Genomic DNA, 57,671 nt, shown 5'->3' with positions numbered 1-57,671 from the left:
ACCGGGCTCGGCTTACAGTCTGTATCCGCACAGGAACGGACGCGCCGCCGACCGCGCAAACCCGTCAATCCATACCGGAGAACCTACCAGAAAGGGGAGTTTGTTGCGCCCGTCGATTCAACGTCGCCCCGAATTCCTTTTGTCCATTTTCCAGGTGCGGTTGCTAAGGGGACCAACCGGGCCACGCTCGGCGTGACGTTCACCACGTCGCCGCGGGATATTACCGAAGAGGTTCAGATTAGTATACCGGCGGGCGATCTCCGGGTGTTGCGCGGCCTGACCAAGGATCTGGCGCTGACGGGGCAGTTTACCTTTCAATTTCTACAAAACTACGGCGCAGTAGGTTTGCGCTATAGCCGCCCGATAAAAGGGCGCTTTTATGCCTCGGTAGGGGCCGACGCCGGGGCCTGGTTTGGGTCGTTGCAACTGGCCCAATTCAACAACCGGGGCTTTGGCATTCAGGGAACGCCCAATCTGGCCATTGGCTTCCGGTCATCGCGCGATTTGCTGGTAACGCTGCGGGGTGAGGTAGACCTGGGGCTTTATTACCGGTCGCGGGTTGGCCAGACGGTCAGTGAGCGCGGTGAGGTGCTGCTGAACGGCTACGGGGCCACGGTAACCCTGGAGCAGGCGTTTTTTGGGCGTCGTCACGTTGCCCTCGGTTTCCGGGCCTTATATACCAACTTTAACTGGCAGTTCTGGTCGCTGTACGACACCTTCGACCGGAATATTTTTTACCCGGAAGCGTTTATTGGCTTCTTCTTATGAAGCCCTACTCAACATCGATTTTATGAAACTGCCCTCTTTTCGCTTTATCATCTACAGCCTGCTCATCGCCTGGACAGTGTATCTGGCCAGTTGCCGACCGGGACTTAATGACACCGTTCTGATTCCCAAAGTATTGAATGGCGAGTTGAGTACCGAAGGAGCCAAACTACTCTACAGCCAAACGCGGAAAGCCTGTGAAGGGGTGTATCAGGCATCGGATGGGTCGGCTATATTTGGTAATGAGATTGTAGCTAAGTGGAGCTATCTGGTAAAAGCGCCGGGCGACACTACCCATTACATGTCGCTTTTCTGCGAACCACAGGCCGCTTTTTTTGTGCTTGAAGGTCGGCAGGTTGGTGATTCCCTTGTGTTTGAAGGGTTCTGGCGTCGACTGGTGAATGCTGAAACGGGTACTGCCCGCTTTGTAGTATTAAAAGCCAGTGGAGCCAGTGCGCTCCTGGCCCCGGACTGCTGCACTGCCTTTAAGAAAGGCGATGTTATTTTCAAGGGCGTATACGGCACCGGCGATGGCGCACGAAACCAGCCACTGACACTCTCGTACAACCGACCGCTCAACAAAAAACCTTTCCAGATACTGGCGCACCGGGGTGGGGGACGTACCTCCGACCTGTTGCCGGCTTCGGAAAACAGCGTTGAGATTATCCGGCTGGCCGAACGGTTGGGCGCAACAGGGGTGGAGATCGACATTCGGCAGACTAAAGACGGGACGCCCATCATTTACCACGATAACCAGTTGAACCTGCGCCTGACCCAGAAGACGGGCCTGATCGGTGCCGTTGAAAACTACACCTACGATCAATTGAGTGCCTTCGTCCGGCTACGAAACGGCGAAAAAATTCCCATGCTGACCCAGGTGCTCGATGCTGTGCTGAACGATACGGCCCTGGAAACCGTCTGGCTCGACTCCAAGGATGTGCGCGACATGGAACTCATCCGGTCAATCCAGCAGACGTACCTGCAACGCGCCGCCCAGCAGGGCCGACGGCTCAATATTTACATTGGCCTTCCAGCCCAGGAACGGGTAGACCAGTTCGAACAACTGGCTGATCACCAGAATCTGCTCTCGATCTGCGAACTGGATACCAGTATAGCCCGCCGGATCAACGCGAAGGTGTGGGCACCCCGCTGGACGTTGGGCGAACAGATTCCGTCGACGCTGGCGATGCAGCAGCAGGGCCGAAAGGTGTTTGTCTGGACCCTCGACGTACCTGAATTCATTCAGCAGTTTATCGAGAACGACACCTTCGACGGTATTCTTTCCAACTACGCGCCCATTGTGGCCTACTACCATTATGTACAGCAATAGCATTTACCGACTCAGAAAGTGGGGGCTTGTTGGGTTGCTTTGGCTGGCTGTTGTCTCGCTGACGCTGGCTCAGCAACCCACGCAGCCGCCCAAACCGGGTACGAAAAAAGCGACCCGGGCAAAGCGGCCCCGTCGTCCGCAACCCGCCATCAGTCCGTACAAACCGGCGTATACGCGCAAGGGAACCCCCCGGAAAGTAAGTCCTGATCAACTGTTGGTGGTCAAACCGGATTCAGTCCATCCAAATCGGGGGCTTTTCCGGCTATTGGTGTATGCTGGCGCGGGGCTGTCGCTATACTCGGCACCAATACGAACGCCGGGTAGCCTTAGCGATGAGCGGAAGGTTCCTGTCGGGTTTCCCCTTTCCCTGCGGTTGATGTGGCAAACCGACCACCGGTTGCGGATCGGTGTTGAAACGGGCTATGTGGGCATGTACAAGTATTCCGGTACAGTCAATGACCAGCCGGCCAGTGTACGTGTATCAGCCATTCCTATTCTGGCCGTCTTCTCCATGTCGGTGGTAAAACGCTTTGCGCTCTACGCTGGAACGGGACCCTATCTGATCAATTCGCACCTCAATTATGATGGCGTAACCCGGGGAAGCACCTTCAGTATTGGCTGGATGGCGGCAGGTACGTACACCCAGCCCATCACCAAAAACCTGGGCATCGCCGCCGAACTTAAATGGTACGACGCCAGCCAGACCAATGACGCCTGTTTCATTGCGCAGGCAACGCTGGTATGGCGGGCATTGACCTGGTAAAAACATAATTAGTAGTGTCAGGTTTCAGGTGTCAAGTACGTTACAGACTAATCATCCCGTTGATCAGTAGCGCACTTGACACTTGACACCTGGACCTGAAACCTGAGACTATCTTGGATTCTCCTATTTTAGCCTTTCTTGCTGATACACAGGCTCCTATGTGGATAGAGGCCCTGTTTTTAAAGCAGCGTAATAATGTAAAGGCCACCCAGGCCATCTTTCGGGAAATACTGAAAAGATGCCCGGAAACGCTCTACTGGCTGGGCGATGTGGTGGTGCTGGGTTATAAAAATGCGGCCTGGCCGATGGTCGATACGTTTCTGGCTAATTGTGAAGAAGCGGGGATCGACGTTAAAGCCATTATGGGGAATCATGATGTGATGGGGCGACCTAAAAAAGGGCAGCGCAACTTCCAGAAACGTTTTCCCGACCACGTACCTACGGGCTATTCGCACGTGACCGATGGGGTAGGGGTTGTGCTCCTGAACTCGAATTTCAGCACCCTGACGCTGGATCAGCAGAAGCAACAGCAGGCGTTCTACGAAGAAACGCTACGTACCTACGACGAAGACCCTGCTATTCGGGCGGTGATCGTGACGACTCATTACGCTCCGTTTTCAAATAGCCGGCTGGTGGGGTCGAGCAAACCGGTTCAGCAACGGTTTGTGCAGCCGTATCAGGAGTCGAAAAAGGCTAAACTGTTCATTACGGGCCACGCACACGCCTTTGAGAAATTTGAAGTGGGCGGCAAAGTATTCCTGGTCATTGGCGGTGGTGGTGGCTTACACCAGCCGATGCACAAAAATCCGTTCAAATTCGACGACCGGGCCATCGACTATAAACCGATGTTTCACTACCTGACCGTCCGGCGCGAAGAAGACAACCTGCATGTCTGGTCGCATCGACTGGCCGAGGATCAGAAACATTTTGAAGACGGCTACGGATTCGTAGTCTGATTAACCTATCGCTCATGCCTCTCTTCCGTTTGTCGCTTTTCCTGTTTCTGCTTACTGGGTACGTTGCTACAGCGCAACAGTTTATGCCGTTGTGGCCTGCTGGTAAGATGCCCAATTCTAAGGGAATGGTGCTGACGGATAGCATCGCCAACGAGCGGATTTATCGGGTTGGAACCCCTGGCATGTACACGTTTTTTCCGTCGATGCAGGAAAACAAAGGGGCCGCCGTGATTATCTGTCCCGGTGGCGGTTACGAGCGCCTCGCCTATATCATCAGTGGTCAGCAACTGGCTAAGTGGTTCAACACCATGGGGATTAGCGCATTTGTGCTGAACTACCGACTGCCGAACTCACCAGACCTGAAGCAGCGAGAACTGGGGCCGTTGCAGGACGCACAGCGCGCCATGCGCCTGATCCGGGCCAACGCGACCAGATGGGGTATCAAACCGGATAAAGTTGGCATTCTGGGTACGTCGGCGGGTGGTCATCTGGCGGCGTTGCTGGCCGCGGCAACCAGCGACGTGTCGACGATTGGGGATTCGACCAGCCGGTTTGGCTTCCGGCCTGATTTTGCCATTCTGATATCACCCGTGATCACGATGGGGCACTATGCCCATGCCGGTAGCCGAAAAAATCTGTTAGGCCCAACCCCAACGCCCGAAATGCTGAAAACCTATTCGTTGGAAAACGCCGTGACGGCCACCACGCCGCCCTGCTTTCTGGTGCATGCCTTCAACGATACGGGCGTCGATCAGCGAAACAGCCTGCTTTTTTATCAGGCGCTGGTCGACCGGAAAATTCCGTCGAGTCTGCACATTTTTCCGCAGGGTGCCCATGCAATTGCCCTTCGGAACAACCCCGGCTCTACGCAGCAATGGGTGACGCTCTGCGAAAGCTGGATGCATGAAATGAACATCCTCACAGAAAGCAATCGTTAACTGTTGTTTAACTAGGTGCTACGCGGTGTGTATTGCTTCGCGAGGTAGGCCCTTCGACAGGCTCAGGGTGACAGGACACATCAGGATGTGAATGACAACCTTGAGTGGGATTGTCACCCTGAGCCTAGTCGAAGGGCCTACCTCGCGAAGCAACACACTCAAAGGTCAAACTCAGTTGCCTACACTTGGCACCGGTTCAACGCGGAACCAATCGTAGTCGGCGTAGCCAGAATCGTTGATCTGGGTAGTGCGTGTGCAGTAGAGGCCCATTTTCGCGCCAATCCATCGGCCTACCTCCGCCTGAAAAACGGCTCCTGCTTTGGTGAAAGTCTGCCCGTCCAGGCTGTAGCTAAACTGGCATTTGGCCCCATTGGTCACCTCAACGCGCAGGTAAATAGGGGCAGACCCGTTGAGTCGGGTGATCAGGGTCTCGGCTTCCGGTTTTCCGTCGGCAGCCTTCTGACAAAGCGTGTAAACCAGCGACACACCTTCTTTATCCGTTTTCAGCGCCAGTCCGGCGTAGCTCATGCCCATCACGATCAGCCCCGTTTTTTCATTGACCAGCTTTGTGTTTGGTTTGAATGTGAGTTTAGTCGTAGCCATGAACGTTTCGGCCGGGAACTTCTGCATCAGCAGGTTAGGTACGTCCCAATAGTTCTTTGCCTCATCGGGTACTTTATACGAATATAGCCGCAGAAATCCCTGATTGCTGGTTGTGTGCCAGACGCCTTTCGGGTTCGCCTGCCACTGCCATTGCAGACCCAGCGAGCGCGTAGTAAACTCATCCGATTCGGCGGGCGTGGCCATTGGGTACGTCCTGCCAACGGCCGGTTTGCGGTAGGTCAGCACGGGTTCGCCCTTCCCATCGCCGTCTTTGTCAACGCCGATCACCGGCCAGTCGTTGACCCACGTCATGGGCTGAAGATGAACCACCCGGCCATACGCCTCTTTGTCCTGAAAATGCAGAAACCAGTCTTCTTCCGTTTTCCCCGCATTGGCAGTCACCCACGCCCCCTGATGAGGCCCATTGATGGACGTACTGCCCTGATCCATAACCACTTTGCGTTCGTAAGGGCCGTAGATGTTTCTGGCCCGCAAAACCAGTTGCCAGCCGGTCGAGACGCCGCCAGCGGGTGCAAAGAGGTAATAGTAGCCGTTTCGTTTATACGCTTTTGGTCCTTCGATGGTGGGGTCGGTTTCGTGCCCGTCATACACGATCACGCCTTCATCCATGACTTTCCGGCCGTCTTTGCTGAGCTTCTTAACCGTGATAATGCTTTTGATACCAGCCCGGCTCCCTGCCCAGCCATGTACCAGATAAACCTGCCCGTCGTCGTCCCAAAGCGGGCACGGGTCAATCAGCCCCTTACCCCCTTCCACCAGTACCGGCTCCGACCAGGGTCCCGCCGGATTGGTGGCTTTGGTCAGGTAAATGCCGAAATCAGGGTCAGGGTAGTAGAGGTAAAATTCATTGTTATGAAATCGGATGGCAGGAGCCCAAACGCCGTTGCCATGCTGGGTTTTCTCGAAATGGTCGAATGGGGGTTGTCGCTTCAACGCATGACCAATGACTGTCCAGTTGACCAAATCCCGCGAATGCAGGATGGGAAGTCCGGGAATGGCGTCGAAGCTGGACGCAACCAGGTAGTAATCGGCCCCAACGCGACAGACATCGGGGTCCGAATAATCGGCGTTCAGCACCGGGTTTTTATACGTTCCATTTCCCAGATCGGCCACCCAAACCCTGGAAACAGACCGCGTAAGCGGCGGAGTTGGTGCCGGTTGCTTGTTGGGCTGGGCAATGGCGGCAAAGCTGGCAAAAACAGCCAGGATCGGTAGTGACAGACGATTCATTTTTTAACTGGTCAGGCGGTTCATGGCATCCAGGCAGACGTACCTGAGAAGACGGTTGGCAGGGTATACCGGTTTGCTTCTCTGGCTGTTAACTGCTTCGACCACGCTGCCCGTTTCGATGGGTTGCTCCCGGCACCGCTGCTGCCATATTCGGCATAGACAACCGTTTTTTCGTTCGCCGGGTTGTTCCAGTTGTTCCAGCCTTCGGGTACAATGTGGCTTCCCATCTCAGTTCGGATGAAGATCGTTTTGGCATTTGGCCGCCACGGCCGACCCAGAAACACCTTCGCAGCCGCCTCATCGGCGATCAGTTTGCAGTCGAAAAAGACGAAGCCATACGGTTGGTAATCAGGCGTTGCGGCGGCGGTAATGTACGAGTTGGTCAGGCTTTTAATGGTGCACGACTGAAAGACCGCTACCGATTTTCCGAAGATAAAATCAGTCGTGCCTTCGATCTGGCAGTTGTCGTAATATTGCCGACTCCCTTCTGCCGCCGCAAATAGTGTGTCCTGATTGCCGAGCAACACGCAGTTTTTGCAAACGAACCGGTCGCCCTCGACATGCAGGGCCACGGCCTGCCCAACGCGCCCGGCCGTGTTGCGGATCGTCAGGTTTTCGAGAATGATATCGGGCGCATCGACGAGCACGACATACGAGGTGTAGGTGCTGAACTTGTCCCGGCCAGTAGCGTCTTTCCCGCCGGGAAATGCTTTTCCCGAAAAGTCGTCGCCCGTGATGATGACGCCCGTTTTACTTTCGCCAATGAGATGAATGTTGGGTTTCCAGGACGGAATGACCACTTTTTCGGCATAAACGCCATTCCTGACGTACAGGGTGACACGTACCTGCGAATGGTCGCGGAAAGCGTTGACAGCTTCCTGAATGGTTTTGAAACTACCGCTACCGTCCTGCGACACCGTAAACGAAGCTGGGTACGTTGCCGATGCCGGGCTGGTTGTTTGTGCCAGTAAACTGTGGGTCCAGATCAGCAGGAAACCGAGCAATGTAAATCGGGACATCGAAATTGGGTAACTGGGTTAGGTGAACGGTGAGATGTTGGTATATGCACCCACTAAAGTCAAGAGACCATCGGAACATACCAGCAGGTTCCCGACTTTTTCTGCGCAATCGTTGCCGGGAACGTTGCCAACCGGTTCGCGATGAGCCACCCGGTAGCCGGTACGTTCCGGTAGCATCTGCTTACTGGCTGAAACGGTTGACCGGGTCAGGGATGGGTGTTGCTTCCCTGCTGACGGACCGTGCTTGGCAGCATACCGAAGTAGTGTTTAAAAGCAACGGTAAAATGAGCTGGATTTTTGTAGCCTACCCAGTACGAAATCTCACTAATAGACTTGTCTCCTTCCAGCAGAAACCGCCTAGCGTCTTCCATCCGCCGCTGGGTGATGTAGCCAAGAATAGTTGTTCCCATCTGCTCCTTGAACCCACGTTTGAGATTGAATTCGTTCAGGCCAACGAGCCTGGCCAGTTCAACGATTGTGGGTGAATCCGGGTAGCGGGCATCCAGCAGTTCGCGGGCCTCATGGATTTTATTGGTATCCGCCTTTTTCGACGAAACAACAAGGGATGTTCCCTGCATCTGCTCCAGTTGAAGCAGGAGTAACTCCGTTGTCCTCGATTCCAGGAAGAGCCGCTTCAGCGAACCGGTTCGATGGCTCGACCGCATATCCCGGATCAACCACTCCATAGATGGGGTTATAGGCAGGTTTTTTGCATTGCAAAATCTGGCTTTCTGCTGGGTAATGAGCGGCCCCAGGTGCCGATATAACTCACTGCCGGCGGGAATCAGGCGCGTGTACACGTCTTTGGGAATAATAATCGCCGTATAGTCCAGCGACTGCGTTGCTGCCGGGTAGGCATACACGCTCTTCGACTGGGGCAGGTAACAAACGTTGTGCTGGCCCGTCGAGAAGCGTTGCTGGGTTGACTTTCCTCCCGGCTGAGCCAGGCTGTCTCCCTGCAAGGCAAAGTGGAGTTGAATAACCTCCTGCTCCACCTCTTCGATCACCTGAATGGGCTGAGTTAGTTGAAAGCTGGAGTGAGCCAGGAAAAAATTTCCCGTCGTCAACTGCGTATCGGTGATTGTGCCGATCTGCTCGTGCTGAATGGTGACCAGCCTTTCCTGAAAGGGCTCAATTGACTCATCGGTCGCTGCCAGCGCTTCCCGTCGCAGGAGTATGTCGACGCTTTCCGCCTTAATTATTATGTCCATTTTGGCCCATTTACGATAGGGAAACTCCCAATTGCGATACCTACCGTACCGATTCGAGCCCCAAATTTGCATCAAATTATAATTGGTCTAAATAAGATGAAGAATATTTATTCGCTTTTCGCTTTCTGTATCATCCTCTCAACGTTATGTACAGCACCGCTTTTAGCCCAGACCTACGGGTCAATTAGTGGGCGTGTACAAACCAGTGATGGTAACCCGGCTTCATTTGTCAACGTAAGCCTGAAGGAAATCCGCAAAGGAACGCTCACCGCCGAAGACGGCACCTTCCAGTTGAAAGGCGTTAGCCCCGGCACCTACACCATGCAGGTAACGTTTGTGGGGTTGCAAACTCAGGATAAGGCCGTGGTAGTTGAGGCGGGGAAGGCCACTCAACTTGACTTTTCACTGGCCGAGAACTCGGTGCAACTGAGCGAGGTGGAAGTGAGAAGCAGTAACAAAGCCGTTACGTTGGGCAAAGCAATGATTGCCCCGCTGGACCTGCCCCAGATGACGGGTACAGTGAGCAGCGTGGTCATCGCCAATCAGCAGGCATCCCGTCTGGGCGACGTACTTAAAAATGTGAGCGGTGTGTCGCTAACCCAGCAACGGGGTGGCGTGGCCGAAACATTTTCGGCCCGCGGCTACAGCATTGGCATTGCCGGCGCGGGTGGTAGTATCTTCAAAAACGGGGTTATCTCCAACACAATGGGTTTCCCCGAAGCCAGCACGCTGGAATCGGTAGAAGTGCTGAAAGGCAGTTCGGCACTCTTATACGGTAACGTATCGGGCGGGCTGATCATCAACATGGTCACCAAAAAACCGAAGTTTGAGTATGGCGGCGAAGTATCGATGCGGGCCGGAAGTTTCGGGCTGCTGAAACCCATCGTTGACCTGTACGGCCCGCTGGCGAAGAACCTGGCTTTTCGGGTTGTAGGTACGTATGAAACGGGACAAAGCTACCGGGATGTGGTTAAAACGAACCGCGTGTATGTCAATCCATCGCTGCTCTACAAACTGGGTCAGAAAACAACCGTGCTGCTTCAGGGTGACTACCTGAAATCGGATTTGACGCCGGACAACGGTATTGGTTCCCTGAATGCGAACCAGGACGCCATCATCCCCAACGTACCCCGTTCGCGGTTTATCAATACGCCCTGGGCCTACAACAACGTGAACCAGACGTCGGGCTCGCTGAACATCGATCACGCCTTCAATCCCAACTGGAAATTAACCGCTATTGCCTCTGCACAGGGAACCGGGGTATCTGCCTACGGGGCGGGCGTGCCCAACAATACCGTCTCGGCCACGGGCGACTGGACGCGCACGCTCAGCCGGACCATGACCAAAGAAAATAACGCTACCGGCCAGGTAAACCTCAACGGACGATTCAGCACGGGTAGGATTGGCCACCAGCTACTGGTGGGTAGCGACCTGGTTCAGATCATAAGTGAAAGTAACTCGTATACAGTGAATTATGGGGCAGGAAAAACAACGTACGATAAGATCAATATCCTGAATCCGAGCCAGTACGAAGCCCGCACGGATATTCCTGATGCCACGGCAACGAGCCGGACAACGTCACCCTCAACGCGGTTGGGCGTATACGCGCAGGATTTGATCAGCCTGTCTGAGAAAGTGAAGGTGCTGGCCGGTATCCGGTGGTCGCAGCAACGGACGATTCAGACCACGGTTCTAAACCTGCTGACTCAGGTGGAAACGCGGGGAGCCGCCGAAACAAAAACGGATGCTGCGTTCTCGCCTAAAGTGGCGCTGATGTATCAGCCAACCAGAACGACCTCGTTTTTCGGCAGCTATTCAAACAACTTCACCATTAATACGGGCGTCGATATTTACGGACAGATCCTGAAGCCTTCGATTGTTGACCAGTTTGAAGCGGGCGTAAAAAACGAGTTGTTTAATGGTCGGATCACGGCTAACCTCGGCGTTTACCACATTGTAAACAGCAACTTTGCCCAGATGGCACCGCTCAAAGCCGACGGTACAGCCAATGCCGATGCCAACGTGAAAGAATTTACGGGCCAAACCACCAGCGACGGACTGGAGGTAGATCTGACTGGTAACCTGTCGAAGAATTTCTTCTTCATCACGGGCTATGGCTACAATTACATGCGGTACACCAAAGCGTCGCTTGTCAAAGGGTCGCCCATTGAAGGAGAGCGCCTGACGAATAACCCGGCTCATACGGCCAATGCAACGGTGTTTTACACGTTTGATCTGCCCCAGCTTCGGGGCCTGAAACTGGGTGCATCGGCCTTCTATACGGGTGCTCGCTACGGCGGCAACAACAACACGTATGGCCAAACCCCGGAATTCAGCCGCCTGATTCCGCTGACGGGATTCACCACGTTCGACCTGTCGGCTGGCTATACATACCGGAAAGTATCGATACTCGCCAAGGTGTCTAACATCACCAATGAATTGAATTACCTGATTCACGACCGGTACAGCATCATGCCCATTCCTCCGCGTCAGTTTATCACAACCCTATCGTACCGATTCTAAGTAGGGCAGCGTAAACAGAGCAACTCTGACAGTATAAATTGGTAACTGCAACTTGTTGCTGCCAATTTATACTGTCAGAGTTGTGCTTATTTAGACTAATTCCTATTAAATTGCAGGCCGTTTCTGATTAACACATAGACAGAGCCAGTAGGTCAGCTTGTCAACCCTCGAATAATAGCATGAAAAAAGTAGCCATAGCTCTATTGTTAGGCATTTCTCTCTCCGCCCAGGCGCAGAAAAACGTGTTGCTTGAGCAATCGTTCTGGCAGGCTAAACCGGACATAGGCACGGTGAAAGCCGCTGTTGAGCAGGGAAATAGTCCGGCGCAGTTCAACGCCAACAGTTTCGACCCCGTGGTGCTGGCGATCAACGCGCAGGCACCAAACGAGACAATCAAATACCTGTTGTCGCAGCCGGGTAATGACGTTAATAAAGTGACCCACGATAGCCGCATCTATTTGCACTGGGCCGCTTTTCGGGGTAACATCGAGATTGTGGAATACCTGCTAGGCAAAGGGGCTAAGGCCAGTGTAGAGGATAGTCATGGAACCACGCCGCTGAACTTCGCGGCTGGTGCCGGGGTGGCTGATACGCATATCTACGACGTACTTATCAAGGGTGGAGCCAATCTGAAAAAAGATGTCAACCACGACGGCGCCAATGCGCTACTACTGGCTATTGCCAACGATAAAGACCTCAAAATCACGGATTATTTCGTGTTGAAAGGGCTGGATCTGAAAAGTACCGATGCGGCTGGTATTAACGCGTTCGGCTACGCGGCCCGGAGTGGTAACATCGACGTGCTGAAAGCCCTTCAGCAGCGGGGAGTACCCATCGATCCAAATGCCATGATCATGGCGGCGCAGGGCTCGCGCCGGGGGCCAGCGCCTATGGAGGTGTTTCAGTATCTGGAAAGCGCGGGTGTAAAACCTGCGGCTGTTAATAAAAACGGCGAAAATGCGCTGCACGCGCTGGTCCGTCGGCCGGGGCAAAACGCACTGATCGACTATTTCCTGCGTAAGGGTGCCGACGTAAATCAGCCCGACGAAGATGGGAACACGCCGTTTATGAACGCTGCGGCGGGTAATCGTGATCTGGGTACGTTCGAGTTGCTGATGCCCAAGGTAAAAAATATCAATCAGGGCAACCAGAAAGGCGTAACGGCGCTGGCAATGGCGGTGCGTGGAAACTCACCCGACGTAGTAGCGTACCTGCTTAGCAAAGGGGCAGCCAGTAACGTGACCGATAAAGCAGGCGATAATCTGGTTGCCTATCTGGTGCAGGGGTATCGCCCGGCCGGTGCTGCCGGACCTGGACCAGGTGGTATGGCTGGCGGGATGCGCCCCGAAGGTGCCACTGCGCCCCGCCCCGAGAACGGACCACAGGCAGACGACTTCGATACCAAACTAAAGTTGCTTCAGGACAAAGGGCTTGATGTTAAGGCACCGCAGCAAAATGGCAACACTTTATACCACTTAGCCGTTGCCAGGAATGATCTTTCATTGATGAAGCAGCTGGAGCCTCTTCAACTGGATGTGAACGCCCGGAACAAAGAGGGCCTCACTGCCCTGCACAAAGCAGCGATGATCTCGAAAGACGACACCATGCTGAAATACCTGCTGTCGATCGGCGCGAAGAAAGACATTGCCACCAACTTCAAAGAAACCGCTTTCGATCTGGCCAGCGAAAATGAATCACTGGCTAAAAACAACGTATCCGTTAATTTTCTGAAATAAGTACTATGTCTTATTTGCCTAAAATCGGTCTAGTGGTGCTGGCGCTGGCTTTTGCCAATCCATCGGCATCATTGGCTCAACAGTCTGCTGCCACCACCAAGTATAAGTGCATGATCCAGATGACCAACTATATGGGTGAAGGCGCTTATATCGTGGTGTCGCTCATCAATGGGAAAGGGGCCTACGATAAAACCCTTTATGTGCTCGGTTCGAACAAGAAATGGTACCCGGACGTGAAGGAATGGCACAAGGCCTATGCCAAAAAACGGACTGATATCAGCACCATAACCGGGGCATCGGTGGCCGGGGGCGACCGCAGTGTGACGGTGCTGGAGATCGAAAGCGCAAAACTGAATAAGGATTATAAACTGCGTTTTGAAAGCGCGGTTGAAGACAAACCCTACTACGTAAAAGATCTGGAGATTCCACTGACGACGGAGGCACTCGCCGCCAAAAACGAAGGGACGGGCTACATCCGCTATGTTCGGTTTAGCCCAAACACCAGCAATTAAACTTGTTGTCATTTAGTGGTCATTACGCTTTGCTGTCATTCATTGTTCTACAACAAATGACAGCAAAGCGTAATGACCACTAAATGACGATCCCTCAAAATGACCATTTCTGTCTGGAGATACAGCCACTTAGCGCTGGCTGTATCTTCTTTTCTTTTACTGCTGGTAGCCTCGATTACGGGTATTATTCTGGCGTTTGAACCCGTATCGCAGAAACGTCAACCATACCGGGTTGCTGATTTTAACCAACTGACACTGGCCGGGACGCTACCGGTGCTGAAAAAGTCATATGCAGAACTCAGTGAGTTGCGTGTTGATGCCAACCAGTTTGTTCAGATCAAAGGGAGCGACGCTGAAGGGAAAAACCTGACCGTATACGTTGATCCGCGGACGGGTAAGCAACTGGGTATACCTACCAAACAAAGTGAATTTTTCGAGTGGGTCACGGCCCTGCACCGTTCTATGTTCCTGCATGAGGCCGGTCGTTTTTTTATTGGGCTAACCGCGTTTCTACTCCTGCTGATCACCGTTTCCGGCACTATGCTGATCATTCAGCGGCAACGGGGAGTGAAACGGTTCTTTACCCGCATTGTCCGGGATAACTTTGCGCAGTACTACCACGTGGTGCTGGGGCGGCTGGCGCTGATACCTATTTTTATCATTGCATTGTCGGGAACGTACCTGTCACTGGCCCGGTTCGACCTAATCGCCACGGAGAAACTGGCTCCGAAAATTGATCTGGACGCCATCAAGGAAGAGCCCCGCCGGAGGGTGGCCGATTTTGCCGTATTTAAAAACACGCGGCTATCGGACGTACAAAGCCTCGAATTTCCGTTTTCAGAAGACCCCGAAGACTATTACACGCTCAAGCTGAAAGACCGCGAACTGATTGTCAATCAGCTTACGGGCGATATTCTCAGCGAGATCAATTACCCACAGGCCGTGTTGCTGACCAACCTGAGCCTGGATCTGCATACGGGCCGGACAAGCGCCGTATGGGCGATTATTCTGGCTGTAGCGTCGGCAAATATCCTTTTCTTTATCTGGTCGGGCTTTGCTATCACGTTGAAGCGACGCGCTAACCGGGTTAAAAACAAGTACTCGGGCCACGAAAGCCGGTTCATCATCCTGGTCGGTTCTGAGAACGGAACCACCTTTCGATTTGCCCAGGCCATTCATCAGCAGTTGCTTAAGCAGGGTGAAAAATCGTTTCTGACCGAATGTAACAACTACACGGTTTTCCCTAAAGCCGAACACCTGCTGGTACTGACCGCTACCTATGGGCTTGGCGAAGCGCCCACCAATGCCCGGCGCTTTGCGACTCTGGTTGAAAAATGCCCGCAGCAACAGCCGATTCGTTATTCAGTAATCGGTTTTGGATCGCGGGCTTATCCCGATTTTTGCCAGTTTGCATTTGAGGTTAACCAACTGCTGGCCAGCCAGACCTGGGCTACTCCACTCGTAGATATTCATACGATCAACGATCGGTCGCCGAACGAGTTTAGCCTGTGGGCCGAAGCTTGGTCGCAGCAGGCCAACGTACCTGTATCGACCTCGCTTGACCTCGTTACGGCCCCCGCTCCCCGGCTTGAGACGCTGATCGTCACTCACAATACCAGCACCGAACAACCCGACGGCACCTTTTTGATTCGGCTCAAACCGCAACGTCGACTGGGCGTGACGTCGGGTGATTTGCTGGCTATTTACCCGGCCAACGACCACCGGGAACGCCTTTATTCGATTGGAATGCTGGCCAACGAACTCCAGCTCAGTGTGCGCCTGCATCCGGGTGGGCTGGGGTCGGGGTTCCTGCACGACCTGACGCCCGGCCAGACCATTCAGGCCCGGATTGTGCGCAATGAGCATTTTCATTTTCCGAAGAAAGCGTCGACCGTCATCATGATTGCCAACGGTACGGGCATTGCGCCCTTCCTGGGTATGATCGGCGAGAACGAACCGCAGACTCCCTGCCATCTCTACTGCGGTTTCCGGCAAAGCGCCTCCCTCGACCTGTACCGGGACTTTCTGAACGAAAGCCGTTCGGCTAAGCGGCTTTCCAACCTGCACGTTGCCTATTCGCGGGAAGGCAACAAACAATACGTGAGCGAACTGCTCGCCCGCGATGCCGACTTTATCGCCAATGCATTGATGCAGAAAGGCGTTGTGATGATCTGCGGTTCGCTGGCCATGCAGAAAGATGTGATCGACCAGCTCGAAACGATCTGCGAGACACGATTAGGTAAATCGGTGAGTGCGTACCAAGCACATGGCCAGGTACTAATGGATTGCTACTGAGGGCTATAAACGCCGCTTTTTTAGCTTCAGGCCAGGCGACGAGACTATCCGTCCATCGTCGGTAATCAGGATGGATGTGTACTGCGGGTGTTGCCGGATCAGCTTCAGACCGGCCTCTTTGCCGAGCACCATCATGGACGTGCTGAATCCGTTGGCTACTTCGGCACTGGGGCCGAAAACGGTCACACTGCTCAGGCCAGTAGCCGGATAGCCGGTTTTGGGGTTGATGATGTGGGCGTACCGCTTTCCGTTGAAGATCACGAATTTTTCGTAGCTGCCCGAGGTCACCACCGCGCTCTGTATCAGCGGAACGACGGCGAAAATGGTGTCTTTATGCAGCGGATTTGTGATGCCTACGGTCCAGTTTCGGCCGTTGGGTTGTTTGCCCCAGCTACTCATATCGCCGGACCCGTTTACGATGCCTGCCTCTACCTGTTTGGCCAGCATCATGTCGCGGCAGCGGTCGGTGGCGTACCCTTCGCCCAGCGCCCCAAACCCTATTTTCATGCCTTTGCGGGTAAGGAAAATCGTGGACTGCTTCGGGTCCAGCACGATATACTGGTAGCCTACTTTTGCAACTGATTTTTTAACAGCTTGTGGGTCAGGCATCTTTGTCATCGAGCCGTCGAATTTCCAGATCCGGTCCATCGCCGCGAAGCTGATGTCGAAGGCACCATTTGTTAGTCTGGATAACTGAAGTGCCCGCTCTGTCAAGGCAAACACCTCAGGGTCTACCCTGACGGGGCCAATACCCGCATTTCTATTAACCAGTGAAATCTGCGAATCAGGTTTCCAGTCGGAGATCAGGTTCTCAATTCGGGTCACTTCGGCAATCACGGTATCGATATGGTGTTCGGCCGAGAGCGAATCGGGGCCGACAATGGTGATGTCGAACCGGCTACCCATCAGCTTCACGGTTCGGTTGCGAAGTACCTGCGAAGAAGCGTTGAACCCAAGTAGCAACAGCACGAAAAGGACTACTTTATGCATGCTACAAAAATAAGCCAGGATCAGACAGCAACTCACCGACCGGGTGAAATCGACTTGCTCTAAATTGGCCAAACAAAGCGGGTGCCAGCTTGTTAGGCCCTTACCATCAGTGTCTTGCCTGCGTTTATGAAGACTACACGAATTGCGTATCTGGGTACGTTGCTCTGGTTGACGATACGGTATACGTCGGCCTCTGCTCAACCGCTGGCACCCGGCTTCGACAAGGCTGAGTATATCGAACTGCTGAAGATTTCGGCGCAGTTTGGTGATTCTACCTACGTCGCCAGTTTTCCAAAACCGCAACGGTTTACGGCGGTTTACCGTTCGCCCGTAGTTGGTCTCGACAATCGCTGGGATCTGTGGACCGATACTGGCAAAACGGCAGTCATCAGTCTACGCGGAACGACCGCCAATAGTGTGAGCTGGCTGAGCAATTTCTACGCCGCTATGGTGCCCGCCAAAGGAGAGCTGCAATTGGCTGATAACGAAGTATTTCCGTACCATCTGGCCGATAATCCAAGGGCGGCTGTGCATGTAGGCTGGCTGGTTAGTACCGCGTTCCTAACCAACGATATTCTGCCTAAAATTGACTCGTGTTACCGGAAAAGTATAAAAGATATGCTCATTATGGGTCATAGTCAAGGAGGTGCCATTGCGTTTCTGCTCACGGCTCACCTGTATGCCTTACAACGACAGGGAAAGCTACCGGCCAACATTCGGTTCAAGACATACTGCAGCGCAGGCCCTAAACCGGGAAACCTATACTTTGCCTATGCGTATGAAGCCATGACACAGGGCGGCTGGGCCTATAACGTCGTTAACTCAGCCGATTGGGTGCCGGAAGTGCCTTTCTCTATTCAGACGGTCAACGATATGAACGTGACAAACCCGTTTGCCGGGGCTGATCAGGTCATAAAAAAGCAATCGTTTTTGAAGCGGATCGTGTTCCGAAAAGTTTATAATGACCTGAGTAAACCAGCGCTGAAGGCCCAGAAGAATTATCAGAAGTATCTGGGGAAAGTAGCTTCAAATACAGTGAAGAAAAACCTGAACGGCTACGTACCACCTGACTACTACAATAGTAACCATTATGTGCGAACGGGCACAACTATTGTTTTGCTGGCCGATTCAGCCTATTACCGCCGTTACCCTGATAGTCAGGAAAAGCTATTTGTTCATCATTTTCATCCGCCTTACCTCTACCTGACAGAGAATAACCTGGCCGCATTGGGTCAGGCAACGGCTGTACAGTCAGTGTCTTCGCTGGATGGCTCCTGGGAGCTGAGCTATCTGGCGGCTACTGGAACTGATCTCGCCACCCTTTACCCGAACAACAAACCGACCCTGACCATTGACGAGAGTAATCAGCGGATTACCGGGTCGACGGGATGCAATTCGTTTACTGGTCCCTTCTCAACTGCTGCAACGGGTTTTGCTTTTCCAGAGGCGGCGGCCATGACGCGGATGATGTGCTCCGGCAACGGCGAACAGGCATTTTTGTCGACCATCAAACGGGCGAATCGATACGCGATCAGCGGCGATACGCTGACGTTGTTGGCGGATGATGTGGCCGTAATGCGGTTTGCCCGGAAGTAGCTGAACGTACCTGGGTTGGTGTACACCAACCCAGGTACGTTCAGCTACTTCTCAGTTGCCACCGCTACTTTCACGACTGACTGCGACACGTATTCGATCAGGTCGGCAACAAGCCCCGTCCAGCCGGTTTGGTGATTGGCACCCAGACCGCTACCGTTATCTCCATTGAAGTATTCGTAAAACAGCAGCAACCCTTTGAAATGCGGGTCGCTGCTGAACCGGTTCAGGTCGCCCATCGCCGGTACGTTACCCGCTGCGTCGACCCGGAAAAGGCTGATGAGCCGTTCGGCCACCTGCAACGCGGCATCTTTGATGCTCATAACCTGCCCTGAATGCGTGGGGTATTCTACCTCATAATCGTCGCCGTAATACTGGTAAAATTTCAGTAGCGAGTCGACAAGCAGGAAATTGAGTGGGAACCAGATGGGGCCGCGCCAGTTGGAGTTGCCGCCGAAAATGCTCGTTTCCGACTCGGCAGGTACGTATTTCACGCGCAGCAATTCGCCGTTCATGTGCAACTCGTACGGCTGCTTTTCGTGGAACTTCGACAGGGCCCGAATGCCGTAGTCAGACAGGAATTCGGTTTCATCGAACATGCGGCGCATCAGCATTTTCATCCGGTGTCCCCGCAGCAGACTCAGCAGGTGGGTCGATCCTTTACCGGGTTCGTGCCAGCGCGACACCAGCGAGGCCAGATCGGGCCGGTTGGTCAGTACCCATTCCAGGCGGCGGCGAAAATCGGGAAGTTTCGACAGCAATTCGTCGTCGATGATTTCTACGGCAAACAGCGGAATAAGCCCCACCATCGACCGGATTTTCAGTAGTCGGGCCTGTTTGTCAGGCGTATGCAGGATGTCGTAGTAAAATTGGTCCTGCTCGTCCCACAGGCTGATGTGTTGTTTGCCGAGGTTGTTCATCGCCGAAGCGATGTGGAGGAAGTGCTCGAAAAACTTGCTGGCCATGTCCTGGTAGGAGGGGCGCACCAACGAAATTTCAAGCGCTATGCGGAGCATATTCAGTGTGTACATCGCCATCCAGCCCGTACCGTCGGCCTGTTCAATGCGCCCACCCATCGGCAAAGGCTGGCTCCGGTCAAATACCCCAATGTTGTCGAGGCCGAGGAAACCGCCGCCGAAGATGTTGTTGCCTTCGACGTCTTTGCGGTTTACCCACCAGGTGAAGTTCAGCAGCAGCTTATGGAATACCCGTTCCAGGAAGTTTACGTCGCCCACGCCGTTCATCTGCTTGTCGATCTCGTACACTTTCCAGGTCGCCCAGGCATGAACGGGTGGGTTCACATCCGAGAAATTCCATTCGTAGGCGGGAATCTGTCCGTTGGGGTGCATGTAGTACTCACGCAGGATAACGGCCAGTTGCCGTTTGGCAAAGTGCGGGTCGAGGCGGGCGAGTGTGAGGGTATGGAAGGCCAGATCCCAGGCCGCAAACCAGGGGTATTCCCACTTGTCGGGCATACTCAGGATATTGGCCGTGTACATATGCCGCCACGATTCATTCCGGGCATACACGCGTCCCTGAAACGGAATGGGCATTTTTGGGTCGCCCTTCAGCCATTCGTTGACGTTGTAGTAGTAAAACTGCTTGCTCCAGAGCATACCCGCGTAGGCCTGCCGCTGAATGTTGGCCAGTTCCGGGCTGGCATTGGGGCCGGTAACCGTCGACGCCTGTAACTGCTGATAAAACCCATCGGCTTCGGTATGACGCAACGCAAAAAGCTGGTCGAAATCGGCAAATGGCTGGGTCTGGTGCGTCTGGTCGCTGAACCGCAGCCGGATGCTGACGCTACCACCCGCAGGTACGTTGCGCGTGTAGCGAGCCGAAGCTTTGGTACCAATCCGGTTCGGATTAACGTACTCTGGCTTACCCGTGACAATGTAATTGTTGATGCTGTCTTTCGGGTAGGGCGTCGTGTTAGGGCGACCGTAGAGCCGTTCGGTATTCGTTTCGTTTTCGCAGAAAACAAGTTCGTCGGCTTCGTCGCAGTACAGTTTGTATTTGCCTAACTGCTTGTGATTCACTTCGATCTGGCTGGTCGAAATGCCTGTTAGCATGGGCCGGGTGCTGTATTGCTCGTACCCCCACGACCAGGTGTTGCGGAACCAGATGGTTGGCAGGAGGGTAAGTGGAGCGTCAACCGCGCCCCGGTTGTGGGCCGTCACCTTCACCAGCCAGTCGTTCTGATCGGCTTTGGCGTACTCGATCTCAATGTCGAAATACTCGTTTTCGTCGAAAATACCGGTGTCGTGCAGTTCGTATTCTGGTTCCTGCCGCGACCGGCGCATCGTTTCGATCACCAGTTTATTGTACGGAAACTCCTGCTGCGGGTATTTGTACAGCATTTTCATGTACGAGTGCGTGGGCGTACTGTCCAGGTAATAGTACAGTTCCTTCACGTCTTCGCCGTGGTTTCCTTCCGGCCCGGTCAGGCCAAAAAAGCGTTCTTTCAGAATATTATCGCGGTGGTTCCAGAAAGCCAGTGCAAAGCAGACATGCCCTTTATTATCGGAAATACCACCGATGCCTTCTTCGCCCCAGCGGTATGCTTTGGAGCGGGCCATCTCGTGGCTAACATGATTCCAGGCATCACCATAAGGGCTATAATCTTCACGGACAGTGCCCCAGGCGCGGTCGGATAGGTAAGGTCCCCACTTTTTCCAGCCTTTATTATCGGCCCGGTCATATATACGTAATTTCTCAGCTTCGGCAGGCATACAGACTCCTGAATATCGGTCGGTTTAGTTTGTCGCGACAGATCAAGACCTAAAAATAAGGCTATCCATATATACTGGCTAAATTTCCCGGAAAAGTCATAGAAAAGGGTCCTGATTTCATTTAAACGTGTCTGTTGGCGGTGAAAATGAATCAGTTAGTCGTTTATTTCTATAGATTATGATTAATAAGTAATACGATGGTTGGGTCGGTGGAGCAACTGGCGGTGTTCGGTTTAGGTAAGTCATCGCTTGCCGGGATGGGGTACTCTGATGAGTAAAAGCCGATGCCCGGACTTATTCTTCTGTTTATCGACCAACCAGGTCAAGTGTATGAAAGTAAAAATTGCTGACGCCTAGTCGAAAGGCCTCGCGTCAGCAATTTTTACTTTCATACACTTGACCTAAATATCGTTCAGATAGCCTATGAAATCCATTTTTTTAGCCACCACGGGCGCTTTGCTGTTCTCGGGTTGGTTCATGTCAGCGAACAGGTCGTTATCGACGGCAGCAGCATTACAAAGAGAAAGTAGACCTGCGCCGGTACGTCCCAGAAACATTATCTACATTCTGGCCGATGATCATCGCTATGACTTTATGGGGTTTACCGGAAAGGTAGCTGGCCTGAAAACGCCTAGTCTGGATCGGCTGGCAAACGAAGGGGTTCATGTTCGGAATGCGTTTGTCAGCACGGCCCTCTGCTCGCCCAGCCGGGCCAGCATTCTGAGCGGGCAGTATGCACATACGCACAAGGTGGTCGACAATTTTGCGCCACTGACGCCCGGCCTGCGGTTTTTCCCACAGTATTTGCAAAAAGCAGGGTACAAAACGGCGTTTCTGGGCAAGTGGCACATGGGTAACACCGACGATGCGCCGCAGCCCGGTTTCGACTACTGGCTGAGTTTCAAGGGACAGGGCGTATACTATAACCCTACATTCAATATCAACGGCAAACGGGTCAGTTACTCCGATAGCAGCTATACCACTGATCTGCTGACCGATTATGCGCTCAAATGGCTTGGCTCGCTCGACAAATCGAAGCCTTTCTGCCTGTACCTCTCGCACAAGGCTGTTCATGCTGAGTTTCAACCTGCCAAACGGCATCGCGGCCTGTACCGGAATATGCCGATCAATTACCCACAGACGATGTACTTGACGGCCACTGATACCAGTAAAGTTTGGGGGCCGAAACCTGCTGTCAACCCGGAAGTTGGCCCGTTAAAAACAAACATGGCCGACATGCCCAACTGGGTAAAGAATCAGCGGTATAGCTGGCACGGCGTCGATTACATGTACGACGGGCAGATCGGCTTCAACGATTTCTATCGGCAGTATTGCGAAACGCTGATGGGCGTTGACGATAGCGTTGGGCGGGTGCTGAACTGGCTCGAAGCGAATGGGCAGCTAGAGAATACGCTGGTCGTTTACATGGGCGATAACGGGTTCAGTTTCGGTGAACATGGTCTGATCGATAAGCGGCATATGTATGAAGAGTCGATGCGGGTGCCGTTGCTGGTGCGCTGCCCGGCACTGGTAAAAGCGGGAACGAAACTGGACCAGGTGATCCAGAACGTGGATATTGCGCCAACCTTACTGGCCTACGCGGGCGTTGCCAAACCGGCTCAGATGCAGGGAAACTCCTTTCTGCCGTTACTTAAAGGCCAACCGATTCCCTGGCGGGAAGAGGCGTTTTACGAATACTACTGGGAAGCCGATTTTCCGCAAACGCCCACTATGTTCGGCATACGGACAGACCGATATAAGTACATTTTCAACCACGGCGTCTGGGATGCCAACGAACTCTACGATCTGAAAAATGACCCGCAGGAAGTAAATAACCTGATTCGAAGTCCTGATCATCAGACTATTGCCAAGAATATGAAAAGCCGGGTATTCGATTGGCTCGAATCAACGGGTGGCCTGCAAATTCCGCTGCACCCCATCCGCCAGAAACGAAACGATCACCGGTATAAAGGGGTGTATTAGGGGATTGGTTAGTTGGGGATTAGGTGACTGGGGGATTGGGTAAATGCGGAGCCACCAATAACCAAGTCAACTAACCCCCAGTTAACCATCAAATCAGTGTGCTACCAGCCAGTTTTCGCCGAAACCGACGCCGGTTTCCATTGCTACGGCCATTGGAATGGCCGTTTTCATGATGTGATCGACGTTTTCTTTCAGGTAGTCGAGCTCTGATTTATGGGCGTCGAAAACCAGTTCGTCATGCACGGTCAGAATCATTTTTGATTTCAACCGTTCGCGGCTCATAAACTCGTGAATCCGGATCATGGCGATCTTCAGCATGTCGGCGGCACTGCCCTGAATGGGGGCGTTTACGGCGTTACGCTCAGCAAACATCCGGTCGGTAATATTGCGCGAGTTGATGTCGCGGAGGTAGCGGCGGCGACCCAGAATTGTTTCGGCATAGCCACAGGTACGTGCCTTGTCGATGCTCTGATCCATGTAGGCTTTCACCGCCGAAAACTCCTGAAAATATTCTTCGATGATCTGGCCGGCTTCCTTCCGGGGAATCTTTAACCGTTGCGACAGGCCAAACGACGAAATGCCGTAGATGATGCCAAAGTTGATGGTTTTGGCTTTCCGGCGCATCTCGGTCGTTACGTCGGCGATAGGTACGTGGAAAACTTTGCTGGCCGTTTGGGTGTGAATGTCGATGTGGTTGTTAAACGCGTCGAGCATGGTCTGGTCACCGCTGAAGGCCGCCATGATCCGTAGTTCGATCTGCGAATAGTCGGCCGACATGATCAGGAATTCATCGGAGCGGGGCACAAACGCTTTCCTGATCTCCTGCCCACGCGGGGTACGTATCGGAATATTCTGCAAGTTCGGGTTCGTCGATGACAACCGTCCCGTCGACGCAACCGCCTGATTGAACGACGTGTGGACGCGGCCTGTTCGTGGCGAAATCAGCAGCGGCAAGGCATCGACGTAGGTATTCTTCAGTTTGATGAGTTCGCGGTAGTCGAGAATTTTGCCGATGATCGGGTTTTCGGCTTCCAGTTTCGAAAGCACTTCTTCGCCGGTAGCATACTGGCCTGTTTTGGTCTTTTTGGCGTTTTTGTCGAGGTTCAGCTTATCGAACAAAATCTCACCAAGTTGCTTGGGCGACCCGATATTGAAGGCTCCACCGGCGATCTCGTAAATTTCGCTCTGCACCTGCTTCATATCGATGTCCAGCGTTGACGAAAGCTCGGCCAGGGCGGTGGTGTCGAGTGTGACGCCTTCCAGTTCGATATCGGCCAACACCTGTACGAGGGGCATTTCTACCTGATCGAACAGTTTGTGGAGATTGTCTTTGTTGAGCATGGGCGCGAAGGTGTCGCGCAGTTGCAAGGTCACGTCGGCATCTTCCCCGGCATATTCAACCACGCGCTGAATATCTACATCGCGCATGGTGAGCTGCCCTTTTCCTTTCTTGCCAATCAGTGATTCGATGGCCACAGGCTGGTAATTGAGATACACCTCGGCCATCACATCCATGTTGTGGCGTTGCTCCGGCTCGATCAGGTAATGGGCCAGCATGGTATCGAATAGCGGACCACGTACCTGGACGCCGTATTTCTTTAGCATCAGCAGGTCATACTTCAGGTTCTGCCCTATTTTTTCGATTGATTCATCATCGAAAAAAGGCTTGAACTGGTCTACAACAGCCTGTGCATCAGCTCGGTCGGTCGGTACAGGTACGTAGAACGCTTCCCCTTTTTTATAGGAAAACGAAAGGCCAACCAGGTCGGCTTCGACCGGGTCGATGGCCGTGGTTTCGGAGTCGAAACATACGCTGGTTTGCTGGCGCAGGTACGTTACCAGGCTGTCGCGCAGTTCGGGCGTATCGACCAGCCGGTAGTCGTGAATAACCGAATTGATGGTCTTCCGGCGTTCGGTCGAAAAGGTGTTGTCGATCTCGGATTCGTGCGCATCGTCGCCCCAGTTTGCCGAATCTGTGGCGGCAGGTATATCAGTACCGGGCGCGTCTTCGGCCGATGCTGTATTGGTTACCGCGTCGGGGGTAGCTGCTTCTCCTGATGCCGAGGGCACGGTGACGGGCGTGGCTTTTTTAGCGCGGCCTTTTTTCGCCAGTTCGGTCGTTGGGGCCGGGCTATCGCCAAACAGAAACGGCAGGTCATCGGCACCGCTCGGGGTTGAGGCTGCACCCGTCGATGGCATGGGCATGAAAGCGGGCGACGGGTCGAAAAGGCCCATCTGGCCGTTGCCCGATTTGGTAAATTCGCTCTTGAGTGGCGTCGGGGTATCGCCCAGCAGGCGCGTTTTCATCTGCCTGAACTCCAGCTCATCGAGCAGTGCCGCCAGCTTTGGTTTGTCATACTCGTTATGCACCAGCGCCGCCTCGTCGAACTCGATGGGCACCTCCATGTGAATGGTTGCCAGCTCTTTAGAAAGCAGGCCCTGCTGACCGTACTGCACCACATTCTCTTTCAGCTTACCCTTCAACTGATCGGCGTTGGCAATCAGATTTTCAACGCTGCCAAACTCGGCGATCAGTTTCTGGGCCGTTTTTTCGCCAATACCCGGAATGCCCGGAATATTATCGACGGCGTCGCCAACCAGCCCCAGCATATCCACCACCTGACTTATTTTCTCGATACCCCAGCGATCGCAAATCTCTTTAACTCCCAGCTTTTCGGCGGCTTTACCCATAAAAGCGGGTTTGTAGATGAAGACACAATCATTGACGAGCTGCCCGTAATCTTTATCGGGCGTCATCATGTAGGTGTCAAATTCGCCCGTTGCGCAGGCCCGATGGGCGAGCGTTCCGATGATGTCGTCGGCTTCGTATCCCGGCATAATCAGCATCGGGATATTCATGGCCTCAATAATTTGCTTGATGTAGGGAATGGCCACCGAAATATCTTCGGGCTGCGACTGGCGCGTGGCTTTGTACATGGGAAACTGTTCGTGCCGGAAGGTCTTCTTCGAGTGGTCGAACGCAACGCCGATATGGGTTGGTTTTTCTTTCTGAAGTACCTCCATCATCGAGTTCATAAACCCGAAAATGGCACTGGTATTAACGCCTTTGCTGGAGATCCTGGGGTTCTTGTTGAAGGCAAAATGGGCCCGGTAGATCAACGCCAGTGCGTCTAAAAGGAATAGTTTCTTCTGTGGTTTTGCCATTATAAAAGTCAGTTGTGCGAACCGCCACGCGGCCATTACCTATCATTGTCGACATTCGGTGCCCGACACGCCGGATGGCACATAGGACTACAAATGACCACAAATGATAGCTACTTAACAACAGACAGGGACGTGTTTTGATTCGTATTTTCCCCGGATTAGCCCAGCAAAAAGCCCCGGTCCAGCCCGCGTGCTACTAAAGGTAACAACGCAGAGCCGGACCGGGGTTAGCTTGATATAAGCCTGAATTAGTTACCTCATGGAGGCGGCAACAGCACGCGATTGATGACGTGAATTACGGCGTTGGTCGAGAGGTTGTTGGCCGAGACAACCGAAGATGCGTTAGCGCCGTTACCCTGTCCGGTCACTGTAACACCGGTACCTGCTACGTTGATGCGTACGGTGGGGCCAAGCAGGGTAGCGGGTGTAGTACCATCGGTAAGTTGAGTAGAGAAAACCCGACCCGGCACAACATGATAAGAAAGCACACGCGCCAGCACAGTCGGGTCAGCAGCACTAATGGCCGAAGATGAGAGACCCGCCGCGATGAACGCTTCGTTGGTTGGAGCAAATACGGTTGCGGCCGTCGTTGATTGTAAGGCAGTTACAACACCTGCTCCGGCACGCGTAACCGCTTGTGCCAACAGGCTAAAACTTTGCGGATTCGCAATGACTGTTGCTACAACGTCGCCACCTGGCGGAATAAGCACACCGTTAATGACATGGACCACTCCATTATCGGCCGCTACATCGGCGGTGGTAACAGTGCGGCCGTTCACAGAAATGGTGTTATTTATCTTACTGACGTACAGCGTACCGTTGGTCGTTAGCAGCGATTGAACGGCAGTGTTCTGGGCGGCAGGTACGTTAGCGGCCGGAATACGGCTGCCAACAACGTGGTACTGAAGAATTCTGGTCAAGTCGGCTACGGGTGCTGCGTTGATGGCAGCCACATCGGCATAACCAGCGGCTTTGAAGGCATCATCAGTCGGCGCAAAAACCGTGATCGAACCGGTGCGTAATTGATCGGCTAAACCAGCGCGTTGAACAGCGGCGCGCAGAAGTGTAAAATTGCTGTTGGTAAGAACAATGTCGGTGACTGTATTTGTCGTAGCTGGGTTATCGTCTTTTTTACACGACGTAAACAGAACTGAAGAGAGCACAAGGCAAACACCGAGCAGTATTCGCCAGGATTGATTTGAAACATGCATGTCGAACTGTGTTAACAAGTGAGAATTAAGACAGATGTCTATGTCAGACACGATTCAAAACGTCGGCCAGTTCATTTTGTTTAATCATTTTTATAAAAGGCTCCACAAAGTTACTGTTTTTATTGTACCGACGTTTTTGCTGACTACACAAGTCAGCAAAAAGCCGATCGATGGCCACCCACCTGGTAGCATCGACCGGCTTTGCGATCTTTTTCTGATACGTTAGAAAGCGTAGTTGGCTGGTTAGCAGTTATGCCATGTTCTGGAGATATGGCATAACTGTTAACCAGCCAATCACGCTTTCTGGTAGGAGGCGCGGAGGGTAACGATATCGCCACCTTTATAGCTGCCGTCGTTTATCTTTTTGACCAGCATTTCCAACTGCGAATGGGCCCAGTCAGGAATGAACTTATCGGGGGTGTCGATGAAAACGCGGGGGTAATTGTAGAGGTCGCGACCCAGTCCAAACTGGACGGCGCACCGCTTCATGGCGTCGGAGATACCACCTTTCACCGGCTCAATGTCGGTACGGCTGGCGCCATCCGTTTTCGATAGAATCTGAACGGGGCTGGTGTGCGTGGCGGGAACGGTGACGGTGATCTTGCAAAGGAAGCCGCCCTGAATTTCCGTGATCTCATTCTGCCAGCCAAACCAGCCAAACTGCCGGTCGAATCGGTCCATGACACAGCGGTTGGTGATGTAGGGAACCACGATCAGTTTGCCGGTTTTGGTCTGCATCTGAACACGCCACTCAATCTCGTCGGGTTGAATAGGCTGGGTTAATTTGTCTAGTGTATTTGCTGTTTGTTCCATGCTTTTAAAACAAAAAAAAGGCCTGTTTCATTCGTTAAAAGGGGGGAATGGGTTCAAGGTTCAATGTCTAAAGTTCAATGTCTAAAGGCTCCGCTCATCCTGACATCTAATGAGCGGAGCCTTTAGACATTGAACTTTAAACTTTACTCCACAATGATCTCGTCCACGGCCAGTGAGGCGGGTTTTCCCGATCGCTCATTGTCTTCAGTTGCAGGTACGTTGCCATAATTTTTGATGGTCACGCGGACGTACCTGGCGCGGGCTGTTTTGAAGTCAGCAACGATCGGTACAATGCGCCAGGGGCCTTCCAACGGCTCGTTAATGGGCTGAGCAAGAGCCTCTTTGAATGAATCGCCTTCTTTCGACAGGGCCACTTCCACCGATTGAGGCGGCATGATGCCAAACATCACTTTCTTGAGAAACGAAGCCGTTACTTTGGTTACCGGCTTCACCTCGCCCAGGTCGATAGTCAGGGTAATATCATTGCCACTGTAAACCTGCACCCAGGGGCGATCGTCGCGGGGGCTGGCGGCTACCTGTCCGTCGGTGAGGCGTTTCCGGTCGGTGTCGGCGGCTTCTGCTTTAGGGGTGGCGTAGGTATACGGTTTGCCCTTGGCGCGGTGGATGTAAAACGTTTCGGCGTAAGGTTTATCGTTGGCCGGAATAGTCACGGCTTTAATCGTGGTCGTCTTCGTCAGCGTAATGGGGGCGATGTATTCGGTGGCAGCGGCTGTGGCGTCGCGGCCGTTGGTGGTGAAGAAAATCTTGCCGTCTGAATCCAGCTTGCTGAGACGTACCTGCAACTGTCGGTCTGCCGAATTACCCTCTCCCGTAAACTGGGTTTCCGACCGAATATCGAGCAGTCGTTTGGCATAATTGATACCCAGTCGGTCAAAGCGTTTGAGATGATTTTTCAGCCGGGCCGCAAAATCTTCGAAATTTCGGGGGCCAGCGGGCATCCAGCCAATTTCGGCCAGGGCCACGGCGCGCGGATACACCATGTATTCAACCTCGGCGGGCGTATGGATATATTCTGTCCAGAGATTGCCCTGTACGCCCAATATGTATTTCTGCTCATCGGCGCTGAGTTCCGACGGCGTTGGGTCATAGCTATAGACCTTTTCGATGGGCAGGTAACCGCCGATTGACAAGGGTTCGGTGGCCGGGTCGGCCTGGTATTTGTCGAGGTAACAGTACGCGCCGGGGGTCATTATAACGGTATGCTTCTGTTTCGCTGCTTCAATGCCGCCCGCAGTCCCACGCCAGCTCATAACCGTGGCGTTTGGGGCTAAGCCCCCCTCCAGAATTTCATCCCAGCCGATGATAGCGCGTCCCTTGCTATTGACAAACTTCTCGACCCGCTGAATGACGTAGCTCTGTAGCTCGTCTTCGTTTTTTAGCTTCAGTTTTTTGATCAGGTCCTGACAGAAAGCGCTCTGTTTCCAGGCATCTTTCGGGCATTCGTCGCCGCCAATGTGAATGTATTTGCCGGGGAAAAGGCCCATCACTTCCGTCAGCACATCCTGAAAGAAGGTGAATGTTTTTTCGCTCGGGCAGTACACGTCGCGAATTACGCCCCAGCGCGTGCCTACCTGATAGCCTTTGGCGGGGTCGCACCCGAGTTCGGGATAAGCCGCCAGCGCCGCCAGTCCGTGGCCGGGTAGTTCAATTTCGGGCACGATCGTTACGTGGCGGGCCGCTGCATACCGAACAATATCCTTGATCTGTTCCTGCGTGTAAAATCCGCTATGGGGCTTACCGTCATACTGTTGCGGATAGTTTTCGGCGTAATGACCAACGAGCGTCTGTTTCCGGGTCGACCCTATCTGGGTGAGTTTAGGGTATTTTTTGATCTCGATCCGCCAGCCCTGATCGTCGGTCAGGTGCCAGTGGAAGGTGTTCATCTTATGCATGGCCAGCAGATCGATGAACCGCTTCACGAAGGGGGCGGGCATAAAATGGCGGCTCACATCGAGCATCAGCCCACGGTATGAATAGCGGGGCCGGTCGAGCAGATCGCAGGCAGGCATCGACCAGTTGGCCGATTCGGCGCGGGTTGCTCCGTAAATGTCGGCGGGCAGCAACTGCATCAGGGTCTGCACGCCGTAGAAGTATCCTTTCGGGGTTTCGGCACCCAGCCGCACTCCATCGGGTGTTACGCGAAGGGTGTATCCTTCCGGGCCACAGCGACCAGCCGTGTGTTTCTCAAAAATAATATGTTTCCCTTTAGCCAGTGTCGGCGTCGATGGGGTCACGGCAACGGGCAATCCGCTGGTCAGTTTTAACTGGCTGGCCAGCAACTGAGCCGCCGCTAGCTGAGCCGGATCTTTAGCCGCCGTCAGAATCCGGGTGGTGGCCGTTACCGTAAACCGACCGGGCAGGCCCGTGAAGCGGGCCGGAAAAGGAATTAGATTGTATTCATTATCAGTAGATTGGCCAAAGGCGATAGGCTGAGTAAGCAGGTAGCAGATGAATAAACTGGCAGCGAGAAAGCGAGGCATGGAATAGGGGAAAGAAGGTGAAGCTATTAAATGAGTTCGGCTACCAGTCGGCCCGATTGCATGGCCGCATTCAGCGAAGGGTAAGCCGTTTGGTCGCCGCATTGATACAGATGCTCGGCCAGGCGGAGGGGGCGGTGTTGTGCATCGGGGCCGTAGGTGGGCAAGGCTTCGGGCAGGTGATCGGTTTGCAAATGACGCCAGCCCTGCACCGACTCCCCAAACCAGCCCGTCAGTTCGGAACGTACCTGTCGGGCCAGGGCGTCGGCATCAACCTGAACGAGGCCTTGTGTGCTAACCGAAACCAACAGTTGATCGGCCGGTGCACAGGCGGGCGCAACGTCGGTCAGAATAGCCAGGTTATGAACAGATGACGACCGTTTCGTATTCAGCATCAAGAGCTTATCGGCTTTTAAGCTCGCGGGCCGGTCAGCGGCGGGGGCGGAAAAATACGTGCAGGTGGTGTGGTTGAACCGGGTGCTGTTCGGCTCTTCGTTGCCCATCAATCGGGCGGCTGAACGGGCATCGACGGCAAGTACAATGGCCTCGGCTGCGATGGATTCACCCGAAGCCAGGTGCACCGTTTTGCCTTCCAGTCGATCAACGGGCGTGTTCAGGCGGATGGCGTCGCCGGGCAGGCGACTGGCCAGTTGTTTAGGTATTTCACCAATGCCCAACGCAGGAATGGCGGCATCGCCCAGAAAGAAGTTTTTGAAACAGAACTCGAAGAAGTTGCTCGACGTGGTCAGGTCGTCTTCTAAAAAAACACCCCCGAAAAACGGCCGGAAAAAGCGTTCGATGATCTGTTCAGAAAAGCCGAAATCACGCAGGTACGTTGCTGTTGTCACGGCTGGCTGCGTAAATAACTCGCTGGTCGACAGTGACTGTACGCGCCGGATCAGGTCGGCCACGAGTAATTTATCCGACAGCGTACCCACGGGTGAGAACAGCGTTTGAAACACACTGAGTGGTTCGCTGAACGGATTGAGGAGTTTCATCCAGTTACCGCCCGACGGTTCGTCGTGGTGAATGGCTGCCCCGGACCGAAACCGTTGCAGGTCCAACGCCGTATAATTAAGTAGCCGCTGGGCTTCGGGGTAGGCGGTGAGTAGAATCTGAAAGCCCCGATCGAGCCGGAACCCATCGACGATATCGGTACGAACCCGGCCTCCAGGTACGTCCTGAGCGTCGACCAGTAATATGTCGCGGCCTCGCTGATACAGGTAGTTGGCGCAGGTCAGGCCGGCCATACCGGCACCAATAATGACAATAGGCATAGAATTAGGTATAGATTGGGAAGCCTTTGGCAAAGAAACGCGTTCTTCTACATAGATGCATGGTGAAAGTTGACGAATAACCCGAACAGCTCCCTCTAATTCGGCTGCTTAGACATACCCAGGCAACCGACCTACTCCGCTGAATCGGTATGATTTTTTTGTGAAAAATTGCATTTAATCACGTTAACAAAAAAATAACATGCTGAAAACCAATCTAATAAATTTTATAGTTTGACAATTATTCTTAGAAGTGCCTACTTTGTCGTTTCTTCTCCTCTGCGCTGATGCGTTTATTGCTGCTCGACAACTTTGATTCGTTCACATACACCCTCGTCGACTACCTGAAACAGGCCGGGGCAGATTGTGTTGTTCATCGAAACAGTATACCGCTTGCTAAGTTGACCAACGAGGTGTACGATGCCGTAGTTTTATCGCCGGGGCCGGGCACTCCGTCAGAAGCTGGTTGTTTGATGGACGTCGTTCATCAGTACCACAACCGCCTGCCGATGTTGGGCGTCTGTTTGGGGCAGCAGGCAATCGGGCAATATTTTGGGGCTACACTGACAAAGAGCCCCAAACCAATGCACGGCAAAGTATCGACGATTCGCGTGGATACCAGCGATCCGCTCTTTCGGGGAATACCGGAGCAGATCAGGGTAACGCGGTATCATTCATTGACATTGACCGATCTGCCGCCCGAACTGATCACTACCGCCGTGAGCTTGTCAGATAGCCCTGACGAAGTGATGGCAATTCGCCATCAGACCTGGCCAGTCTGGGGCGTACAGTTTCACCCGGAGGCCGTATTGACTGAATCAGGGTTAGCGCTACTTCGCAACTTCATACGAACAACAAAACCAGTTACCACGCTATGAATTCTATCGTACACCAGGAAGGCGAATTTCGCTACATCGACGAAGGGCAGGGCGATTGCCTGCTGCTCCTGCACGGGCTATTCGGCGCGCTCAGTAACTGGGACGACGTGATCAACACGTTTTCGCCCCGCTACCGGGTGGTTATTCCGGTATTGCCTATCTACGATATGCCGATGCGCGAGGCCAGCCTCGACGGGCTGGTTGCGTTTGTTGAACGGTTTGTGGCTTTCCGAAATCTGTCTGACCTCACGTTGCTTGGGAATTCGCTGGGTGGGCATGTCGGGCTGTTATACACGTTCAAACACCCCGACGAGGTGAAGCGCCTGGTGCTCACGGGTAGTTCGGGGCTGTTTGAAAATGGCATGGGCGGCTCATTTCCCAAGCGGGGAAGCTACGATTTTGTGGCCGAACGAGTGGCGTACACCTTTTATGATCCGACGGTAGCCACCAAAGAGCTGATCGACGAGGTATTTGAGGTGACCAGCAGTATTCCCAAATGCCTGAATATCGTGCAGATTGCCAAGTCGGCCCAGCGTACCAATATTGCCAAAGAACTGTACCGGATACAGGTGCCGACGCTGCTGGTCTGGGGGCTGAATGATACCATCACACCGCCCCATGTGGCGCACGAATTCGACCGGCTCATTGCCGATACGGAGCTTCACTTTATCGATAAGTGCTGTCATGCACCCATGATGGAGCACCCGGCTCGATTCAATACGCTACTGAATCAATGGCTCGAGAAACATCCGATCGGATCAATTATCAATGATCAATTACCAATGATTAGCTAACAGTTATTGGCGAGCGGTGAACAATGGAGAGGCCCAGGTACGTTAGTAGTGAGCGAAACAACAGAGTACCAGTTACCGATCACGGCTACTTGTTCATTGATCATTGTTAATTGATACCTGTTTATCGGAAATTCTTCTTAGTTTTCAGTCGACACTCATCTCTCCGTTCGTATGCTTGCTGTTGAACTTATTGATCCAATGATTCCCGCCCTTAAACCGGGCGACTCCGTTGCTGAAGCACTCGACTGGATGCAGGAACACCATCTGACCCAATTGGCCGTGGTCGATAGCAGCCAGTACCTCGGGGTTGTGAGTGAAGATCTCCTACTTAACCTACCCGACGACGAGCGGCCCATCAGCGACGTAATGCGCCTGGCTGAATCAGTGTCGGCCACTGAAAATCAGCACCTTCTGGAGTTAATTGCCCTGACAACCGAACACCGGCTCGATGTGCTGGCGATTGTGAACCGGGAAAGCGAATTTATGGGTTGCGTGGGTACAACAGATTTGCTGCGTCAGTTTTCCCGCGAACTTGGTATTCAGGAATCTGGAGCGATTCTGGTACTGGCGCTGGACGAACACGATTATTCGATGGCGGAAATCAGCCGGTTGATCGAGACCAATAACGTGAAGATTATCAGCAGTTATTACAGCAGCCCAATCTATGGCCTGACCGATCAGGCCCGTTTGACATTAAAACTCAACCAGCGTGATATTACATCGGTAGTATCAACCCTTGAACGATTTGGCTACACTATTGATGCGGCTTTTGCCAGTGCGCCCATCGACAGCCTCGACCAGGAACGCCTTAGTGCGCTCATGCGCTTTCTGAACACCTAAACAAACTGAGTTTTCAGGAATCAGTTTGGTGGCCTCTGGTACTAAACCGCCGGGCGCTGGCGTACTGAATTACTGAGAACTGTTTTTCATGAAAATTGCCATTCACGGACGTACGTTTCAGGAAGCGGCCCGCCCCTTTGTTCAGTCGATGTTCGATACGCTGGCGGCACGTGGGGCCGAAGTCCAGCTATCCGAGACGTATCGTCAGTTTTTAGAGTCGGCTGGCATCACGCACAACAGCCAGCTTACCTACCACACGCCCGAGGAAATCTTCGACGCCGACTTTGCTTTCAGCCTGGGTGGCGACGGCACACTGCTCGATGTGGTGTCGCACGTTGGCCCTCGTCAGATTCCGATCGTTGGCATCAACATCGGTCGGTTGGGGTTTCTGGCGACGGTATCGCCCGGCGGTATCCAGTTTATGCTGCACGCGCTGATTCATAAAAAATTCACCATCGATGAACGATCGCTGGTGAGCGTGCAGGCCGATACCGACATATTCGAAGGTATTCCGTTTGGGCTCAATGATTTCACGATCACACGTACCCAAAGCTCGTCGATGATCACCGTGCATACGTACCTGGACGGTGAATTTCTGAATTCTTACTGGGCTGACGGGATCATCATTTCAACGCCGAGCGGGTCAACGGGCTATTCGCTAAGTTGTGGCGGACCGGTACTGCTTCCTCAGACAAACAACTTCATTATCACCCCCATTAGCCCGCATAACCTGAACGTTCGGCCGATGGTCATCATGGACTCCTGCAAGCTGTCGTTTGAAGTAGAAAGTCGAAGCGGTAATTTTCTGGTGGCGTTGGATTCTCGCTCGAAAACGGTTGATGCAGCCACCAGGTTGCACGTACAGCGCGAGCGGTTTTCGGCGCGTCTGGTAAAGCTCAGCGACGATAACTTCCTCAATACGCTCCGCAGTAAACTAAACTGGGGCTTCGATGTACGTAATTGACCGACGGGAGAAAAATACATCAGAGGCCAATATTTTAATCGTAAGCCCGTTTTGAAAGCAGAACACTGGCGCAGGAGGTTCAACAATCTGGTGCAGGTCGGTGGTTTTGTGACGGACAAACCGATTTTTATTTCGTAATCAATTCCATGACTTATAGACCCATTTTTACGCTGGGGATTCTGTCGGCACTGCTAGTTGGCGGAAGCAGACACGAGGGGTACGCGCAGCGTCGATCGAATCCCCAATTTTTACCGTATTCTGAAGTTGGTTTTGGCGTAGGTACGTCGACGTACTTTGGTGATCTGTCTGGATACGGACGACCGTTGAAGTCGCTTTTTACCTTACCGCGCTGGAATGCGGGTGTTATGTTTACCCGTCATTTTACGCCTCGAATCGGTGTACGGGCTTCGTTTACCTGGGCACGCATTACGGGCGATGATTACACGTACTCGAAAAGCGACCCTGTTACGTTTGCGCCCCAATTTGTTCGGAATCTTCACTTCAGAAATGACCTGAAAGAGTTTGCATTGATCGGTACGTATAATTTCGTGGCTGCTGGCCGAACTCCGCGCGATCGGCCTAAACTGACACCCTACGCGCTTTTGGGCGTAGCACTGGTTGCTCATAACCCCAAAGCGTTGACAGGCCGCGTTGCGGAGGGGCAGGCAGATAGTACGCAACGATGGGTAGCTTTGCAGCCACTGGGAACAGAGGGGCAGGGGCAACCGGGTTATGCCAAGCCCTATTCGCTGGTAACCGTTTCTGTACCCATTGGCCTTGGTGTGCGTTATAAACTCAGCGAATACCTGGATTTAGCCGCTGAGATACGAATAACCCCTACCTTCTCTGACTATTTAGACGATGTGGGCGGCTCATACCCCAACCCGGCTGATCTGGCGACCCCTTTGGCACGGGCGTTTTCTAATCGCGCCATTGCGGCTGATGCAAGCGGGAACCTATTTTATAAAGAACCAATTGCTGCCCGCACCGGCGACAGCCGACAGGCAGGAATCGATAAGATAAATGCGGCGGGCATAAACACGGCTTTACTCACAGAGCGTGGCGGAACTAGTGTTGTCTTGCCCCTGAAGGACTCGTACCTGCTTACGAGTTTCCAGATACACTATATCATTCCGGCCAAAATCAAGTGTCCTCCGATCCGCTAACCTGTGTCCAGACATCCGAAAGGCATCGTGGCCCGGCTCCTCGTAGCCGGGCTTTTTCTCAGCCCACTGCTGGGAGTAAGTCAGAAAATTGAGATTGGTGGCGCGTTCGGTGGTATGCTGTATACTGGTGACGTGGCTCCGGTACTCAACCCTAAGTTTGTGCGGCCAGGGGGCGGTTTATTTTTCAAATACCATCTTTCCCGTTCCTTTGCTGCCAGGGCTCAGGTATCGCTTGGCCGTATTATTGGCACCGATAGTATCACAAACGATGCGTATCAACTGGCTCGTGGCGCTGCTTTTCGGAACACCATTAGGGAAGTAGCCTTGCTGGGCGAGTATAAATTCAGGAATTATACGCCGCTACGCAATGCCAAGAACTGGACGCCGTACGTGTTTGGGGGGCTGGCTGTTTTTTCGCACGGCCTGCGTCAGCCCGGTGATAAGCCCGTGGAGATTGCGTTTCCACTGGGCGTTGGCGTCAAATACGAAATTGCCCGCCCGTGGACCATTGGCCTGGAATATACTACTCGTTTCACCACTACGGATAATCTTGATGGGCTTGGCACCCCGGCGGCGGGCGCAACTAAACTAAATCAGAGTGATCCTGATCGGAAAGACCATTATACGATGGTCTTTTTAACCGTTAGCTACACGTTCTATCGAATATTCTGTCCGCCTGGTAGTAACTGATCGACGGCCTACTTATAGCTGCCTGCCGACTATTCGTTATTTTTGGCAAAAAGATTCTCTGTTTTGCCGACAATACCCACCCCTGTCTACTTGTTAAGGCGTTTTTTCGGACTCCTGATCGCCCTGTTAGTCGGCGGACTAAACGTGGCCTCTTCGCAGGTGCCCTTCTCCGAAATGTCCGAGCCAACGCCTTATCAGTACTGCCAGCAATTTAATACGCTTTATATCAAAATCCGGGAGGAAAGCATCCTGCCTGACTCTGCGCGTGCTGCGTTTAGCCGGATCATGCTTGGCTTACAGGAGCGGTATAAATCGTCGGTTGGTTTTCCAACTGATACCACAACCGATTCAGGCCGTGAACGGACAGCGTTGTGGTTTCCACTAAAAGGCTATTCCACCAGCGCCATTGGCGGAACCCACGGTGAGGGGTACAGGGGCAACGGATTCGACCTCTTCGATTACAACGTTCGGGGTAGCCATCCGGCGCAGGATATCTTCATTCGGGATCAAAATCAGGATTCGGTCGACGACCGGAATGGTAAACCTGTCGATGTACTATCCATGTCCGAAGGGCTGGTTGTTGCGATGGAAACGGGCTGGACGCCCGCCCAGGAGTATCGGGGTGGCAACTGGATCTGGGTATATGATCCGGTGCGTAATGGACTGTTCTATTACGCCCACAACAATGTGGTGACGGTCACAATGGGCGACTGGGTACGTGCCGGACAGAAAATAGCAGAAGTAGGGCGCTCTGGATTGAACGCCTACAAAGCCCGATCGCCAACGCACCTGCATCTGATGTACCTTCAACTACAGCCCAACGGCCTTCCGTTGCCACAGAACACCTACGCCTGGTTGCTGTCGGCGAAAAAAGAGTAATGTATACTGAATGATGGACAGTCGCTTCGCTCAGCTACAACTCGTCACCTTAAGGCGAGGTGCTTATGCCAAGCCATTGTCTATCATTCAGTATACATTGTTCACTACGAATTGTTGATCAGGTTGATACCGGCGCCGAAGAAAATCAGGCCAACAATAAAAGGTGCCGCGGCTGCACCACGTGTCACTTCAAGGCCCAGTGTAGGCTTTCCGTTAGACAGAAAAGCCACGCAGGCAAACAGGATGACGGCTGACCCCAGAATAGTCAGGCCAGCACCGAAAGAGCGACGAAAGTTATTTTTTTCCATAATGGTTGCAAGAAACAAACAAATAGGTGTACTCGTCAACTGGCGGTATTGTTTATTGGCTCAGGTACGTGTTTTACCACGGTTAATCCCAGTTTTTCGCCTTCAGCAATCATAAACGGATAGGCTACATCGTACCGGTTAGGAATGATGCCTTCCAGGATTGCTTCCCGCACGGCGACTTTTATGTCGCCCACTTCCTTCGACGGTTTCAGGCCAAACGTTTCCATGATCAGTTCGCCCGTGATGATGGGCTGAAAATTGCGAAGCTGATCGCGTGCCTCCAGGTCGTGCAACTTCTGCTCTACCTGATCGAACCGGCTCAGATGGCGCTGTACCTTATCGTGATTCTTGGACGTAATATCGGCCCGGCAGAGGGTTAAAAGCAGCTCCAGGTCGGGGCCAGCCTCGAACAGCAGGCGGCGCAACGCCGAGTCGGTGATGCTTTCTTTCACCAGTGGGATAGGCCGCATATGCAGGCGCACGAGCTTCTGTACCTGCTTCATGTGCTCGTTGAGGGGTAGTTTCAGCCGCCGGAACAGCGTTGGCACCAGCCGGGCACCCACTTCTTCATGGCCGTGAAACGTCCAGCCTACGCGTTTGTCGAAGCGTTTAGTGTGCGTTTTGGCAATGTCATGTAAAATAGCCGACCAGCGCAACCAGAGATCGTTACTCATCCGGGCTACGTTATCCAGCACTTGAAGGGTGTGAAAAAAATTGTCTTTATGGCCTTTACCCTCGACCGTTTCCACACCTTTTAACGCTACCAACTCGGGCAGGATTAGTTCCAGTAACCCCGAGTGATACAGGAGTTTAAAGCCGTAGGAGGGCGTCGGGGCCAGAATGATCTTGTTCATTTCGTCGATGACCCGTTCCATCGACACGATACCGAGCCGGTCTTTCATTCGGATAATACCATCGAACGTATCCGGGTCGATGTCGAAGTTAAGCTGAGTCGCAAACCGGATCGCCCGCATCATTCGCAACGGGTCGTCGGAAAATGTAATGTCGGGGACCAGCGGGGTACGAATCACCCGACGCTTAAGATCGGTCAAGCCATCAAACGGGTCGATTAGATCGCCGTAGTCAGCCTGATTCAAGCTGATACTCATGGCGTTGATCGTAAGGTCGCGGCGGTTCTGATCATCGGCCAGGGAGCCATCCTCCACAACCGGTTTACGTGAATCGGCCCGGTACGATTCTTTACGGGCGCCCACAAATTCAACATCAACGTACCCATCGACCGGATCGGCCATTCGAAGCATAGCTGTCCCAAAATTCTGATAAACCGCCACATTCACGCCCGCCACTTTGCCAACGGCTTCGGCCAGCGCAATACCGCTGCCCAGACAGACAATGTCAATATCTTTCGACGGCCGTTTCAGGATCAGGTCGCGAACGTACCCGCCCACCACATAGGCGTGTATGTCCAGGGCGCGTGCCGATTCGGCAATGCGCGCGAACACAGGCTTACTAGTGAGGAAGTCAGCGAAATTCATAAGCTTACAAAGAGGCAATCAGCAGATACAGGCAGCAGTAGCGTGCCTGATTGCCCACGATCGGACTAGCGGAACTACCTTATTTTCTGAGAAACTCAATTTCTCCACCCATGCCTAATCGAAGGATACGGGGTTTGCGGAAATTACGCGACGCTTCGCCAAGGGTATGGCTAACCACTTTGCGGGCGGCATCGGGTAAAGTGAAGCTTTCAAACGGCAGCGTGATGAGCCCTTTCCCGAAGCCGCCAAGCAGAAACTGCACATCTTCATTCAGCGACTTGCGAACGGCAATTTCGGTTTCACCCACGCCCGCCACCACATTTTTGCCTTTCTGAAAAAGAACGATCAGCGGAATATCGGTGAACTCGACCAGATCGAAGGCCACATCGGGCATCTTCTGCACATACATCACCACTTGATCGGTATTTCTGGCCAGAACGGTTAGGTCGTACGGGTTTTTCGTGGCAGTTTTCAGCGCAATCAACTGCTGGACAGCGGCCTCATGCTGAGGGTCGGCGGCTACAGACCAGCCAGTTTCATCGGCAATGCCAAGGAGTTGACCCTGCCGAAGCGCATGAATCAGTTCGCGATTATTGGGTATCATAAGCTATAGCAACCCACAAAAACGGGGCTGGGTTCCGGGTTAACGGTTCAGCAACTACTGATCAACGGTCGGGTCGATGCAGCTTCCCGGCATCTGCCTTCTGCGAGCCAGGAACCGCAGTAGCAGGCTTAAAGGCGTCGTAAGTCAGTTTATTGACATAAAATACTTCGCGGCTTTGACTGGTAAAGCCCCGTTCGGGAACGAGCTTCTGGTAGCCCGTGGCCAGGAAATAAGGACCATACCAGGCAATCAGTCTTTCTTCAGCCGCTGCCTGTACCTTCTCTTTTTCAGAACCGGCCATTAGTTTGAATGGGTCGCCGGTTGCCAGCACCGAATCGCGTTCGATGATCGCTGTGCTCACTTCACTTTCCTGCTCGTAGGCCATCACCAGCCGGTTTCCCTGAGTCGATACCTGCACTTTCTGAATGGGATTGGCATCGGTTAAGTCATCGATAGGCAGGCAGTTATCCCAAAGCAGATTGCCCTGTTGGTCAAACTCGCACACAAACGCATGGGTATACCGGTAGCCATCGGAATACATCTGGCCATTACCCATTGGCAGGGTGGACGAAGATTGAAAGCGCGTGGGTAGACTAGAGGCCGACCGCCAGGTACGTGAAGAATAGGAAGAAATGGACCCCCTATACTGTGGATAATACACTTCAGCCACCAGCCTAAGGCCGTTTGTCGTTGGCGTCAGGTCATGCACCAGCAGACGATACCTGAATTTATATTCTTTACCCAGTCGTTTTTGCTCGGCCAGCCGCGCCTTCATTTTCTTCTGCCGTTTGGGTTTCAGGTAGTTGAAAAAGTTTTTCAGGCTAGAGAAGTCCACGTATCGGATGGCTTCGCCCCGGTTGGTCGTAACGGTCAGTTTCCCCGTTTCGTTATGGCGGATTCGGGTAATGAAAATCCCCTGCGAGTAGGGCGTACAATCGGTGGAGTAATTTCCAACCAGTAACGATTCATCGGCGCTGATGGGCAGAATTTTGCCGGAGATCAGGCTGTATTGCGTACCGCCATACTCGATTACCCGGAGCGGCCGCCCATCCGGCGAATAGGAGCGGAGGGTAAACTGGCAATTCTTTTTCAGGGTATGTGTCACCACGTGTACTTCCTGCCGAAATTCATCCACTTCCATGCTTCCTAACTCAACGTTATTGATGTACAGACCCTGAAACACCCGAATGCTCCCGTCGAACAGTGAGTAAGCCATCACAACGGGTCTCGATCGGTAGTAACCGGCCAGATAGGCCACATTGCCCATCACTTTAAAATCCGTTATCGACAGGCTCGATGGCAGTTTTCCCGAATAGGTATCCAGCGTGCCGTCTTCAAGATTGAGGCGAATCATGCTGAAGTTGTCAGTATCTAACTCAGTTGCCAGGTGAAACGCGTAACGGGCGTTGTCGAAGGTTTGGCTGGGAACGAAATGCTCCGGTAGCGAATACTCCACTTTCCAGCGTGCTTTGAGCGAGGTGTCTACGCGGGTAAACGTGTAGCTGTGCGGACGGCGGCTGTAATCGTCGTGCTTGTGATACGTCAATAAGGCGCCCTGTTCACCGAGTGGAAGCACATGATAATCCTCATCGGCCGAATCATCGACAGGATAGTCGACCCGCTTTACCGGCGTTAACTGAGCCAGGCAAACTGGAGAGGTGAGCAACAGACAAAACAACAGCAATAGTCGCATAGAAAGAACGTACCGCGGCGGCGGACCGTCTGGATGGCGAAAAACTGGCCGGGTACTTCCGAAAGCTACATCTTCCGGTTGAATTGCCCAAATGCGTTACCCTTTCGTACTTTTGCGGCATATACTCCCGCACAGGCGGATCGTTCAGGCCCAACACGAAGGCCACCTAACAATGGATTTACAGGCAGACTTACAAGTGGCTATTCAACAGGCCATTCAGACCCTTTACAACACGTCGGCAGGCGAGGTTACGCTTCAACAGACGAAGAAAGAATTTGAGGGAACCTACACGTTCGTATTTTTTCCGCTGGTGAAAATGCTGCGAAAATCACCCGCAGAAATCGGGCAGGCACTGGGCAACTGGCTACAATCCAACTCACCGATGGTGCGGGGATTCAACGTCGTGCAGGGTTTTTTGAATATCAGCCTTTCCGATGCCGCCTATGTTAGCTCGCTGAACGGTATTGTGAACGTACCTGACTTTGGCGTAGTGGCCCCTAATGGTCAGTCGGTTATGGTCGAATTTTCGTCGCCCAACACCAACAAACCGCTTCATCTGGGTCACCTGCGCAACAATTTTCTGGGCGATTCGATCAGCCGGATCCTGGCCGCCAATGGCTACGCCGTCACCAAAGCCTGTCTGGTCAATGACCGGGGTATTCATATTTGTAAGTCAATGCTGGCGTACCAGAAATTTGGTCGGCAGGACGACGGTACGTTTGAAACCCCCGAATCGGCTGGCCTCAAAGGCGATCACCTGATCGGTAAATATTACGTGTTGTTCGACAAGGCGTACAAAGTCGAAATCAACGAACTGATTGCCGGCGGGATGGCCCCGGAGGTGGCCGAGAAAAAAGCGCCGCTCATGCAGCAGGCCCAGCAAATGCTGCTAAAATGGGAGCAGGGCGATGCCGAAACGGTGGCGCTCTGGCAGCAGATGAACAGTTGGGTATACGCTGGATTTGCCGATACGTACCTGAAAATTGGCGTTAGCTTCGATAAAACCTATTACGAATCGAACACGTACCTGCTGGGCAAAGACGTAGTGGAAGAAGGGCTGGCCAACGGCGTTTTCTACCAGAAAGACGACAAATCGGTCTGGATCGATCTCACCGAAGAAGGGCTGGACCAGAAACTCGTGTTGCGCGGTGACGGCACATCGGTCTACATCACGCAGGATTTGGGAACGACCGATCTGAAATTCAGCGATTTTCACTCCGACCGGTCGATCTGGGTAGTAGGCAACGAACAGGATTACCACTTCAAGGTGCTGTTTGCCATCATGAAGCGGCTGGAAAGGCCCTACGCGGCGGGCTGCTACCACCTCAGCTACGGCATGGTGGACCTGCCATCGGGGAAGATGAAATCGCGCGAAGGCACCGTTGTCGACGCCGACGATCTGGTTGAGGAGGTAACAAGAGTGGCGGCCGAGGCGGCTGATCAGGCGGCAAAAGGCAAGCTCGATGAGTTCGACGAGGCCGAAAAGCAGGCGCTTTTCCGAATGATCGGCCTGGGTGCGTTAAAATATTACCTGTTGAAAGTAGACCCGCAGAAACGTATGCTCTTTAACCCGGAGGAATCGGTGGATGTGCATGGGCATACGGGGCCATTCATTCAATACACCCACGCCCGAATCCGGTCGGTACTTCGGAAGGCGCGGGAAGCTGGTTTAGTGACTAATGCCCTGGCCGACGAGACCGTTGAGCTGCACGAAACTGAACGGGAGGTGATCGTTTTGTTGGGTCAGTATTCGCAGCGTGTGAAGGAGGCAGGCGACAACTTTGCCCCGTCGTACCTGGCACAATACGTGTACGATCTGGCTAAGGCCTACAACCGGCTTTTCGCTGAGGTATCGATTCTGTCGGAGCCTGATCCGGTGAAAACGCAGTTCCGCCTAACCCTATCGACGCAAGTGGCTGAAACCATCCGTACGGGCATGGGTTTACTAGGTATCAACGTACCTGAGAAAATGTAAAGTAAGCCTCCGTGTTGACTTTTTAAGCTAAACACCTGACACTAGTTTCCTATGCGTACTTCATCAAAAATTGGCCTGGCAGTAGCTGTAGGCGTTACCCTGTTAATCACTATGTCTTTTTCCCGATTGGTCAAACATGTTTTCAGCGATAAAACGGCGGCTCACGCAGCACCGGCAACCCTGGAAACCACCCCGTCAAAGTCGCTCTATGACTTCACCATGAATAGCCTTGATGGGAAGTCGGTAGCCCTGAGTCAGTATAAGGGCAAGAAAGTAATCATTCTGAACACGGCTTCAGAATGCGGTTACACCCCCCAATATGCCGACTGGGAAGCGTTTTATAAGCAGCACAAAGACAAGGTCGTTGTGCTGGGTTTCCCCGCCAACAACTTTGGCGGTCAGGAGCCGGGCAGCAGCCAGCAGATTGCGTCGTTCTGCCAGAAAAACTACGGCGTAACCTTCCCGCTATTCGAGAAGATCGACGTGGTGGGCGAAAAACAGGCGCCGCTCTACAAGTGGCTGACCACCAAAAGCCTGAACGGCTGGAATGAGCAGGCTCCCGGCTGGAATTTCTGCAAGTACGTAGTTGATGAAAACGGGAAACTGACCCACTTCTTCGCATCAGGCGTAAAACCCAACGACGCCGCCTTTAAAAAAGCAGTAGGAATCTGAGCTGGTTATTAGTTAGTGGTGATTAGTTTTTGGCTGCTTTGGAATAGCCGTTGATAACTAATCACCACTAACTAATAACCAATAACCAATCATTGAATGAACGCGTGGATTGCAGCGGCTCGTCCGCGTACGTTGCCGCTGGCACTGGCCAGTATCATTCTGGGGAGCTTTCTGGCTGCTTCGGTGGGGCGGTTTAGCTGGCTCACCTTTACGCTGGCGGCCCTCACCACCATTTTCCTGCAAATACTATCCAACTTCGCCAATGATTATGGCGATGCGGTTTCTGGTAAAGACACCCCGGATCGGGTCGGGCCTCGCCGGGCCGTTGCCACGGGGGATCTGACCAAAGAAGCCATGTTCCGGGCCATCCTCATCACGGCGGGCCTGTCGTTACTTTCTGGTGTGTGGCTCCTTATTGAGGCAACGCGTGAAACGGGAGCGTGGCTTTTTTGGGTATTCCTGATCCTCGGCCTGCTTTGTATAGCGGCGGCTGTTGCCTACACGAACGGAAAAAGGCCTTACGGGTACGCTGGTTATGGTGATATTGCTGTATTGTTGTTTTTCGGATGGGTAGGCGTGCTGGGTACGTATTTCCTGCATACGCAATCGCTGGGTACGTTGCTTTTGTTGCCTGCCAGTGCTGTGGGTTTTTTTGCTACGGGGGTGTTGAATATCAACAATGTGCGTGATATGGAAACAGATGCGAGAACGGGAAAACAGTCGATACCGGTCCGGTTGGGCCGCGAAAAGGCCATTCGCTATCATTGGCTGCTGCTGGTAAGTGGTATGGCCTGCGCCCTTGTTTACTCCCTGCTGACCGCTCACAGCCTGACGGCTTATCTGTATCTGCTTTCGTTTCCCCTGTTTATCCTCAATGGCCGGGCTGTGGCTGCGCATACCGATCCGGCAACATTGAATCCCCGACTGGGGCAACTGGCCTTGTCGACACTGTTGTTTGTGCTGCTTTTTGGTTTGGGAGTAATTCTATAAGAACGCCGATTTCATCTAACCTCAACATAAATTTTGAAACGCTGGATTGCTATTAGTCTCGTAGTGCTGGTCCTTGGTGGCCTGATCGTTTACAATAAAATCCTGAAACCGGCACCGGGTGCTGGTGGCGCGGGAGGTGGAGGAGGCGCCCCTGCGGCCGGTGGCGGCGGTGGTGCAGGCGGCGGTAAAGCTGGTGGTGGAGCGGCGGGAGCAGGCGGCCCAACGTCGGTGAACGGGTTTATCGTTAAGCCAACCGTTATTGCCAATGCTGTGGTTGCTACAGGTTCACTGGTGGCTAATGAGCAGGTCGATATTTTCCCGGAAATCAGTGGACGGATCGTTGAACTGAATATTCAGGAAGGACGGCCAGTGGCGAAAGGCGCTTTGCTGGTTAAACTCTATGACGGTGATTTACAGGCCCAACTCCAGAAATTTCGGGTAGTCGAAGAAAACGCGCGCCGAACGGAAGAACGAAACAAGCAACTGCTTCAACGGGGCGGCATCAGCCAGCAGGAATATGACATCATTGTCACTAACCTGAAGGGGGCTCTCGCCGATATTGATCTTACTAAGGCGTCGTTGCGCCGGACGGAAATTCGCGCACCCTTCGCTGGTGTAATCGGGATTCGGAACGTTAGTCCGGGGGCAGTGATCACGCCGTCGACGCTTATTGCCCGCCTTCAGCAGTTGAATCCACTCAAGCTTGATTTCAGTGTTCCCGAACGGTATAGCTCGTCGGTACGGAATGGAGAACGGGTTAACTTCACGCTGGACGGCGTTCAGAATGGGTTTACAGGGCAGATTTATGCCGTTGAGCCCGATGTTGATGTGGAAACCCGTAGCTTACGTATACGGGCAAGAGTGGCCAACACCAGCCGTGACCTCCGGCCCGGTGCGTTTGCCAAAGTTAATCTGATTTTCCGTGAAGATCAGGCACTGACCATTCCCTCTCAGGCGTTACTTCCTCAGACTCGTGGTAAACAAGTTGTAGTCGTTCGAAACGGAAAGGCTACCTACGTCGACGTTCAGACTGGTATTCGGGACAAAAGTAACATTCAGATTACCAAAGGGCTCAGCGCCGGTGATACCGTTGTGACAACAGGCCTTTTATTCGTCAAGAAAGACGGACCCGTTAAAGTGGTAAAAATCAGCAGTTAACCAAAAAGCTGTCTTCTGTTCTCTGTCTTCCGTTGCTTTGCCGGTTAGCAGCGCAACGGAAGACAGAGAACAGAAGACAGAGAACCAATATCGTTATGAGCCTTTCTTCTTTATCACTGAAGCGACCGGTCTTTGCGATGGTAATGTCCATCGTTATCGTGCTGTTTGGTGTAATCGGGTACACCTTTCTGGGGGTACGTGAGTACCCCGCGATTGACCCGCCTGTTATTTCGGTGCGAACCAGTTATACCGGTGCGAACCCCGAAATCATTGAGTCGCAGATTACCGAGCCTATTGAAAAGACGTTGAACAGTATCGAAGGGATTCGGACAATCTCGTCGAACTCGGCACTTGGTGTCAGCAACATTACGGTTGAATTTAACCTCGATACCGACCTTGAACGGGCCGCCAATGACGTACGCGATAAAGTATCGCAGGCGCAACGGCAGTTGCCGCAGGATATTGATGCGCCGCCCGTTGTGACCAAGGCGGATGCCAACTCTGATCCGATCATTTTCATGCCGGTGCAGAGTACAACGCGTAACCCAATGGAATTGTCGGACTACGCGGAGAACGTCTTGCAAGAGCGGCTACAGACGATTCCCGGCGTGTCGCAGGTGAGTATTTACGGTCTCAAACGCTACGCCATGCGTATGTGGCTCGACCCAGCCAAACTGGCTGCCTACCGGCTTACGGTGCAGGATATCCAGGCTGCACTTTCTGCACAGAACGTAGAGCTGCCCGGTGGTAAAATATACGGGAACAACACAGAATTAACGGTCAAATCGGTTGGTCGACTTACCACTGAAGCTGATTTTAACAGCCTGATTATTCGCCAGACCAACGGGCAGATCCTGCGGCTACGGGATGTGGGCTATGCCACGCTTGGGCCAGAGAACGAAGAAACGTCATCTAAGCAAAACGGTGTTCAGGGTGTCATTCTGGTCCTGGTTCCCCAGCCCGGTGCCAACTACGTCGACATTGCTGATGAGTTCTACAAACGCTTCGGCGAGATCAAAAAGGAGTTGCCTAAAGATCTGATCGTCAGTGTTGGTATCGACCGGAGCACATTTATCCGCAAGGCAATCGAGGAAGTAGAAGAAACGCTGCTTATCTCCTTTGTGCTGGTTGTGCTGGTCATATACTTCTTCTTCCGCGATTGGCTCATTGCCTTCCGGCCCCTGATTGATATTCCGGTATCGCTGATTGGGGCTTTCTTTATCATGTATGTTGCCGACTTTAGTATTAACATTCTAACGCTGTTAGGCATCGTTCTGGCAACGGGTCTGGTGGTCGATGACGGGATTGTAGTCACCGAAAACATCTTCAAGAAGATTGAACGGGGCATGGAGCCGGAACGGGCGGCAAAAGAAGGGTCCGAAGAGATCTTCTTCGCCGTTATTGCCACGTCCATTACGCTGGCGATCGTGTTCCTGCCGATCATTTTTCTACAGGGTTTTGTTGGGCGGCTGTTTCGGGAGTTTGGGATTGTCGTAGCCGGAGCGGTACTTATCTCTGCGTTCGTTTCGCTGTCACTGACGCCGGTGCTCAGTGTAAAACTGACCTCAAAAGATCATGGGAAAAGCTCGTGGTTCTACAAGAAAACGGAACCGTTCTTTACCTGGCTCGATAACACGTACCGGGATTCGCTGGGTAGTTTTCTGAAAAAACGCCGCTGGGCCTGGATCATGATGGTTGCCTGTCTGGCCATTGTTTTTGGCATCGGCGCCACGTTGAAATCGGAATTGGCACCGCTGGAAGACCGGGGGCGGATTCGTATACCAATTACAGCACCTGAAGGCACAAGTTACGAAGCCATGAGTTCGATTGCCGACCGGGTAACCAAGCTGGTACTCGACTCGGTGCCTGAAACCAAGCTGACCTTTAGCGTGGTGGCGCCGGGTAACTCAGGGGCTGGTGCGGTGAACTCAGGGTTCGTATTCATCAACATGGTCGACCCGCAGGATCGGAAACGTACCCAGCAGCAGGTTGTCGATAACCTGACCAAGAATTTCAAGAATTTCACCGATGCCCGCATGTTCCCTACTCAGGAACAGACAATCTCTACGGGAGGACGGTCGGGTTCATCGCTGCCCGTGCAGTTTGTGGTACAGAACCTGAGCTTTGACAAACTCAGGGAAAAGCTGCCTCAGTTTATGGAGGAAGTTCGGAAAGACCCGACCTTCCAGAACTCTGACGTCGATCTGAAATTCAACAAGCCTGAACTGAACATCAGCGTCGACCGAGAGAAAGCTACCGACCTCGGTGTATCGGTACTTGACGTATCGAACACGCTGCAACTGGCGCTCAGTAACCGGCGGCTGGCTTACTTCCTGATGAATGGGAAGCAGTATCAGGTAATTGGGCAGGTTGACCGCGAAAACCGGGATGAACCCACCGATCTTCGGACCTTCTACGTGCGCAACAATCGGCAGGAGTTGATTCCGCTCGACAACGTGGTGAAGTTCGATGAAGTAAGTAGTCCACCCAGTGTGTACCACTATAACCGGTTCAAATCGGCGACTATTTCGGCGGGCCTGGCACCGGGTAAAACAATTGGCGACGGGGTGGCGGCTATGAACGCCATTGCCGCCAAACTGCTGGATAATACCTTCCAGACCGCACTGACAGGCTCGTCACGTGATTTCTCCGAAAGCTCATCGAATACCCTATTCGCCTTCGGGTTGGCCCTCATTCTGGTTTACCTGATTCTGGCGGCTCAGTTCGACTCCTTCGTCGATCCGTTCATTATCATGCTGACCGTACCGCTGGCGTTGGCCGGGGCAGTGTTCTCGCTCTGGTTATTCAACCAGACACTGAATATTTTCAGCCAGATCGGCATTATCGTGCTGGTGGGGCTGGTGACCAAAAACGGAATCCTGATTGTTGAATTCGCGAATGAGCAAATGGCCGATGGGAAAGAGAAAGTAGCGGCAGCGCTCGAATCGGCGGCCATGCGGCTTCGTCCCATTCTGATGACTACGCTCGTAGCCGCATTCGGCGCGCTTCCACTGGCGCTGGCGCTGGGTTCGGCTTCGAAAAGCCGTGTACCGCTGGGTGTAGTAATTGTGGGTGGTCTGCTCTTCTCGCTCGTTCTCACACTCTTCGTGATACCGGCCATGTATATATTCATGTCGCGTCGCAAACCTGGTCAGCCCATTGGCGAATCGCCCGACGAGAAAAAACTGGAAGAACAATCGGCCGAGGTGGTTGCCTAAAACTAGTTTGTCCTATGCCAGAAGGGGCATCAGTTGACGATTTCTACGTCAACTGATGCCCCTTCTGGCATAGTCGTGCCAACCCTGTCACGCCAATTTGTTAAACAGCTCCACTGTATCAATAAGCTGACTTTGATGTCAATCCATCTGGAAGTGGAGACGTTTTTAGTTTCTGACTTGATATTATTTTTTACCTTCTGTTTGGTTTGCCCACAGGAGGAAAAAAGCAGCCGTAAATTATGAAACACATATGTATTTCATAATTTACTTAGCAACCACCTTTGCGAGGGGCACGTTTATAAATTAGTTTACTATCTCGTTCTACATAGTCGCCCGATATTATTGGATATGAATACTTGGGCGCGTGCGATACATTATGGCTTCTTATACTTATTGTGTCGTTAACTTTCAGGCTACGTAATTGCTGAAATTCATTGTTAACGTTCAAAAAATTCTTACCAGCATTTTCCGTCCCAAAACTAAGAATATAATCGTCACCATTAATCCTGACCATCACTCCGAAGCCTAATCGTGAGCCTGGCGGAAGGGAAAGAGACGTCACAACAGCCTCCATATCGGTAAAAGCACGTATGGACTTCCTTATTTTAGCTTCACCAGCATACACTTTTTTACCTTCGGGAGACGCTTCCCATTTTTTGTACTTTATACCATCAGGGGTAGCTTCCCATTTTTTCAATGCAGCATTCCGTTCAGCCGCAGAAAGTGGCCTTGAGGTCGACTTTTTAGAATCTTCATTTTTAATTTCTCGATTAGCAAATACTAATCCGCTTACCACAACCAGCGATAAGGTCAGCGCATAAATGATTTTTTTCATGTGTTTTGGATGTTTACTTAAGACTAATCTATATTCTGATAGATCAGATCCGTTTCAGGCATTCTTTTTACTCTCAAGGATTTCAACAAAGCTAAAAGCGTCTATTCTGTTATCTGTTAATAACCTGTAAAAGAATGTTAACGAAGCGTAAAATTTGCTTCTACGGACTACTGTAAATTTTTGCCACTAAGCAGGTGGGTATAGTCTACGAAGCCTTTTCGTCAAATTCGATCAGTCAAGCAGCGAATTCCTTCAACTGACACAACGCCAGCAAGCGAACATATTCCAGCACATGGCTGTCTTTTTCCTGATTCCCTAAACCATAGCCGCCAGTTGATGCGTTGCCAGACTGTCGATACTGGCTAGAATAAGGCCACAAGCCAGCCGAATTTCATCGTCGGTGATGGTGAGGGGCGGGGCGATGCGCATTGAATTGGTACAGAACAGGAACCAGTCGGTGATAATGCCCGGCCTGGATTCACCAGGTACGTTGCTTTGTGGCCGAATGGCCCGGTCAATGATCGGTTTGAGCACCTCAAACGAGTCAAATTCGGCGGCTAGCATCAGGCCTTTCCCCCGAATCTCCCGTATCAGCGGGTGCACGAGCAACGACCGGATCAACTGCCCTTTACGTTCCGCATCGGCGAAAAGACGCTCGTTCTGAATCGTTTGTAGCGTTGCCAGGGAGGCCGCACACGACACCGGATGCCCGCCAAAGGTCGTGATATGACCCAGCATCGGGTTATTTTTGATAACAGCCATCAACGGCTCAGGAGCCATGAATGCCCCGATTGGCATGCCACCACCCATGCCTTTCGCACTCACCACGATATCCGGCACCACGGCCCGCTGCGACGGAGCAACCCCTACGGCTACATCCTGAAACGCCCAGAATGAACCGGTTCGCCCGAAGCCTGTTTGAATTTCGTCGAAGATAAGCAACGTACCTGTGGCCGTACACCGCTCACGAACGGCATGCAAATAAGCCGGATCGGGCACACGCACGCCCGCTTCGCCCTGCACAACTTCCATAATAACGGCGGCCGTTCGAGAGGTAATCTGCTGAAGGTCAGCCCATGATCCGTGGTGAATATGGCGAATGTCGGGTAGGAGGGGGCGGTAGTTTCGTTTGAAATTCTCATCGCCGCTGAGCGACAAGGCACCCTGGGTTGATCCGTGATAGGCGTTATGGCAGGCAATCAGTTCCGTACGGCCAGTAAACCGCTTGGCTACTTTCATAGCCCCCTCAATGGCTTCGGCCCCCGAGTTGGTGAAGTACACGTTGTCGATAGGACCGTAGGTTGTTGTGGCCCCGTCGAGGGAGGCCACCAGCGCCTGGGCTAATTGAACTTGTGGACCCTGCACATACTCGCCGTAGACCATCAGGTGCATATACTTATCCAGTTGTGCCTGAACGGCAGCCAACACCGCCGGGTGCCGGTGCCCCACGTTGCTCACGCCGATTCCCGAAATCAGATCCAGGTACGTTTCGCCGGTAGGTCCGTATAAATAAACGCCCTCGGCCCGGTCGATTTCCAACGCCAGGGGGAAATCGGTGGTCTGTGCGATGTGCTGAAAGAAAAGTTGTCGATGTGTCACGCTTGTCGTTGCAATTGCTGTAGTTTGGCGTCACTAATAAGGCCATTTCATAAACGATCTGTTCGCAATCCAGCCAATGAGCCTTGCAGGCTCTCCTTCTTAAACCAACCTGCTTATGAAAACAGTTCTATTACTGCTTTTCCTGACCCTACTTAAGGGATCAGCGACCTTTGCACAAACAGCACCGGTTGATACGACGAATGGGCGACCCTATTACATTCTGCTGAAAGACGGCTCTCATATTCAGGGGCGAATCATCAGGCGGGATAGCACGATGTACACAGTGCGGATGAAAAACGGCCAGCTCACTTACGTCGAGCAGGAGTTGTTCAGTAAGATCAGTGCGTTTGCGCCTGCGCCAGTTGATTCCGTCGCGTATTTTACGGCACAACCGTATGCGCAGCCAATTCGCAGCCAGCCCAGATCGGCGACGGTTTCGCCCAGCCAATACGAAATCACGCTTACCGACGGAACCAGGCTGAATGCCAAGGTACTAAGCCAGGATACCAGTCGGCTGGTGGTGCAAACAGAAACCTTGGGCACCGTCTACATTCCGGCCCGACAGGTTGTGCGGCTGGAGCGACTGGGCGCAGCCAGCCAGAGCCAGCCTACTTCACGAAACGTTGCATCAAGCGCTAGCCCAAACCTATTTCCGCAGTATTTAAATTTTTTGCCCACGGCTTATCAGGCTGAAAAGGGTCGGGTCTATTTCAGAAATACATCTGTTTACATTAGCCAGTTCGATGTGGGCATTACCGACAACTGGAGCATAGGAACCGCTTTCTTTACGTTTGCCCCCATCCTGTTTGGCTCCTTGTCCACAAAAGTGTCGGTTCCGTTAGGTCCCCGTATCCGGGTTGGTGTTCAGGCTCAACTACTGTACGGAACGCTGTTTGACAGAACAGTGTCGACGGGGCTGCTTCAGGGTATCGTATCCATCGGCGACTCCCAGAACAACGTGACTGTTGGCCTGGGAACGGGCACGAATGCAGACTCGTTCGGGCAGATTGCCTCGTTCAGTGTGGTCCGCAAAATAAAGTCCTCGCTGACGTTTATCAGCGAGAACCTGCTGTTTATTGAACGCTACGGCGTCTCGTTCGGCAAATTGAGCACTGGCCTTCGTTTCGACCGGGCGCGCCACTCGTTCGATTTATCAGCCAATATTCCTTTCGGTTCCGATGGTATCGCGAGTGGGTCAAGCTTATTTATTTTTCCGTCAGCCAGTTATCAGGTACGTATCGGCCGGTAAATTATTGCTCAAAATAGGCAATTGTACCACCCACCCAGTCGAAGTCTTTGTTGAAGCGGACGCCAATCATTTCACCCCGGCTCAGTCGGGCTAAGTTGGTGATTAACTGTGGCTTATCGGCGCCGTCGGGCCAGATGAACAACAACCTGATTTCGCATTTTACGGAGCCATCCGGGGCGGCGATGACTGGCTCATAGCGCACTTTGCGCTGGAGGAGATAGTTGCCCCGCTCCGCCTCCGCAATACCCTCGATGTCGGCCGGGGTAACGTTGATTTTTACACCGCTGCCTGCAAACGAGAAGAGTGGTTTCAGAACGTAGTTTTCCAGATCGTCAGGTACGTTGCCGGTCAGTTCGCTGAGGTAGTGGCTTTTGGGTACGTAGGCGCTGTTGATCAGCGGAAGGGTGTATTTGCTGATTCGGAAGAACCAGTTCGGATGACCTACCCAGTGAACGTCGACATCGTCGGTGAGTTTAAACTCGGTGACAAGATCGGGCATCGCTTCTAACTCATCGAATATCAGCCGGTTATAGATGCGGCGAATGCGTACGTCGCGGCCCTCTTTTTCGTAGTACAGCTCGCGCCCCCGCTTTTTGATTTTGGTCAGGCAAACGGCATCGATACCGATATAGTGTTTGGTGAGGGCAAAGTCGATGCGCGTTTTCTGTTTTTCCGGGTAAATCTCCAGCAGAATAACCTCTTCCGGGTCGCAGTCGGCCACAATCAGATCACGCAGTGCGGCCACATAATCGGCGTTGGTCGACACGCCAAACAGGTGATTGACCGAATCGGGAATGGGGAAATGAGCGCGGAACGTCTGGGATAAATAAGGCTGAAATCCGTACAGCGAGGGAAAGCCCTGAAGCTCGATGAGTTGCGGCTCCAACTCGCCGGTCGATTCGTTTCGGCAAACGGCAAAGTCGACCGCCATGAACGTGGTGTGACTCGCCTCACCTTCGCCAGGTACGTATTGTCCTGCTGGAATGGCCGCTTCAGTTTTTGCCCTGAAATCGGGTTGCGTAATGGTCTGAACGATATCATCGCAGGCCGTCAGCATCTTGTCGGTCAGGAGTTTGGGGACGAAAACGGGTGTTTCGGCCACCCTGAAATCCAACTGTCCAGGAAACTCATCGTTGATCTGAGCTAAAAACGCCTCGTACCGGTCGGCCGAAAAATGCGCGTTGTATGGATGACGAATCGATTCGATCATGGTAGGGAATGACGGATAATAAACCTCTAAGATTTTTAGAAACCTCAGAAGTATTGGGAGTTAGGCAGGTGTAAGCTCGCGGATGGCGTGGCGCAGGAAACCGGGCAACACGACTGATTCCGTGAGGGCAATTTTTTCGGGATCTTGCAGGTACGTTACCATCTCGTCGTACTTGGCCTGTCCGTAGGCGTTGATGATCTGGTTGCGTTTTTCGTCCTGCAGGAAGTACCGTAACATGCCTTCATCGTCTGCTTCGGGGTGAAACTGGGTGCCAAAAATTTCATCGGTAAACCGGATAGCCATGACGGCCCGTTCCAGATCAACATGCGGACGAATTTTTTCGAGACAGAGCAGTTTGGCACCCTGCGCGTCGAATTCAGCCATTTTTGGCTCCGTCAATTGATAATCACGTGAATCGACGGCGTAGAATGGTTCGCCAAGGGCGCTGAACAGGGGCTCGGCCATGCCGTTGTCGGTACGGTGAATCGGAAAAATGCCGAAGGACGTCGATTTACGTTTGCTGATCGTTCCCAGGTGCATATGTCCGGCCACTAGTTGGAAGGAGTGGCAAATGAGGAACAAATGTTTTCGGGAGTCCTGAGTCAGGTTGTGCTCAAAAATCGAGTCGATCAGCGTAAAAAAAGGAATCTCCCACGCCTCGCCAAGGGGTAACGGAATACCCGGTCCCCCCGTTGAAATGTACGCGTCGTATGACAGGTCGGGCAGTTCATTGTTGGCCCGAACGTTGAAAATTGTGTAGGGTAACGACACGCCATCGGTGGCCTCGACGGTTTTTATGGCGTGCAGAATACAACGCATGCCTTCGTTGGCCACGTTGTTGTACATATCTAAAATGGCAATTTTCATCTCAACGATTAGTTATCAATTCTCAATGACCAGTAAATTAAGTGATTGGTCATTGAGAATTGTTCATTGAATTTAACTACCTGAGGCCGTATGAAGTTTCCTGGACGATGTAATCGACCACGGCTTTGAGGTCGTTGGTCTCGTTGAAAACGGCCAGTTGACGGTCGGCTCCGGTGCCATTCTTCAAAATTTGATGCACGTACTCGCATTCCTCCCGGCTACCCAGTTCATCAACTACATCGTCAATGAATTCCAGCAGTTCATAAATTAACTGGTGCGTGGGTACTTCTTCCTGCTTGCCAAAATCGATGAGTTTACCTTCGATTCCGTAGCGGGCGGCCCGCCATTTATTTTCGGCGATAAGCATCCGGCGGTAGGGGCGGAAGTTGAGGTTTGCCCGCTGCAACTTGTAGACTTTTGCCACCAGTGCCTGCATAATAGCGGCCAGACAAATGGTTTCGTCAACCCGCATAGGTACGTCGCAGATGCGAAATTCAATGGTGTCGAAGAACGGGTGCAGGCGAATGTCCCACCAGATCTTTTTACCATTGTCGATACAGCCCGTTTTCACCAGCAGGGCAATGTATTCGTCGTATTCGGCGGCGCTGCTAAAATAATCGGGGATGCCGGTGCGTGGAAACTTATCGAATACTTTTGAGCGATACGATTTGAAACCCGTATTGCGGCCACACCAGAACGGCGAATTGGTCGAGAGCGCGTATATATGGGGTAAAAAATACCGCACGGCGTTCATAATCTGAATACCCTCATTGCGGCTGGCGATGCCCACGTGGACGTGCATACCAAATATGAGGTTCGAGCGGGCCACGTCGCGCATTTCTTCGATAAGCCGGTCGTAGCGTTCGTTGGGCGTGATAAGCTGATGCTGCCAGTCAGAAAAGGGGTGCGTGCCGGCCGAGGCCAGGTGCAGGTTCTGGCGTTCAGCCAGTTCGATGATCTCACGGCGTAGAAACGATACTTCCTGCCGGGCTTCCTGAATATTGTGGCAGATGTTGGTGCCAACCTCTACTACAGCCTGGTGCATTTCTGCTTTGACGCGCTCCTGAAGCACTATTTGCCCACCATCAACGAGTTTCGACATGTGCGAGCGTAGCTCGCGAGTTTCCGGATCAATGGTCTGGAACTCTTCTTCAATCCCAAGCGTGAATTCGGGCATAATATCCTTTTTGATGTATGAAGGGAAAGTTAAGCGATTCCGGCGAAACGACCAATCCAGAAATTAACCTATGGCCATTAGTCGGCTACCTGATAAGTATATACGTACCTGATCGCCAACCTGAATATCGTCGCGCTCGGTGAGCAGGCGCAACGAGACGTACCGGTTCACTTTCACGTCGAGTTCACTTTGTCGACCCTGAAAGAAAACGGCCTGTACTGTACAGGAAACGGGTCCATTGTTGTCCA

General features: G+C 52.8%; 44 protein-coding genes (2 of these 44 running past the window's edge). 24 read left to right on the top strand and 20 right to left on the bottom strand.

Going from position 1 to position 57,671, the window contains the following annotated elements; all coding sequences use genetic code 11:
- From ACFE8Q_RS12115 to ACFE8Q_RS12095, 5 genes are all read left to right on the top strand, one after another.
- On the top strand, positions 1 to 768 hold the 3' portion of the coding sequence (locus ACFE8Q_RS12115) for a hypothetical protein (protein WP_375445658.1). Its footprint begins 33 nt before the window's first position; only the last 768 of its 801 coding nucleotides appear in the window; its start codon lies beyond the left edge, outside the window; it ends in the stop codon at positions 766 to 768.
- A gap of 22 nt (positions 769 to 790) precedes the next feature.
- Complete coding sequence (locus ACFE8Q_RS12110) at positions 791 to 2,095, top strand: glycerophosphodiester phosphodiesterase (protein ID WP_375445657.1); 1,305 nt, start codon at positions 791 to 793, stop codon at positions 2,093 to 2,095.
- Positions 2,082 to 2,858: a hypothetical protein gene (locus ACFE8Q_RS12105; protein ID WP_375445656.1), complete on the top strand. Its 777-nt coding sequence runs from the start codon at positions 2,082 to 2,084 to the stop codon at positions 2,856 to 2,858. The genes ACFE8Q_RS12110 and ACFE8Q_RS12105 overlap by 14 nt, the downstream gene beginning before the upstream one ends.
- Positions 2,859 to 2,971: 113 nt before the next feature.
- Positions 2,972 to 3,814, top strand: a complete 843-nt coding sequence (locus ACFE8Q_RS12100) for a metallophosphoesterase family protein (protein ID WP_375445655.1) — start codon at positions 2,972 to 2,974, stop codon at positions 3,812 to 3,814.
- A gap of 14 nt (positions 3,815 to 3,828) precedes the next feature.
- Complete coding sequence (locus ACFE8Q_RS12095) at positions 3,829 to 4,752, top strand: alpha/beta hydrolase (protein ID WP_375445654.1); 924 nt, start codon at positions 3,829 to 3,831, stop codon at positions 4,750 to 4,752.
- A gap of 171 nt (positions 4,753 to 4,923) precedes the next feature.
- On the opposite strand, the gene ACFE8Q_RS12090 is transcribed toward ACFE8Q_RS12095, so the two are convergent.
- The 3 genes from ACFE8Q_RS12090 to ACFE8Q_RS12080 form a co-directional block, all read right to left on the bottom strand.
- Positions 4,924 to 6,606, bottom strand: a complete 1,683-nt coding sequence (locus tag ACFE8Q_RS12090; RefSeq protein ID WP_375445653.1) for a glycoside hydrolase 43 family protein — start codon at positions 6,604 to 6,606, stop codon at positions 4,924 to 4,926.
- Positions 6,607 to 6,626: 20 nt separating this feature from the next.
- Positions 6,627 to 7,625 carry a pectinesterase family protein gene (locus ACFE8Q_RS12085; protein ID WP_375445652.1) on the bottom strand — a complete coding sequence of 333 codons (999 nt, stop codon included), beginning with the start codon at positions 7,623 to 7,625 and terminating at the stop codon, positions 6,627 to 6,629.
- 206 nt (positions 7,626 to 7,831) lie between these two features.
- Positions 7,832 to 8,836, bottom strand: coding sequence for a helix-turn-helix transcriptional regulator (locus ACFE8Q_RS12080; RefSeq protein WP_375445651.1), 1,005 nt, complete (start codon positions 8,834 to 8,836; stop codon positions 7,832 to 7,834).
- 96 nt (positions 8,837 to 8,932) lie between these two features.
- On the opposite strand from ACFE8Q_RS12080, the gene ACFE8Q_RS12075 reads away from it, so the two are divergent.
- The 4 genes from ACFE8Q_RS12075 (at position 8,933) to ACFE8Q_RS12060 (ending at position 15,902) form a co-directional block, all read left to right on the top strand.
- Positions 8,933 to 11,359 (top strand): TonB-dependent siderophore receptor, encoded by a 2,427-nt coding sequence (locus tag ACFE8Q_RS12075; protein ID WP_375445650.1) that lies wholly within the window; start codon positions 8,933 to 8,935, stop codon positions 11,357 to 11,359.
- 179 nt (positions 11,360 to 11,538) lie between these two features.
- Positions 11,539 to 13,095 (top strand): ankyrin repeat domain-containing protein, encoded by a 1,557-nt coding sequence (locus tag ACFE8Q_RS12070; RefSeq protein ID WP_375445649.1) that lies wholly within the window; start codon positions 11,539 to 11,541, stop codon positions 13,093 to 13,095.
- 5 nt (positions 13,096 to 13,100) lie between these two features.
- Positions 13,101 to 13,607, top strand: a complete 507-nt coding sequence (locus tag ACFE8Q_RS12065; RefSeq protein ID WP_375445648.1) for a DUF2271 domain-containing protein — start codon at positions 13,101 to 13,103, stop codon at positions 13,605 to 13,607.
- 99 nt (positions 13,608 to 13,706) lie between these two features.
- On the top strand, positions 13,707 to 15,902 hold the full coding sequence (locus ACFE8Q_RS12060; RefSeq protein WP_375445647.1) for a PepSY domain-containing protein: 2,196 nt from the start codon (positions 13,707 to 13,709) through the stop codon (positions 15,900 to 15,902).
- A 3-nt stretch (positions 15,903 to 15,905) separates the two neighbouring features.
- Here ACFE8Q_RS12060 and ACFE8Q_RS12055 read toward each other — a convergent pair whose 3' ends face one another.
- On the bottom strand, positions 15,906 to 16,892 hold the full coding sequence (locus tag ACFE8Q_RS12055; RefSeq protein ID WP_375445646.1) for an FAD:protein FMN transferase: 987 nt from the start codon (positions 16,890 to 16,892) through the stop codon (positions 15,906 to 15,908).
- A 126-nt stretch (positions 16,893 to 17,018) separates the two neighbouring features.
- Between ACFE8Q_RS12055 and ACFE8Q_RS12050 the strand changes: the two genes are divergently transcribed.
- A complete protein-coding gene (locus ACFE8Q_RS12050) occupies positions 17,019 to 18,488 on the top strand; it encodes an META domain-containing protein (RefSeq protein WP_375445645.1) in 1,470 nt (489 codons plus the stop codon).
- A gap of 44 nt (positions 18,489 to 18,532) precedes the next feature.
- Here the strand turns inward: ACFE8Q_RS12050 and ACFE8Q_RS12045 are convergent, their stop codons facing one another.
- Positions 18,533 to 21,217: a glucosidase gene (locus ACFE8Q_RS12045; protein WP_375445644.1), complete on the bottom strand. Its 2,685-nt coding sequence runs from the start codon at positions 21,215 to 21,217 to the stop codon at positions 18,533 to 18,535.
- Between the two features lie 423 nt (positions 21,218 to 21,640).
- Between ACFE8Q_RS12045 and ACFE8Q_RS12040 the strand changes: the two genes are divergently transcribed.
- A complete protein-coding gene (locus ACFE8Q_RS12040) occupies positions 21,641 to 23,200 on the top strand; it encodes a sulfatase (protein ID WP_375445643.1) in 1,560 nt (519 codons plus the stop codon).
- Positions 23,201 to 23,293: 93 nt separating this feature from the next.
- Here the strand turns inward: ACFE8Q_RS12040 and polA are convergent, their stop codons facing one another.
- The 5 genes from polA to ACFE8Q_RS12015 all read right to left on the bottom strand — a co-directional run bounded on the left by polA (position 23,294) and on the right by ACFE8Q_RS12015 (position 32,164).
- The gene (gene polA, locus ACFE8Q_RS12035; protein WP_375445642.1) at positions 23,294 to 26,365 is read right to left on the bottom strand and encodes a DNA polymerase I; all 3,072 of its coding nucleotides are present in this window, start codon (positions 26,363 to 26,365) and stop codon (positions 23,294 to 23,296) included.
- A 257-nt stretch (positions 26,366 to 26,622) separates the two neighbouring features.
- On the bottom strand, positions 26,623 to 27,528 hold the full coding sequence (locus ACFE8Q_RS12030; protein ID WP_375445641.1) for a fasciclin domain-containing protein: 906 nt from the start codon (positions 27,526 to 27,528) through the stop codon (positions 26,623 to 26,625).
- 342 nt (positions 27,529 to 27,870) lie between these two features.
- Complete coding sequence (locus tag ACFE8Q_RS12025; RefSeq protein WP_375445640.1) at positions 27,871 to 28,389, bottom strand: Rad52/Rad22 family DNA repair protein; 519 nt, start codon at positions 28,387 to 28,389, stop codon at positions 27,871 to 27,873.
- Positions 28,390 to 28,532: 143 nt separating this feature from the next.
- Positions 28,533 to 30,890, bottom strand: a complete 2,358-nt coding sequence (locus tag ACFE8Q_RS12020; protein WP_375445639.1) for a family 20 glycosylhydrolase — start codon at positions 30,888 to 30,890, stop codon at positions 28,533 to 28,535.
- 26 nt (positions 30,891 to 30,916) lie between these two features.
- Positions 30,917 to 32,164 (bottom strand): protoporphyrinogen/coproporphyrinogen oxidase, encoded by a 1,248-nt coding sequence (locus ACFE8Q_RS12015; protein WP_375445638.1) that lies wholly within the window; start codon positions 32,162 to 32,164, stop codon positions 30,917 to 30,919.
- 284 nt (positions 32,165 to 32,448) lie between these two features.
- Here ACFE8Q_RS12015 and ACFE8Q_RS12010 point away from each other — a divergent pair, with 284 nt between their 5' ends.
- The 7 genes from ACFE8Q_RS12010 (at position 32,449) to ACFE8Q_RS11980 (ending at position 38,372) form a co-directional block, all read left to right on the top strand.
- Positions 32,449 to 33,039, top strand: a complete 591-nt coding sequence (locus tag ACFE8Q_RS12010) for an anthranilate synthase component II (RefSeq protein ID WP_375445637.1) — start codon at positions 32,449 to 32,451, stop codon at positions 33,037 to 33,039.
- Positions 33,036 to 33,833 (top strand): alpha/beta fold hydrolase, encoded by a 798-nt coding sequence (locus tag ACFE8Q_RS12005; RefSeq protein WP_375445636.1) that lies wholly within the window; start codon positions 33,036 to 33,038, stop codon positions 33,831 to 33,833. The genes ACFE8Q_RS12010 and ACFE8Q_RS12005 overlap by 4 nt, the downstream gene beginning before the upstream one ends.
- A 171-nt stretch (positions 33,834 to 34,004) precedes the next feature.
- Complete coding sequence (locus ACFE8Q_RS12000; RefSeq protein WP_375445635.1) at positions 34,005 to 34,673, top strand: CBS domain-containing protein; 669 nt, start codon at positions 34,005 to 34,007, stop codon at positions 34,671 to 34,673.
- Positions 34,674 to 34,761: 88 nt separating this feature from the next.
- Positions 34,762 to 35,637: an NAD kinase gene (locus tag ACFE8Q_RS11995; protein WP_375445634.1), complete on the top strand. Its 876-nt coding sequence runs from the start codon at positions 34,762 to 34,764 to the stop codon at positions 35,635 to 35,637.
- Between the two features lie 146 nt (positions 35,638 to 35,783).
- Entirely contained in the window at positions 35,784 to 36,803 is a 1,020-nt protein-coding gene (locus tag ACFE8Q_RS11990) for a DUF6089 family protein (protein ID WP_375445633.1), read from the top strand.
- A 3-nt stretch (positions 36,804 to 36,806) separates the two neighbouring features.
- A complete protein-coding gene (locus ACFE8Q_RS11985) occupies positions 36,807 to 37,493 on the top strand; it encodes a DUF6089 family protein (RefSeq protein ID WP_375445632.1) in 687 nt (228 codons plus the stop codon).
- A 159-nt stretch (positions 37,494 to 37,652) separates the two neighbouring features.
- Positions 37,653 to 38,372, top strand: a complete 720-nt coding sequence (locus ACFE8Q_RS11980; RefSeq protein ID WP_375445631.1) for a M23 family metallopeptidase — start codon at positions 37,653 to 37,655, stop codon at positions 38,370 to 38,372.
- A gap of 104 nt (positions 38,373 to 38,476) precedes the next feature.
- Here the strand turns inward: ACFE8Q_RS11980 and ACFE8Q_RS11975 are convergent, their stop codons facing one another.
- From ACFE8Q_RS11975 to ACFE8Q_RS11960, 4 genes are all read right to left on the bottom strand, one after another.
- Positions 38,477 to 38,680 (bottom strand): hypothetical protein, encoded by a 204-nt coding sequence (locus ACFE8Q_RS11975; RefSeq protein ID WP_375445630.1) that lies wholly within the window; start codon positions 38,678 to 38,680, stop codon positions 38,477 to 38,479.
- Positions 38,681 to 38,715: 35 nt separating this feature from the next.
- Entirely contained in the window at positions 38,716 to 40,176 is a 1,461-nt protein-coding gene (locus tag ACFE8Q_RS11970; protein WP_375445629.1) for a CCA tRNA nucleotidyltransferase, read from the bottom strand.
- A gap of 79 nt (positions 40,177 to 40,255) precedes the next feature.
- On the bottom strand, positions 40,256 to 40,780 hold the full coding sequence (locus tag ACFE8Q_RS11965; protein ID WP_375445628.1) for an L-threonylcarbamoyladenylate synthase: 525 nt from the start codon (positions 40,778 to 40,780) through the stop codon (positions 40,256 to 40,258).
- 61 nt (positions 40,781 to 40,841) lie between these two features.
- The gene (locus ACFE8Q_RS11960; RefSeq protein ID WP_375445627.1) at positions 40,842 to 42,473 is read right to left on the bottom strand and encodes a hypothetical protein; all 1,632 of its coding nucleotides are present in this window, start codon (positions 42,471 to 42,473) and stop codon (positions 40,842 to 40,844) included.
- Between the two features lie 172 nt (positions 42,474 to 42,645).
- Here ACFE8Q_RS11960 and argS point away from each other — a divergent pair, with 172 nt between their 5' ends.
- The 5 genes from argS (at position 42,646) to ACFE8Q_RS11935 (ending at position 50,486) form a co-directional block, all read left to right on the top strand.
- Positions 42,646 to 44,448 carry an arginine--tRNA ligase gene (gene argS, locus ACFE8Q_RS11955; protein WP_375445626.1) on the top strand — a complete coding sequence of 601 codons (1,803 nt, stop codon included), beginning with the start codon at positions 42,646 to 42,648 and terminating at the stop codon, positions 44,446 to 44,448.
- Between the two features lie 51 nt (positions 44,449 to 44,499).
- Entirely contained in the window at positions 44,500 to 45,120 is a 621-nt protein-coding gene (locus ACFE8Q_RS11950; RefSeq protein ID WP_375445625.1) for a glutathione peroxidase, read from the top strand.
- Between the two features lie 96 nt (positions 45,121 to 45,216).
- A complete protein-coding gene (locus ACFE8Q_RS11945) occupies positions 45,217 to 46,110 on the top strand; it encodes a 1,4-dihydroxy-2-naphthoate polyprenyltransferase (protein WP_375445624.1) in 894 nt (297 codons plus the stop codon).
- A gap of 33 nt (positions 46,111 to 46,143) precedes the next feature.
- Positions 46,144 to 47,268: an efflux RND transporter periplasmic adaptor subunit gene (locus ACFE8Q_RS11940; protein WP_375445623.1), complete on the top strand. Its 1,125-nt coding sequence runs from the start codon at positions 46,144 to 46,146 to the stop codon at positions 47,266 to 47,268.
- Between the two features lie 95 nt (positions 47,269 to 47,363).
- A complete protein-coding gene (locus tag ACFE8Q_RS11935; protein ID WP_375445622.1) occupies positions 47,364 to 50,486 on the top strand; it encodes an efflux RND transporter permease subunit in 3,123 nt (1,040 codons plus the stop codon).
- A 268-nt stretch (positions 50,487 to 50,754) separates the two neighbouring features.
- Here the strand turns inward: ACFE8Q_RS11935 and ACFE8Q_RS11930 are convergent, their stop codons facing one another.
- A complete protein-coding gene (locus tag ACFE8Q_RS11930; RefSeq protein WP_375445621.1) occupies positions 50,755 to 51,321 on the bottom strand; it encodes a hypothetical protein in 567 nt (188 codons plus the stop codon).
- A 315-nt stretch (positions 51,322 to 51,636) separates the two neighbouring features.
- On the bottom strand, positions 51,637 to 52,920 hold the full coding sequence (locus ACFE8Q_RS11925) for an aspartate aminotransferase family protein (RefSeq protein WP_375445620.1): 1,284 nt from the start codon (positions 52,918 to 52,920) through the stop codon (positions 51,637 to 51,639).
- A gap of 115 nt (positions 52,921 to 53,035) precedes the next feature.
- On the opposite strand from ACFE8Q_RS11925, the gene ACFE8Q_RS11920 reads away from it, so the two are divergent.
- Positions 53,036 to 54,169 (top strand): hypothetical protein, encoded by a 1,134-nt coding sequence (locus ACFE8Q_RS11920; RefSeq protein ID WP_375445619.1) that lies wholly within the window; start codon positions 53,036 to 53,038, stop codon positions 54,167 to 54,169.
- A gap of 1 nt (position 54,170) precedes the next feature.
- Here ACFE8Q_RS11920 and ACFE8Q_RS11915 read toward each other — a convergent pair whose 3' ends face one another.
- The 4 genes from ACFE8Q_RS11915 to ACFE8Q_RS11900 form a co-directional block, all read right to left on the bottom strand.
- A complete protein-coding gene (locus tag ACFE8Q_RS11915) occupies positions 54,171 to 55,379 on the bottom strand; it encodes a hypothetical protein (protein ID WP_375445618.1) in 1,209 nt (402 codons plus the stop codon).
- A 60-nt stretch (positions 55,380 to 55,439) separates the two neighbouring features.
- Positions 55,440 to 56,246: a type 1 glutamine amidotransferase gene (locus ACFE8Q_RS11910; RefSeq protein WP_375445617.1), complete on the bottom strand. Its 807-nt coding sequence runs from the start codon at positions 56,244 to 56,246 to the stop codon at positions 55,440 to 55,442.
- A 76-nt stretch (positions 56,247 to 56,322) separates the two neighbouring features.
- Positions 56,323 to 57,423: a carboxylate-amine ligase gene (locus ACFE8Q_RS11905; protein ID WP_375445616.1), complete on the bottom strand. Its 1,101-nt coding sequence runs from the start codon at positions 57,421 to 57,423 to the stop codon at positions 56,323 to 56,325.
- Positions 57,424 to 57,486: 63 nt separating this feature from the next.
- On the bottom strand, positions 57,487 to 57,671 hold the 3' portion of the coding sequence (locus ACFE8Q_RS11900; RefSeq protein ID WP_375445615.1) for an ABC transporter ATP-binding protein. It continues 820 nt past the right edge of the window; only the last 185 of its 1,005 coding nucleotides appear in the window; its start codon lies off the right edge, out of view; it ends in the stop codon at positions 57,487 to 57,489.

It is taken from the genome of uncultured Fibrella sp. (assembly GCF_964250085.1).
Taxonomy (GTDB): Bacteria; Bacteroidota; Bacteroidia; order Cytophagales; family Spirosomataceae; genus Fibrella.
This window is presented reverse-complemented; position numbering and strand designations above follow the sequence as displayed.

Coding starts and splice junctions, on each gene's coding strand:
- ACFE8Q_RS12055 (WP_375445646.1), bottom strand. CDS start 16,892: ATGCATAAAGTAGTCCTTTTCGTGCTGTTGCTACTTGGGTTCAACGCT.
- ACFE8Q_RS11990 (WP_375445633.1), top strand. CDS start 35,784: ATGACTTATAGACCCATTTTTACGCTGGGGATTCTGTCGGCACTGCTA.
- ACFE8Q_RS12105 (WP_375445656.1), top strand. CDS start 2,082: ATGTACAGCAATAGCATTTACCGACTCAGAAAGTGGGGGCTTGTTGGG.
- ACFE8Q_RS12060 (WP_375445647.1), top strand. CDS start 13,707: ATGACCATTTCTGTCTGGAGATACAGCCACTTAGCGCTGGCTGTATCT.
- polA (WP_375445642.1), bottom strand. CDS start 26,365: ATGGCAAAACCACAGAAGAAACTATTCCTTTTAGACGCACTGGCGTTG.
- ACFE8Q_RS11960 (WP_375445627.1), bottom strand. CDS start 42,473: ATGCGACTATTGCTGTTGTTTTGTCTGTTGCTCACCTCTCCAGTTTGC.
- ACFE8Q_RS12110 (WP_375445657.1), top strand. CDS start 791: ATGAAACTGCCCTCTTTTCGCTTTATCATCTACAGCCTGCTCATCGCC.
- argS (WP_375445626.1), top strand. CDS start 42,646: ATGGATTTACAGGCAGACTTACAAGTGGCTATTCAACAGGCCATTCAG.
- ACFE8Q_RS11950 (WP_375445625.1), top strand. CDS start 44,500: ATGCGTACTTCATCAAAAATTGGCCTGGCAGTAGCTGTAGGCGTTACC.
- ACFE8Q_RS11930 (WP_375445621.1), bottom strand. CDS start 51,321: ATGAAAAAAATCATTTATGCGCTGACCTTATCGCTGGTTGTGGTAAGC.
- ACFE8Q_RS12015 (WP_375445638.1), bottom strand. CDS start 32,164: ATGCCTATTGTCATTATTGGTGCCGGTATGGCCGGCCTGACCTGCGCC.
- ACFE8Q_RS12025 (WP_375445640.1), bottom strand. CDS start 28,389: ATGGAACAAACAGCAAATACACTAGACAAATTAACCCAGCCTATTCAA.
- ACFE8Q_RS12020 (WP_375445639.1), bottom strand. CDS start 30,890: ATGCCTCGCTTTCTCGCTGCCAGTTTATTCATCTGCTACCTGCTTACT.
- ACFE8Q_RS12080 (WP_375445651.1), bottom strand. CDS start 8,836: ATGGACATAATAATTAAGGCGGAAAGCGTCGACATACTCCTGCGACGG.
- ACFE8Q_RS11945 (WP_375445624.1), top strand. CDS start 45,217: ATGAACGCGTGGATTGCAGCGGCTCGTCCGCGTACGTTGCCGCTGGCA.
- ACFE8Q_RS11965 (WP_375445628.1), bottom strand. CDS start 40,780: ATGATACCCAATAATCGCGAACTGATTCATGCGCTTCGGCAGGGTCAA.
- ACFE8Q_RS12005 (WP_375445636.1), top strand. CDS start 33,036: ATGAATTCTATCGTACACCAGGAAGGCGAATTTCGCTACATCGACGAA.
- ACFE8Q_RS12045 (WP_375445644.1), bottom strand. CDS start 21,217: ATGCCTGCCGAAGCTGAGAAATTACGTATATATGACCGGGCCGATAAT.
- ACFE8Q_RS11920 (WP_375445619.1), top strand. CDS start 53,036: ATGAAAACAGTTCTATTACTGCTTTTCCTGACCCTACTTAAGGGATCA.
- ACFE8Q_RS12075 (WP_375445650.1), top strand. CDS start 8,933: ATGAAGAATATTTATTCGCTTTTCGCTTTCTGTATCATCCTCTCAACG.
- ACFE8Q_RS11935 (WP_375445622.1), top strand. CDS start 47,364: ATGAGCCTTTCTTCTTTATCACTGAAGCGACCGGTCTTTGCGATGGTA.
- ACFE8Q_RS12095 (WP_375445654.1), top strand. CDS start 3,829: ATGCCTCTCTTCCGTTTGTCGCTTTTCCTGTTTCTGCTTACTGGGTAC.
- ACFE8Q_RS12070 (WP_375445649.1), top strand. CDS start 11,539: ATGAAAAAAGTAGCCATAGCTCTATTGTTAGGCATTTCTCTCTCCGCC.
- ACFE8Q_RS12000 (WP_375445635.1), top strand. CDS start 34,005: ATGCTTGCTGTTGAACTTATTGATCCAATGATTCCCGCCCTTAAACCG.
- ACFE8Q_RS11975 (WP_375445630.1), bottom strand. CDS start 38,680: ATGGAAAAAAATAACTTTCGTCGCTCTTTCGGTGCTGGCCTGACTATT.
- ACFE8Q_RS11915 (WP_375445618.1), bottom strand. CDS start 55,379: ATGATCGAATCGATTCGTCATCCATACAACGCGCATTTTTCGGCCGAC.
- ACFE8Q_RS11905 (WP_375445616.1), bottom strand. CDS start 57,423: ATGCCCGAATTCACGCTTGGGATTGAAGAAGAGTTCCAGACCATTGAT.
- ACFE8Q_RS12085 (WP_375445652.1), bottom strand. CDS start 7,625: ATGTCCCGATTTACATTGCTCGGTTTCCTGCTGATCTGGACCCACAGT.
- ACFE8Q_RS11995 (WP_375445634.1), top strand. CDS start 34,762: ATGAAAATTGCCATTCACGGACGTACGTTTCAGGAAGCGGCCCGCCCC.
- ACFE8Q_RS12050 (WP_375445645.1), top strand. CDS start 17,019: ATGAAGACTACACGAATTGCGTATCTGGGTACGTTGCTCTGGTTGACG.
- ACFE8Q_RS12010 (WP_375445637.1), top strand. CDS start 32,449: ATGCGTTTATTGCTGCTCGACAACTTTGATTCGTTCACATACACCCTC.
- ACFE8Q_RS11970 (WP_375445629.1), bottom strand. CDS start 40,176: ATGAATTTCGCTGACTTCCTCACTAGTAAGCCTGTGTTCGCGCGCATT.
- ACFE8Q_RS12065 (WP_375445648.1), top strand. CDS start 13,101: ATGTCTTATTTGCCTAAAATCGGTCTAGTGGTGCTGGCGCTGGCTTTT.
- ACFE8Q_RS11910 (WP_375445617.1), bottom strand. CDS start 56,246: ATGAAAATTGCCATTTTAGATATGTACAACAACGTGGCCAACGAAGGC.
- ACFE8Q_RS12040 (WP_375445643.1), top strand. CDS start 21,641: ATGAAATCCATTTTTTTAGCCACCACGGGCGCTTTGCTGTTCTCGGGT.
- ACFE8Q_RS12090 (WP_375445653.1), bottom strand. CDS start 6,606: ATGAATCGTCTGTCACTACCGATCCTGGCTGTTTTTGCCAGCTTTGCC.